A 57,671-nucleotide genomic window follows, 5' to 3' on the forward strand; every position below is an offset into this window, starting at 1 on the left:
CAACATCACACACCTGAGTGCGCCTTCGTGGCACACAGTCGTCCGCATAACGGACGAAACACAAATTACGCTTTTCAAGCTCTTTATCAAGCTCGTCCAGCACAATATTAGACAACAACGGAGAAAGTGGGCCTCCTTGAGGAGTACCCTCATCGACAGCTTGTATAATACCATTTCCATTTTGTATTGATTCATCACCATTGATGGAAAATCGGCACGGCGGTGGTTTCCCGCGATGTTGTTCTGTAGACAAGGCATGCCTTGTCTCTACGGTGGCGGCCATCAGCGAAATGGCAAGCATTACCGATAACCCGCTGCCATATCATTACCATGGGGTGATAACGGTGACACTACACATCCCTGGTGAAAAATCGCTACAACAGTGATTCCAGCAATGGTGTTGTAGAGACAAGGCATGCCTTGTCTACACTGTGACGGGAAACGTAACGATAACAGTGGAATTACACAACCATTGGTGGGCTAAACTGGTAGTAATTCCCGGAATTATTAAGAGCAGATACAACCGCGATTGAGCCCCCAAATGAGGTATAACTTAATAGGAATGGTATAAAACCACCGATCATTACTCCGGATGTGAGGAACTTACGTATGAGTTTCAAGAGCCGTTTGTCATGCACTTTTGTAGCGAGTCGGCTCATCAAGCGGTCGTGATTAACCCTGTCGAAAAATTTCGACAAATCAATACTGACTACTCGTTTTAAGCCTTTCTCAACATACTGTTTAGCATGATTGATAGCTCCATGTGCTGACCGTCCCGGACGGAACCCATAACTGAACTCAGAAAACGTTGGATCCCAGATCATTTGAAGAACCTGCGCTATGGCCTGCTGAATCAGCCGGTCAAGTCTCGAAGTCTTCGCTTATCTGCAGGTATACCCAGTAATCTAACGCCTCCCTGTGGTTTTGGGATTTCCTTCCTTCGAACCGGTAACGGTTGATATGTTCCGGCAAAAAGAGCCGTCTTCGGAGTCTGCGCTTACCTATCTCCTCCCAATGTCGTCTCAGGTAACTCGGTAATTGATCGACGGTCATTCCATCGATACCTGGCGCACCCTTATTTGACCGAACCTGTTTCAAGGCCCGGCGCATGTTCTCCCGCTCAAAAATGATTTCCATGAGCCGGTTTCCTCCTGTCGAGGGATCGGTTAAATACGACGCTATACCCATTTCAGCTGACTGCTGCGCTATGATCATAAGTACGTACCTCCATCTCTCTTTTCATTTATCCCCACCATTCGGCTGGGGCCACCGTTCGGGCCTTCATCCAGTCTGCCACCTCCCGGTTTTTTTTTTCTATTCACCGAGCTCATTTACTGGCCTGCTATGCCCTCTGCTGACTTCCGTTGTACGATAAGCGCACCTTGCGGTTTGCTCATTCATCACATCAATGAGACACAACGGATCTCCGGGGGTGAATACATGTCTTTCCATACTGTGCCAACCACGCACCTGATCCTTAAAGATGGATAGAGGACTTAAGACTGTCTCGAAGTCTCCGCTATCTGCGCCATGGTCCCAATCAGATTCGCCTGACTCGATTTCTGTACGTCGCCCCGTACATTCGCGTTACCCTGCCGTAACTGGGCTGTCTCCTTCAAGCCACCGTTACCGGATAACCGTTGCAATAACGCTACACCGTTACCGTTCCTTTCAGTCTCTCTCCACTTCGTGTCGTGGTCTCCGCTTCGCTCCGGCTCGCCTCCATCAGGCTGGGTCTGGGACTTGCTCATTATAGTCCGAGTTACTATGATGAACTCACCCTTAAGAACGTGTGCCGTGCCCGGCACACAACCATACCATGCACGCGGACGGTAATTTCGCTGCGCTCCATTCCCGCCGGTGATGGCCGCGTTGGAAAGACTCAATACATAGCCGTGCATCTTTGGCTAAAACAGTTTTGTCGTAGCTGGTCTTGATATTTTGTAGTCCATGGGCTACTCTATCAATATGGAATACGAGATCGAAAAAACTGAAAGCTTTGATAAATGGCTCAAGAAATTAAGAGATCGCAAGGCGGTACTCGCCATTACCGCCAGTATGCTGTGTGGCGGAGACAAATCAACGCAGAAAAAGGATATCAACAAAGCCAAAGAAATTGCTCAAACTATTTAGAGAGGTGAAATTATGGCTAACCAAACAACTCCTTATAACCCTTTCGACTACCTGGAATCCAAAGAGGAAATCAACGAATACCTGAACAACGCCTTTATGGACGATGACCCACGAATATTTATTGTCGCTCTTGGTTACTTGGCAAGAAAAAAAGGTATGGCGCAAGTTGCTAAAGAAACAGGCCTTAATCGTGAAAGCCTTTATAAATCTTTGTCTGGCGACGGTAATCCAGGCTTTGCTACCATAAAAAAAATAACCAAGGTACTTGGTGTTAATCTGGTGGCGCAACCTGAATATACTCACTAATTTTTTTATTTTAGTGATGAATCAGACCCATTCTTTTATTAAAAAACGACTTTCCAGCCAAACGCTGAACCCGACCGGGAGGACTGAGCCGCTTTGAAAAGGTGTCTGTTAAATCAAAGTCCCAGGTTTTTGAGAGGCTGTACCTGTTTCGCTCCCGGCCGGTTAGCTTAACGTTGTGTGTTGAAAGAAAATTGCCATAGCATGATATCCGTGTTATTGTGAATCTATGATAAAGACATTCAAGGACAAAGGCACAGAAGATATATTTAATGGTAAAAATTCCAAAGATGCAAGGAATATATGCCCTCAAATCTTATGGAAAATTGCCTCAAGAAAACTTGATCAACTCGACTCGGCAACCAGATTAGATGACCTAAAAGTACCGCCAGGCAACATGCTCGAAGCTCTCAAAGGTAATCGTCAAGGCGAATATAGCATAAGAATCAATAACCAATTTCGCATTTGCTTCGTTTGGTCTGATTATGGTCCTGATCTGGTTGAAATTATAGATTATCACTAAAATACAGAGGTCAGTTATGGTAAGAGTACCGACTCATAGAGAGCCAACACATCCAGGTGAGATGCTAATAGAAGAATTTTTGAGCCCCATGGGTATAACACAAAAAGATCTTGCAGACTCAATACATGTTTCCTATCAGCGGATAAATGAAATTATTAATAAAAAACGAGGCATTACTCCGAGTACAGCTCTGCGTTTAGCTAAATTCTTTGGGGTATCCGAAGATTTTTGGATGAATTTACAATTAAGGTGTGACTTATATAAAACAAAACAAGCCGAAGAAAAAACTCTAAACGATATTAAACCGTTCAGCAATAAATCCAATCAAAGAAAAAATAAAGATATCACACAACCAGGCGTTTAACTGGACCCGCAAAACAGCGCGGTCCGGTTAACTCAACGTTAAATGAGACCGCTCTGCGGCCTCATTTAACGGGGCTTGCAATCGTGGATTGCCTGGCCAAGTGTCCCGCTCCGCGCTCCACTTAACACTTAACAGAAGGTCGAACGAGGCGAACGAGGAACGAGGCGGCGAACGAGGGTCGGGACAAGGTAAGTGTTTGTATTCGTGTGACTCTTATACCTGTCAATAATGCGTTTTTTAGGCTCAAAAACGTTCATATAGATCTGCATTAGAAAATAATTTCTTATGGCGAGAGCAAAACGGCATTATATTCCTGGTCAAGTATGGCATCTTACCCACAGATGCCACAAGAGGTTTTTACTTAAATTGAAAATGGACCGTCGGAATTGGGTCCAGTGGTTGTATGCTGCCAAAAAGCGATACGGTTTGGTAATTCTCAATTACTGTGTTACTTCCAATCATATTCATTTACTCGTTCAAGATGCAGGAAAGAGATGTCATACCTCGATCTCTGCAGTTGATTGCTGGAAGAACCGGGCAAGAATACAATATGAGAAAAAAGAGGAAAGGAGCTTTTTGGGAGGATCGATACCATTCAACTGCAGTGGAGACCGAACAGCACCTGCTGAGATGCCTTGTCTATATTAATTGTAACATGGTTCGTGCTGGTGTCGTTGTACATCCCTCTGAGTGGCCTTTTTGTGGATATAATGAAATCCAGATGCCTAAAAGGAAGTCAGTGCTCATTGATTATCAAAAGTTAGCGAAACTTACAGGGTTTGCATCTTATAGTACCTTCCGAGAGACTCACAAAGAATTGGTAAGTGAATCCGTTACCAACAGGACCTGCGGCAGGCAACCGGGTTGGAGTGAAAGTGTAGCTGTAGGAAACCGAATTTTTGTAGAAACAATTCATTCGAAATTGGGATTTCGTGGTAAAGGTCGGAAGGTTTTAGAACATGACATCGGATTTCAACTTCGTGAAAAACACATAATCTATAATGTCGAATATGATGGTAGAAATGAAGATATAGGCTCAATAAACACCTCTGAATGGGACGTTAATTTGTAATCAGAGAGTTAACGTGGTCCGACCCCGTTTGACGATCATACTTGGCACCCGGTCACCTGTACGTTAACCATTTGAAAATATCCTCCTTGCCAAAAGCTTTTTTATGATCTATATTAAAACCAATAAAAAAACTTTATATAGATCTAAAGGAGGTCGAAATGGAATCAGTTTTGGCAAAATGCTCAGCAAGTATTTCAGAGCTAAAAAAGAATCCTTCCTCTCTTATCGAACAGGCGGAAGGTGAACCTATAGCTATCTTAAACCATAATAAACCGACGGCATATCTTATCCCCGCTGATACATACGAAATAATGCTTGAACAAATCGAAGATTATCAATTTGGCTTAATTATTAAAGAACGGCAGCATGAAAAAGAGTTTGCTGTAGACGTGGACATAGATGAGCTATAGCCTTAAATTCCTTCCATCGGCATTAAAGGAGTGGAAAAAACTCGATAGTCCTTTGCAGAAGCAATTCAAGAAAAAACTTGCTGAAAGACTTGAAAAACCACGAATTATTTCAGCTAAACTATCTGGATTTGAAAATCATTACAAAATCAAACTGAAAGCAAGTGGGTATAGACTTGTTTATGAAGTTGTTGACTCTGAACTTATTGTGTATGTGATCGCTGTTGGGAAGCGAGAACGCAATGCTGTTTATAAAAAAGCGAAAAGTAGATGAATTCGGTTAACAAAACGCTGCAGCCGACCCGGGGGGCTAACTTAGGCTCAAAAACGTTAATATAGATCTGCATTAGTGCATTAGAAAATAATTTCTTATGGCGAGAGCAAAACGGCATTATATTCCTGGTCAAGTATGACATCTTACCCACAGATGCCACAAGAGGGACTTTTTACTTAAATTGAAAATGGACCGTCGGAATTGGGTCCAGTGGTTGTATGCTGCCAAAAAACGATACGGTTTGGTAATTCTCAATTACTGTGTTATACCATTTCTATTAAGTTATGCTCGTTTTACATCCTGTTTATCCATTCGTAATCGCCAAAGAAGATGTAAAATTGATCTCATTGTAGAAACGTCCGTTGTGCTGGAGACGCCCAAATTGGTCGTCTCTACAAAGACCTTTTGCTTTTTCCCGTCCCCCTGCCTTTAAATCTACCAATACAAAGTGGAAATGGTGTTACTTCCAATCATATTCATTTACTCGTTCAAGATGCAGGAAAGAGAGATGGGTTCCTTGAATAATCTTGTATTTCGTTCATATTCGAGGCACAGGAAGAAATTTACCGCAGGTATATAATTGATATCTCGACGTCTCGTTCTTCGCTTTGTCGGAGGATAAATTTTTGACTGTAACGAAGAAGATGGGCGAAAGACTGATTATTCAAGGTAGCTATTCGTGCCCATTCGTGGTTCCGTCTTTTGCTTTTTCCCGTCTCCCGTCTCCTTTCTCCCTGTCTTTCAATTCTCACCCTTTATGATTGACATCCCCGGGATAAGGGTCTGGGTTGAGCTGACTCCGGGCCACTGACGGATAGTCTCCTGGGTAAACTGAGAGATCAGTTCGGCATCAGAGCTGAGCAGGTCGCGATGAAGGGTGATGCGGATCAGCAGATCGAAGCTGCCGTGGACGGTGTGGATCTCGCGGATCTCATCGAGCTCTTTCATCCTGCGCAGGAGTTCTTTCTCTTCCTTGCCGTCGATATTGAGCAGCATGAAAACGGTAATCTCCCGTTTCATCTCGGGGTAATCCTGTTCACTGCGGTTCATCATATCCATGCGGAAGGCCTCCATGTCGGTGGGGATGAGTTTGTCGAATTTTATACCATATTTACGTGTCCTGCCGAGTTGCCACTGGTGGGTTGAGATGTAAAGACAGAGGTCAGCGGAGGTGCGCCGGGGAAAGGCCTCCAACAGACCGCTGCGTTCAACAAGTATATTCAGCGGCAGGTAAATGGTGTCATACCAGTCGCGGGCCGCTTCCCCAATATTGCTGCCCCATTTTTCACTGGAGACTAAATGTTTCTGATGCTCGGCAATCTGCCAGTCGAAGCGGGCAAACTGGCCGGGTTCGGTGAGGTCAATGATCTCCGGCAGATGGTATTTCTCTTTGAATTCACTTTTTTCACGGTAGAGAATACTCTTCAGGGAGTTGTCAGAGGGCAGCAGCTCGATGATGCGTGAGAGAATCTCCCTGCATCCCAGCTCCCGCGCAGCCTGGTAGCGATGGTGCCCGTCGAGGATATAGAAATCATCCTTGATTTGATAGAGGGCTATGGAAGGGATGGCGCGTCCGTCACGCATGGCGCGTAAGATTCCCTCCAGGCGTTCGCTGCGGTGGTGTGAGCCGCGGCGCACCTTAAACTCGCGGTCAAAATCGTGATATCGGCCGACGCTGCCGACGATTCGTTCCAGCGGAACCATCAGGGTGCCGCGTTTCACTGCGTCCCAGGCGCCTTCCTGCTGCTGGCGGAGATTGAAACTGCTTTCCGGAGTTTCCTTTTTCTTTTTGCCGGTGACAAAGGAGGAAACCTTTTCAAGGATCGATTTCGAGGACATAAGATCCGAAACAGTTAATGATGGTGGTTGAGCCGAGGGTGATAATACGCTCGGCGTCGGAGGTGAAATGCCTGTGGATGTGGCCATGGAGCAGGTATTTCGGACGATAACGGTGGATAAATTTCACGAAGCAGGGGAAGCCGCGGTGGGGCTGATCCTCCCGATCTCCGAAACCGCGCGGCGGGGCATGGGTGATGACGATATCGGGTGCTCCCCGACGCCAGAAAAGAAAACGCATGCTGCGAATAAAGCGGGTCATCTCCTTCTCGGAATATTGATTGACTCCGTAGTTGTACCAGCGGGATCCGGAGAACCCGACGATGCGCAGTCCGTGGAGGGTGACCATGCGCCGGTGCAGCGGAGTACAGCCCACCGGAGGTCTCGTTTTATGGCGGTTATCGTGGTTGCCGAGGACGTAAAAAAGCGGGGCGTCGTAAAGGTTCCGCAGGGAGATGAGATATTCCGGGGGCAGGTCACCGCAGGCGATTATGGCCTCGAAGCTGCTGCGGCGGGCGCAGGGTGCTTCGAGGAGTTTTTTCTCGACGATATCTGAGACCACCAACAGTTTCATGCGGGCTCTTTGAGGTTGAGGGAGAGGGCAGCCTGTTTGTTTCCCCGGAAAGGGGCTCCGCAGAGCCCCTTTGCAGTTGATAAACGAGGTTGAACCAGTTGTTGACCAGTGCCTCTCTGTTATTTTTATTTACCGTTGAGAAGGTCTTCGATACGCCTGCCTTCTACAGTGGCGTTGAAAATGGAATCGAGCATTCCCTGAACCTTCTCGTTGTTTTCCTCGCTGATAAGAAAGCCCGGCAATGGTTTCCCCGCACGTACGCGCATCTTCGCCTTGCTGATTTCTCCGGGGTATTGGTCATTTATTATTTCGCCTATGCTGCGAAATTCCCGCAACTCGGCAAGAGCACCGAGAACATCATAGAGATTTCCCCAATACTCTTTCTGGTCGAGGTGCTCAAGGAGCTGGATGGTGCAGGTTGCCGCTTCAAAATAGAAGTCGGGAACGATAGCCGGTTGTTTTCCACTGCATACCACTGAAGAGATAAACATGCGGCAGGCAAAGGGGCGTACCGGGTAGATAGTGCACAGGTTGTCCTGCAGGAAGGGGCAGGGCGCGGTGGAGGGCTCCGGATCGTCAGGGACGTCGCGCTCACCGAGGCAGGCGTCTGCAAATTCGTTGGCGGTGCTCGCTGGTCCGGAAATGGCGGGTTGTTCTGAAAGCGTTTTACCGAGTGCCAGGGCGAATTCTCCGGTAAGGTCATTCTCCTGGACGTAACGCAGTATTGCTTCTCCTTCGAGAGCCGTGACGGTGATGTTACGGGTGCAGCAGGTGTCACAACCGCTGCGACAGGCTGGTTTCAACTCTTTGCAGGTGTTGCTCCATTCGGCAAATGCCTTCATTATTGCCGCAGCTGTTTTTCCTTTCATGGTTCCTGTCCTTGTTCTGGAATACAAATAAAAAAAACCGGTGCCGCCCTCGTGGGAAGTAGAGCGGCACCGGCGTTGTGTGCGGCGTAAAGCCGAAAGCTGAATTCCTTCCGTTTTTTACTGTTCTACAGACTGAAGCTGTTTCAGCGTCTCTTTCAGAGCTTTATTTTCACGTATGAGTTTGTTGGTCAGCTGTATCAGCTCACTGGTACTCTGACGCATCTCAATGAGAGCCTGGCTCATTTCTGCGGGACTGGCGGGACGTGTTTTGACCTCAACGTTTTGTTTTATGGCAGAGACCTTGTCTCCTGTCTTCTCAGTAGTGGTGGTTTTGGTGATGGTCTGCACGACGGTGTGATCACCCTTTACCTTGAGCACCTTGTTCTCATCCACAACAACCTCAACGGCCTTGTTGTCTGAGATCTTTGCGGATGAATCGACACTCGTGCAGGGTTTTTTTGACTTGGCGGGGCAGGCAGGGCCACTCTGTACGGTTTGTACCGTGTCCATTTCAGAGGCAGGCTGCTCTGCCTTGAGATTTTCTGAGAGACGTTTTTCTCCTTCGTCTGCCAGCATCGACATAATTCCTTTGGGGCTGGTTTTAACCATCTTGTCCTGCTTTGCGTCAGCAGGTGTATCGTCGAGAGCCTCGGGGACGGGGGCCGGAGCGGTAACTGCCGGAACGTCGGTCATGGCGGCAGGAATCTTCGGTGCGGGTGCATCGTCAAGAGCCTCGGGAGCAGGGGCCGGAGCAGTAACTGCCGGAACGTCGGTCATGGCGGCAGGAGTCTTCGGCGCGGGTGCATCGTCGAGAGCCTCGGGAGCAGCGGCTGGAGCAGTAACTGCCGGAACTTCGGTCAGGGTAGCAGGAGTCTTCGGTGCAGGGGTCTCACCGGGTGTTGCCTCTTGAATGGGTACTACCGGAGCGGTCTGCTGCTGAATTTCTTCAGAGGTAATCAGGGGTTCAACGACAATAACTGCAGCTTCCTGCATGGCAGGACAGGCAATATCTTCATCCAGATCCACAATGATAACTTCAACAGCCTCAGGGGTCTGTTGATCTTCTACGGCAGCCACGTCGGCAACTGCATCCTGGATTTCATCAGTTACCGGCAGAGTTTCTTCAGCGCCGGTCTGTTGTACTGCAGTCTGTTCCGTGTTCTGAACGTGTTGTTCCACTTCCTCCGTTTTATTACATCCGTAAGCAGTGAGCAGATAGACAGCAACGATGGTCATAATGGCATACTTCATGGCTTCTCCTTCTTTAGCGTGAGAGTAAAAAAAACTTGAAAACTATGAGGAACCTCGTATGATTCCGCCTCAAAAAAGGAAGAAATGCACTTCTGGGAACATCGAATAACCCGTCTTTCGCCCATTTTCTTCGTTACACTCAAAAATTTATCCTTAGAGCTAAGCGCCAGACTCCGATATCAAAGTTACAGGCGGGTAAATTTTCTTCTGTGTCTCGAAGATGAACAAAATACAAAATTATTCAAGGTACCCTGCTGCTTAAGGGACCTCTAAAATATAAAAAAACCTGGGAAAAACCGGGATAACAAAAAAAAGTGGTACAATAGAGCGGCGCGTGGCTGGCTGTTTGCCGACGGGCATGTCGCCTTGCAGTGTTCTTCCAACCCCAGTCTTTGCGGATGATACCATATTCCCTGGTGAAATTTTATCTTTTTCCAGAAAAAGAAACAACTCCTGCAGGGAAAAATTGAAAAGCGCAGACTCTGGTATTATTGTAAAAGGAGTTCAGCCGATTTAGTTTATCGGTTTATCGGGGCTCGGGTGTTCCGTGCCTCAAAATTTTACTCACAAGGAGAAGGCAAATGGCTGTAAAAATTGATGAAGAAGAATGTATGGGATGTGAATCATGTGTAGAAATCTGCCCGGCAGTATTTGGTTTCAACGAAGATGAAACCAAAGCCTTTGTTATCGAAGGTGCTGATCTTGAGGCCAACGCTGATTGTATTGAAGAATCTATCGGCTCCTGCCCCGCAGCCTGCATTACCAACGACTGAGCAGGGAAACCTGTTTGGACAAAAGAGGCGGGCGCTGAAAAGCGTCCGCCTCTTTTTTTGTCCTGTCAGCGCTCCCGGCGGTGTTTTACCGGGGGAATCTTAAGTTGTTCACGATATTTGGCTACCGTGCGTCTGGCTATTTTGATATCGCTTTCTGCCAGTTTTGCGGTAATGGCAGAGTCAGAGAAAGGCGTCTTTTTGTCTTCTTCTGAGACGATGCGGCAGATGATGGTCTTGATGGATTCAGCTGCCATGGTACTGCCGTCCTCTTTCTGGATGGCAGTGGAGAAAAAGTATTTCAGTTCAAAGATACCCTGAGAGCAGTGAACATATTTGTTGGAGGTTACCCGACTGACGGTGGATTCGTGAACGTCGATATCCTGCGCTACATCTTTAAGAATCAGCGGTTTGAGATGTTCGGGACCTTTCTCGAAAAATTCCTGCTGAAAATTGAGGATTGAGTTCATCACCCGATAGATGGTTTGTTGCCGCTGGTAGAGTGACTTGATGAACCAGTTGGCATCTTTGAGCTTGTTGTGAAGGTAGTGGCGTTTGTCCTTGTCGATGTTCCTGCCTTCCTTAAGCATCTCCTGCAGGTCGGTGGAGAGCTTGAGGCGGGGAATATCGTCCTCGTTCAGATGAACAATATACGTGCCGTCAATTTTGTGCACATAGACATCAGGGACGATATAGTTGGTGCTGTCGTTGTTCCATGGCAGGCCGGGCCATGGGGTCAGTTCCTCAACAATAAAATTGATGGCCCGCTCAATTTCCGGTTTCTTGCGTCCGGTACGCCTGGAAAGTTCTTTGTAGTTGCGGGTCTCGAGCAGCGGCAGGTGGTCGCGGACAATTTTCGCGGCGAGGGTGTCGCTTTTGCCCATCTGTTCCAGCTGAAGGTAGAGTGATTCACTGACGTTGCGTGCTGCGATACCGGGAGGGTCGAGGAGCTGAATGACATCGCAGAGCACATATTCCGCCTCATCCGGATCGCAGTTACAGTCGGCGATAATCTCGTCCATATCTACTTCCAGAAAACCGTAACGGTTGAGGTTGCCGATGATAAACATGGCAATCTCCTTCTCTTTTTCGTCCAGCTCCTGATGGGCAAGCTGCCAGGCAAGGTGGGCTGTCAGGCCGGGTTCTTCGGAGATGAAGTCAAACTGAGAGGGAGCATCGGCAGGCGGTGTCTCTCGGGAAAAGGAGAGATTGGAGTCGAAGCTGTTTTCATACTCCTCCCAGTTGGTCTCGGGAAGGGTTCCTTCAGTGGTGTTGAGCTTTTCGGTAACCTCGGATTCCTGTGCGGGACCGATGTCCTCGCGGGTGGAGGAGAGGGCGGCGGTGTTCTCAGGTTCGAGAACTGAGATATCTTCTTCCAGTCCGGGATTCTGTTCAAGCTCTGCCTGGAGGGCGTCAGACAACTCTGTCCGGTTGAGCTGGAGCAACTGGATTGCCTGCCGGAGCTGCTGGGTCATGACCAGCTTTTGCTGGAGTTTGAGCTGTTGCCTGAGTTCGAGAGCCATTTGGTTGAAGTTTTTCCTTTATGCCGTCTTACATGTGGAAGTTTTCGCCGAGATAACCTTTTCTCGCCGCTTCGCTTTCAATAACATCTTCGGCGACACCGCTGGTGAGGACCTGTCCCGCACTCATAATGTAGGCAAAATCGCATACCTCGAGGGTTTCCCGTACATTATGGTCAGAGATAAGGATGCCGAGCCCTTTCCCTTTGAGTTCGCGGATAAGCTTCTGCAGGTCAATTACCGCCAGCGGATCTATACCGGCAAAGGGTTCGTCAAGGAGGATAAACTGCGGCCGGGTGGAAAGGGCACGCATAATCTCCACCCGCCGTCGCTCTCCGCCGGAAAGGGCATGGCCCTTGTTGTGACGCAGATGTTCAATCTTGAGCTCGGCAAGCAGGGTGTCAATGCGCAGGTTTATTTCGCGTTTCGACAACCCGAGCGGTTCAAGAATGATGCGGACATTGTCTTCTACTGTCAGCTTTTTGAAGACTGACGGTTCCTGAGCGAGATAGGAAATCCCCCGTCGTGCCCGCTGATGGATAGGCAGACAGGTAATATCTTCTCCGCTGAGGAAGATATTACCACCGTTGGGGCGGATAAAACCGGCGATGGAATAAAAGGTTGTGGTTTTCCCCGCGCCGTTGTGGCCGAGCAAACCTACTACGGCGCCGGTATTAACCTGCAGGCTGACGCCGTTGACTACGGTGCGGGGACCGTAGCGCTTCACAAGATTGCGAACTTCGAGAACGGCCATGATTATTTCTGGAAGATGGTCATGCCGACGCGGCCGGCTTTCTTACCACCGCTTTCCTCTTTTGTCCGGCCAGCAATGACCTGGGTGCGGCCTTCATCAAGATAATAAATAATTTTGGAGCCGGCGACGCTGTTGTCACCTTCATAGACACGGGCGTTATCGGAGAGGATCACCTGCCGTTGTTTCTCAAGGTAGTCCATGCGTTTTGCGGTGCCGAGCCATTTACCGCGGGTCACCTGCACCTTGCCGGTGCAGACCATTTTCTCCACCTGTTGTTTCCCGGTGCTGTCAGCTGGCTGGCTTTTTTTCGTCTTCTCATCAGTGGTGTAATAGACAACCATCTTGTCCGAACGGATGCGGATATCACCCTGGGTGGCGTCAACGTTACCGGTAAAGGTGACAGAGCTGGATTTCTCCGTAGAGATCATGTTGTCAGCGTAGATGTTGATGGGAGCCTTCTCTTCTTTGGCTGTGGCAAAAGAGACGCTGCAGATCAGCAGTGTCGCCATGAGGACTGCCTGCAGAAGGGGTTTTACTCTGATTATAAAGGGGGGGATGCTCATCGTTTTTCTCCTGAATTCAAGTTCAGCCTCGTACCTGGTTAAGAATTTGCATAGGGCATTACCAGTCAGCATCCTATCTCATGCGCTGAAAAATGTAAAGAGAACCGTGTCCGGGATATTTCACCTGGCGGAAGCCTTCCTGCCTTTCTTCGAAGTTATTGATGTTGTGACGAAATTTGAATTTTTTATTGATTCTTGCACTGTTCTTGAGAGAAGGAACCCTGAGGAACCTGTCCTGGAGGGGAGATCTCTTCCCTGAAGATTGGGGACTTTACTAAAACTTTGCCAGTCTGTACAATACCTTGCATATAGAATTTGGCGGGTTTTGTTCTCTGCCGGGCGTTCATTCATGAGGAGACGATCTCAGGCAGTTCTTTTCCTCTCTGTAAATTCAACTGAAGAAACTGATACAATCATGAAAAAAAAAATCATGGGGGGAATTGAGAAGGCGCGAGTGCTGCTTGATGCCCTGCCGTATATGCAGGAGTTTCGCGGAAAGACCCTTGTTATTAAATATGGCGGTCACGCCATGGTGGACGATGAGCTCAAACGACAGTTTGCCCTGGATGTGATTCTGCTCAAACAAATTGGTATCAATCCGGTGATCGTTCACGGTGGGGGCCCGCAAATCAACCTCCTCCTCGACCGTCTGGAGATCAAACCCTCTTATGTCGAAGGAATGCGGGTTACCGACGGGGAGACCATGGATGTGGTGGAGATGGTACTGGTTGGCAAGGTGAACAAACAGATAGTTGGTCTGATTAACCATTGCGGCGGCATGGCCGTAGGGCTCTCCGGTCGCGATGGAGATCTTGTCTGCGCCGAAAAGCTCCAGGTGAGTCGCAGGAACGAGATTGTGCTGGAGAATGCACCGCCCGAGCTGATTGATGTGGGACGGGTGGGGCAGGTGACGAAGATCAACACCGAGCTGCTTGATATCCTTATCGGGAGCGACTTCATCCCGGTAATTGCGCCCGTTGGCGTGGGTGATGATGGTGAGGCTTTCAATATCAATGCCGACCTCGTTGCGGGCGCGGTGGCGGGTGCTCTCAAAGCGGAGAAGCTGATGCTGCTCACAGATGTTCCCGGGGTGAAAGATCGGGAAGGCAGGCTTCTCACCTCAATAACCTCGCAGCAGGCGGAAGAGCTGATTGCAGATGAAACCATTTTCGGCGGGATGATTCCCAAGGTGCGCTGCTGTAAAGACGCACTTGAAGCCGGGGCGGTAAAAACATATATTCTTGACGGCAGGGTGGAGCACTCCATCCTCCTTGAAATCCTGACCCCCGAAGGGGTTGGTACGGAGATACGATGATGGAAAACAGACAGAGTAATGCAGAGTGGAAAAAAAGAGCGGATCAAGTCATTGTCGGCAGCTACACCCGCTATCCGGCGGTAATCGTAGAAGGGCAGGGATGCCGGGTGAAGGATGCCAATGGAAAAAGTTATCTTGATTTTCTCGCAGGTATCGCTGTAACCGCCCTCGGCCACTGCCATCCCAAAGTGACAGCCGCCATTACAGAACAGACCGCGAAACTGGTGCATATTTCCAACCTCTGGTACACCACGCCGATGGTTGAACTGGCAGAGATGCTGGTCGCCAACTGTTTTGCCGATAAGGTCTTCTTCTGCAACAGCGGGGCGGAGGCCAACGAGGCGGCGATTAAGATGGCGCGCATTGCCAGTGCAGAAGGCCGCTATAAGATTATCTCCCTTGAAGGTTCCTTTCACGGACGGACTCTTGCTACAGTAGCCGCCACAGGGCAGCCCCGCTTCCACAAGGGCTTCGAACCGATGCCTGCCGGGTTTGTCTGCGCACCCTTTGGTGACCTTGATGCCCTGGAGAAGATGGTGGATGATGAGACCTGCGCCATCATCTGTGAGGCCATTCAGGGTGAGAGCGGGGTTCGGCCGATGCCGCAGGAGTATATTGAAGGTATTCGCGCACTCTGTGACAAATATGGAATTTTCCTCATCTTTGACGAGGTCCAGACTGGTATGGGGCGTATCGGACATCTCTTTGGACATGAATATTTTGGCGTGACTCCAGACATCATCACCCTTGCCAAGGCACTGGCCAACGGTCTGCCAGCGGGGGCCATGCTTACCACCGACAAGATTGCGGCGAAGATGGTTCCAGGAAGTCATGCTTCCACCTTTGGTGGTAATCCAATTGTCTGTGCTGCGGGTATAGTTGTAGTGAAGGAGTTGTTGTCTGAAGGCTTTCTTGAAGATGTACGGGACAAGGGCGCGTGGATGATGAAGCGGCTTGAGGATTTTGTTCAGCGCTTCCCTGATCTGATTACCGGCTCAAGGGGATCCGGTCTGCTGGTTGGCGCAACCTTGACGGAAAAAGGAATTGAGCATGGTGCCGAAATTGTCAATCGCATGTTTGAAAACGGCGTGCTGATCAATTTCGCTGGCGGAAAGGTGCTTCGTTTTGCACCGCCGTTGATCGTAACCCGGGATGAGATTGACGAGATGCTGAATGTTCTCGGCGAAGTGCTGTCAAAAATCTAAAGGGTACCGTGAAACACTTGTATCTTATTCTTCTTTGAGGAACAGGAGGAAATGTACCCGCCTATAACTTTGATATCGGAGTCTGGCGTTTACCTCCGAGGATAATTTTTTGATTGTAACGAAGAAGATGGGCGATTATTCAAGGTGCCCTGAAGTAAAAATCTTTGCAAAGGGCGTATCATTCAGGTAACAATGAAAACTTCGCCTTGTATCAGCTATCTTTAAGAATAACCGTAGAAAAGGAGTCTTGTCGTGATAACCCACCTTCGTTCCCTTGCGCAGTTTTCTCTGGAAGAACTCTCTATACTCATTGAAAGGGCAATTGTTCTTAAGCATGAGAAGCAGCAGGGAATTCTTCATAATGTCCTTGAAGGGAAAAGTATTGCCCTTATTTTTGAAAAACCCTCCACCCGTACCCGCGTCTCTTTTGAGTCGGCAGTGTATGGCCTTGGTGGACAGGCCCTTTTCCTTGCGGGTCGTGATACCCAGCTCTCCCGCTCGGAGCCGCTGAAAGATACCGCGCGGGTGATGTCGCGCTATGTGGATGGAATGGTGGTGCGGACCCATGGCCAGGAGGTCATTGAAGAACTGGCGGATTACGCCACCGTCCCGGTAATCAATGCCCTGACTGATCTGCATCACCCCTGCCAGATTCTTTCCGACCTGATGACTGTGCTGGAGAAGAAAGGCCAGCTGGACAAACTCAAGGTGGCGTGGATCGGCGATGGCAACAACATGGCAAATTCCTGGCTTGAAGCTGCGGCAATCCTCGGTTTTGAACTGGTACTTGCCTGCCCGGAGGGATATCATCCAAACGAAAAAATTCTCAAGTGGGCAATGGAGCGCAACGATAAAATTCTTCTGCAGCACAGCCCTGAGGTGGCGGCAGAGAATGCTGATGTCTTCAACGCCGATGTCTTCTCCTCAATGGGTGATGAGGGGCAGGAGGAGGAACGACTGAAGGCCTTTGCAGGCTATCAGCTGAACCAGGCGCTGCTCGAAAAGGGTCAACCGGATGCCATCGTCATGCACTGCCTGCCTGCCCACCGCGGGGAAGAGATTACCGAAGAGGTGCTCGAAGGGCCACAGTCGGTGGTTTTCGATGAAGCCGAAAACAAAATGCACATGCACAAGGCGCTGCTTGAAGCGCTGGTTGGTGGTCACACAGCCTCCTGAGCTCAGCTCTATACATTGGGAAGTTTTTACATGCCTGAAGCGGAGTGCTTCCCTTCAAGGTATTATTTATAGTTTGCAGTAATAAGGAAAACAGAAAAAATGTCCGTAGAAAAAATCGTACTTGCCTATTCTGGAGGTCTTGATACCTCTGTTATTCTAAAGTGGCTGGCAGAAGAGTATAAATGCCCGGTGGTGGCCTACGCTGCCAATATCGGTCAGAAAGAGGACTGGGCAGCTATCGAGAAGAAGGGACTTGCCACCGGCGCGGAGAAAGTAATTATCTCCGATCTGCGCAAAGAATTTGTTGAAGATTACATCTTTCCCGCCTACCGTGCCAACGGCATTTACGAAGGTTCCTATCTTCTCGGGACCTCCCTTGCCCGTCCGCTGATCGCCCGCGAGCAGGTGCGCATTGCCCAACAGGAGGGTGCCAATGCTGTCAGCCACGGTGCTACCGGCAAGGGCAACGATCAAGTGCGTTTCGAGCTGGGCTATATCAGCCTGGACCCGAATCTGCAGATCATCGCCCCGTGGCGTATCTGGGATCTCACCTCCCGTGCAAAACTGGTACAGTTCGCTGAAGAGCACCACATCCCCGTGCCGGTGACCAAAAAGAACCCGTACAGCTGCGATGAAAACCTCCTTCACATCAGTTATGAAGGTGGCCTGCTGGAGGATCCGTGGAATGAACCGGATGAGGATATGTTCAAATGGACAGTATCCCCGGAGAAGGCCCCGGACAAGGCGACATATCTTGAGGTTGAGTTTAAAAATGGTGATCCCGTCGCCCTTGATGGCAACAAGATGGAACCGCTGGCTCTTTTCACTCGTCTGAATGACCTCGCTGCGGCCAACGGCATTGGCCGTCTCGACCTTGTTGAAGACCGTTTTGTCGGCATGAAATCCCATGGTGTTTATGAGACCCCCGGTGGTACCCTGCTGCGTGAGTGTCATCGCACCCTTGAGACCATCTGCCTTGACCGTGAGGTTATGAAGATTCGTGACAGTCTCATTTCCCACTACTCCGAGCTGGTATATAACGGTTTCTGGTTCTCCCCCGAGCGGGAGCTGCTGCAGAAGACCATGGACGAAACTCAAAAGGTGGTTAACGGTGTTGTGCGCATGAAACTCTATAAAGGCAACTGCACTCCGGTTGGCCGCAAGTCTGCGGAGTCGCTCTACCGCGAGGATGTCGCCACCTTTGAAGAGGATAGCGTGTACGATCAGGGTGATGCCACAGGCTTTATTCGTCTCAACGGCCTGCGTTTGAAGATCAACGCAAAACTGAATCGCTACAAGCGCTGAGGACAGGGAATGCCACAGGAAAAGAAGAGAGGCTCAGAAAAGATGTGGGGCGGGCGGTTCAGTGAAACCACTGCCGCTTCCATGGAGGCCTACAGTGAGTCGATAAGCTATGATTCGCGTCTCTATAAGTATGACATTGCCGGCTCAAAAGCCCACGCCGCCATGCTGGCGGCCAACGGTATTCTGAGCGATGAGGAGTTGCATAAAATCACCACCGGTCTCAGTGAGATTGAGGCGGAGATTGATGCCGGTACCTTTACATTCAAGGTGGAGCTGGAAGATGTTCACATGAACATCGAGAAGGCGCTGATTGATCGTATCGGTCCCGCTGGAGCACGGCTGCACAGCGGCCGTTCCCGCAATGATCAGGTGGCAGTGGATTTCAAAATGTATCTCCGTGACCAGTGCGATTTTATTGTCGAACTTCTTGATGGTGTCCGCGCCGCCTTTGTGAAACTGGCACGCTGGAATCTCGGGGCGGCAATGCCTGGTTACACCCACATGCAGCGGGCGCAGCCGGTGCTCATCTCCCATCACATGCTTGCCTATTTTGAGATGTTCAGTCGTGACAGGGGGAGGATGAAGGACTGCAGGCGGCGGCTCAACCTTTCGCCCCTTGGCAGTGCAGCGATGGCTGGTACCGGTCTGCCCATTGACCGGGAGATGACCGCGAAGGCACTGGGATTCGAAAGCTGGACGCGCAACTCCATGGACAGCAGCGGCGATCGCGATTATGCCCTTGAGTTTCTTTCCACCTGCACCATGATTCACCTGCACCTTTCCCGCCTTTCGGAAGAGCTGGTGTTGTGGTCCACGAGTGAGTTTGATTTTGTCAATCTTCCGGATAAATTCTGTACCGGCTCCTCCATCATGCCGCAGAAAAAGAACCCGGATATTGTCGAGCTGATGCGGGGTAAAACCGGACGGGTAGTAGGCAGTCTGATGACACTTATCACCATTATGAAAGGTTTGCCGCTCACCTATAACCGCGATCTGCAGGAAGATAAGGAGCCGGTCTTTGATGCAGCCGATACGGTCAGTGCCGGGCTGTCCATCATTGCTGAGCTGCTTACCGATCTCAAGTTCAAGAAGAAACGCATGGACGAGGCAACCCGTATCGGCTGCATGACCGCCACCGACCTTGCCGACTACCTTGTGCTGCACAATGTGCCTTTTCGTGAAGCACACGCTATTGTTGGCCACGCGGTTGCCTGGTGCCTGGATCATGGGAAAGAGCTGCCTGATCTTACTCTTGAGGAGATGGCACAGTTCTCGCCTGTCATCGGCAAAGATGTTTATGAGGTTCTAAGTACAGAGGGTTCAATCAACAGCCGTGTTTCCTACGGTGGAACGAGCCTTGTCCGTGTAGAAGAGGCGGTTGCCACCGCTGAAAAAGAACTGGGAATACAAGCCTGAGAGGAATGGAATGAAACTTCAAACTGCTGCCTGCATTGTCGCAGGTGCCACGACCCTGCTGCTTTCCGGATGCGGCTATAAAGATGATCCGGTTCCGCCGCAGTCTGTTGTCCCCCTCGCGATTGAGAACCTGCGCTACACCATTAATGACAAGGGTGTGGAGCTTACCTGGAGCTATCCCTCAAAGACACTGAAGGGTGCTCCGCTGGAAGATATCTCCAGCTTTGAGCTCTTTCGTACAGGTGTCCCCATGGATGAATACTGCAAGACCTGCCCGATTCCCTTTGGCAAGCCGCAGGCTCTGCCCGGAGGAGCGGTATATGACGGAAATCAGCTTCGGGACGGTGCATATCAGGCCAGAGGTTTGAGTTCCGGCTACCGCTACTTCTTCAAGATCCGCTCCAAAGACAGCTGGTTTGCCGAGAGTCCCGATTCCAATATCGTTACCTTTGTCTACTCCATCCCTCCGGCGGCACCCTCTGCACTCAGGGCAGATACCGGTGATGGTGAGGTGAACCTCCACTGGGCGGCAGTGAACATTTTACAGGACGGTGCAAAACTGCCCGCACCAGTGCACTATCAGGTGATGCGCAGCACAGGCGGTGACCTGTCTCCAATCGGCGCACTGCAGGACGGCCTGAGCTGGAAAGACACTACAGTCAACAACGGCGGTACATACAAATATACCGTTCGGTCAGTGATGAATTTCGGCGGCTCCCTTGTGCCGAGTCTGGATTCCACCACGGTCAGCGTCAGCCCGGTTGACTCTACTGCACCGGAGGCTCCTGCCAATGTGCAGGTCGTGGCAATGACTCAGGGTGTGAAGGTCTTCTGGGAACCTTCGGATGCCGCAGACCTCGCCGGTTACCGCGTCTATCGGAGTGCCACCGGCCAAAATTACCAGTTTGTCGGCACGGTGGAAGCTATCTCAACCCTTTTCAATGACAGTAAAGCGGATGCCGATTCTTCCTGGTATTACGTTATCACCGCAGTCGATAAGACCGGGAATGAGAGCAGTCGCTCGCAAGCCGGTCACACGCGGGACTGATTGCATGCGTAGTCTTCGTTATATCCACCGGAGGCCATTGATCTTCAAGGAGTTTTATCCATGGCAGTAGAATTTCCCCTCCCCTTCGAAAAAATGAGCGGCGCGGGTAACGACTTTGTACTTATTGACAACCGCAAGGGGGCCATCCCTCTTGCGGAACAGGCCGATTTTGCCCGTAAAGTGTGCCGGAGAATGTTTTCCGTCGGAGCGGACGGCCTTATTCTCATTGAGGATTGTGGTGAGGCAGACTTTCGCTGGCAGTTCTACAATGCGGATGGTTCGGTTGCTGAAATGTGTGGGAATGGTTCACGCTGCGCAGCCCGCTTTGCCTTTCGTTCCGGGATTACCGGCCGGGAGATGACCTTCTCCACCCTTGCCGGAATTATCTCAGCGAAAGTCGGTGAGCAGGAGGAGATTGTCAGTGTCAAAATGACTGCTCCCTGTGATTTCCGTCTCGGGCTTTCGGTGACTCTTGATGAAAAAGAGTTTCCTGTCTCTTTTGTCAACAGCGGGGTGCCTCATGCGGTGATTTTCGTGGAAGGTGAGGTCCCGGTAACAGTCTGGGGACGCAGTGTCCGCTATGACAAGCAGTTTGAACCGGCAGGAACCAACGTCGATTTCGTCTGGCTGAAAGATGACGGTATTAAAGTGCGAACCTATGAGCGCGGAATCGAAGGCGAGACCATGGCCTGCGGTACCGGCGCGGTGGCCGCAGCTCTCTATGCCGCAATGCAGAAAGGATATGAATCGCCTGTGTCGGTGGAAACCCTTGGTGGTGATACCAATACAGTCTATTTTGATCTTCAGGACGGCCCGGTGGCGAAGGACGTTTTTCTTCAGGGTCCCACACGACTGGTCTGTACCGGACAAATAACCCCCGAGGCTCTTATCTGAGCCCGGTCTGGAGGAGATATGGAAAAATTCTGTGGTGCTCTTGTTGCCCTTGTTACCCCCTTTAAGGATGGTGAAATAGACGAACAGGGCTTAAAAGATCTTATTGAATTTCAGATTGCCGGTGGCACTCACGGTATTGTGCCGATGGGTACTACCGGTGAATCCGCCACCACCGATTTTGATGAGCACAAGCGTGTCATTGAACTGACTGTGGAGACCGTGGCGGGGCGGGTGCCGGTTATCGCCGGGACCGGAGCGAACAATACCCTTGAGGCCATCGAGCTGACCGAGAGTGCGAGAGAAAGCGGGGCGGATGCCGTGCTCTCTGTCGTTCCCTACTATAACAAGCCAAACCAGGAGGGGATGTATCTTCACTTCAAGGCGATTGCCGAGAAAGTTGATATCCCCATGTTCCTCTACAACGTTCCGGGGCGGACGGTGGTCAATATTCTCCCCGAAACCACAGCGCGACTGGCGCAGATCGACAACATCATCGGTATCAAAGAGGCCTGCGGAAGTCTTGAGCAGATCAGTGATGTTATCCGTAAATGTCCGCAGGATTTCATCGTCCTCTCCGGGGACGACTTTACCGCCATGCCCACTGTGGTTATTGGTGGTCGGGGCGTTATCTCAGTTATCTCCAACGTGTATCCCCAGGGGATGTCGCAGATGATGGAGAAGGTGCTGGCCGGAGACATTGCCGGGGCGCGTGAACTTCACTATAAAATGTATGATATGATGAAGCTGATGTTCTCTTCTCCCAGCCCGGGACCGTCGAAAAAAGTGCTGGAACTGATGGGTATGATCGGCGATGGTTCGTCGCGTCTGCCCATTCCGCCTGTGAATGACACCGCTGCGCTGGAAGAGGCGATGCGTGACCTGAAATTGATTTAAGGAGACCATTGTGATAAAGGTTATTGTAGCCGGTGCCGCCGGACGCATGGGGAAAATGCTCTGCAGGATGGTGACTGAACATCCAGAACTCGAACTGGCCGGAGCGTTCGACGCCGTGGGAGGGCCCGCTGTCGGTCGTGACTCGGGAGAACTGGCCCTCGGTATCGCCAACGGCGTTGTTATCGGTGAGGGACTGGAATCAGAGATTGATCGCGGCGACGTGATCATTGATTTCACCTTTCATACTGCCACCCTTGAGTTTGCCCGTATTGCCGCAAAGCATGGGACCGCCATGGTTATCGGCACCACCGGGCTTGCTGCGGAAGAGCTTGCCGAGCTGAAGAGCCTGGCAGAAAGCTCCTTTCCCTGTGTGCATGCCCCGAATATGTCTGTCTGCGTCAATGTCCTCTTTCAGCTGGTGAAAAAAACGGCGGCGATTCTTGGAGACGATTTCGATATTGAAATTATCGAAGCCCACCACAAAATGAAGAAAGACGCCCCCTCCGGTACCGCACTGAAACTCGGTGAAATGGCAGCTGAAGGTGTTGACCGGGATTTTCTCAGTTCACTCGTGACTGAGCGAAGTGGTATCATCGGTGAGCGAAAAAAAGGTGAGATTGGCATCCAGAGTATTCGTGCTGCGGATATCGTCGGCGAACACACGGTGATGTTTGCCGGACCGGGGGAGCGGATTGAATTGAGTCATCGTGCCCACAGCCGCGAACATTTTGCCCAGGGTGCCGCCCGCGCAGCCGCATGGGTGACGAAACAGAAAAAAGGAATGTACACGATGTTCGACGTCCTTGGACTGGAAAACTTCTGATGGAAACTTTAATGCCGGCGTGGATTGGTTTCGGTTCCAATATCGGCAGAGGCCGGGAACAGCTCAGTGCAGCCTGGCGTTGTCTCGGCGAGTTCCCCGGCATCCGTACTGTCAACATTTCCCACCCGTGGAAATCGTCACCGGTGGATATGGTGAGTGACAGATGGTTCACGAATGCTGCCGGATCTCTTGAAGTGTGTCTCTCTCCTGAGGAACTGCTGGACGCACTGAAGGTGGTGGAGGCCGATTTTGGTCGTCTCCGCGCAGAAGAAGGCGTTGGATATCAGGACCGGCCCCTTGATCTGGACCTGCTTTACTATGGCGTGGGTGGTGGACATATTGTTGACAGTTGCGATCTGGTAGTGCCGCATCCCCTTATCAGCCGGAGGCTCTTTGTCCTGCTGCCCCTGACGGAGATTGAACCACTGCTGGTCGATCCGAAGACCCGCCGTACTGTTTCGGAGATGGGGAAGGATCTGCTCAATCGGGAAACCGGTCAGCAGCTTGAAGTCTGCGACTGGAAAGAGTAAAGGAGAGAGAATGGGAATTATTCGATTTCTTGTCATTGCAGGACTGATCTGGTTTGCCTGGCGAACCATGAACAACTGGCTGAAGGAGCGCAACCGCTCTCTTGAGAAAGACGGGAAACCGCCCCTTCAGGCTGATGAATTCAGTGATATCCTCGAGGAGGATCCGGTTTGTGGTAAACTGGTACCCCGGAGCCAGGCGGTGCGGCTTGATGTTGACGGCCGCGTATTGTATTTTTGCAGTAAAGAATGTTGTCAAATCTTCCGAAAGGAAAAAGGAGAAAAGTCATGAAGTTTTTTATCGATACGGCCAACATTGATGAGATTCGAGAAGGTGTTGAGATGGGACTGGTCGATGGAGTGACCACCAATCCGACCCTCGTCTCAAGAGAGAACAAACCTTTTGAAGAGTTGATTCCCGAGATTTGTGCTATTGTTGATGGACCGGTAAGTGCAGAAGTCGTGAGCCTTGAGGCGGACGGCATGCTGGAAGAAGCGAAGAAGCTGGCGAAGATTTCAGATAATATCGTCATCAAGATTCCCATGATTACCGAGGGGATCAAGGCGGTGAAAAAGCTGACCGCCGAGGGTATCAAAACCAACGTCACCCTTGTCTTCTCCGCCATGCAGGCACTTCTCGCGGCCAAAGCGGGCGCAACCTATGTCTCTCCTTTTGTAGGACGGCTGGATGATATCGGGGTGCAGAGTATGGACCTGATCAGTGATATTGTCACCATTTATGATAACTATGGTTTCCAGAGCGAAATTATCGTCGCTTCCGTACGCAGCCCGCAGCATGTTCTTGATTCAGCACTTCTCGGCGCGGACATTGCCACTATTCCGCTGAAAGTTATCAAACAGCTGGCACAACATCCTCTGACCGACAAAGGCATGAAACAGTTTCTTGCCGATTGGGAGAAGAGAACCAAATAAGGGCGAAGTCCTGCGGAGAATGCCTTTGAACAGGAACAGCTGGGATTTACATAATGTACACTGGCTGGCGGTTGGAATAGTTGTTCTGCTTGCCACTGTAATCGCGTGGCAGGAGGCGGAGGCGGGGTTGTATGTCTGTCACGATTCTCGCGGCGGTGTTTTCTATACCAACGTGCGCAGTAATGCTCAGTGTAAAACGATATCATCTAAACGTGACATCGTTACCATGGGCTTCTCGTCTCATAAACGGGGGACAAAAAAATATGACAGTGAGATCTCAAGCATTGCCACGCGTTATGGGGTTGATCCTTCGCTGATCAAGGCGATTATTCATGTTGAATCAGGTTTCAACCATCGTGCGGTTTCACGTATGGGAGCCAGGGGACTGATGCAGCTCATGCCGGGAACAGCGCGGGAACTGAAGGTTTATAATCCCTTTAACGCGAAGCAGAATATCGACGGTGGTACCCGCTATTTTCGCCAGATTATGGATGATTTCAACGGAGATGTGAGACTTGCTCTTGCCGCCTATAACGCGGGACCTGGTCTGGTACACAAACTGCACAGGATTCCGGCAATTCCGGAAACCCGTAATTATGTGCGCAAGGTGATGCGCATGTACCGTTTTTATAAGAGCGGGGCTATATAAGGTACCTATAAGTAAGGGCGGATTTCAGTACGCTTTCCCCTTGACGTAAACAGGTAAAGCAGAGTATAAACAATCTTTACGCCGGAGTGGTGAAACTGGTAGACGCACTGGACTCAAAATCCAGCGGGGGCAACTCCGTGTCGGTTCGATTCCGACCTCCGGCACCAATGCCAGGTACGCAGTAGATTTATAGAAGTTTATTAAAGCCCCTGACCTTAACTGGTTTGGGGCTTTTTTGGGCCTTTTTTTGCTCTTTCTGTCCTTTTTTTCCCTTTTTTTAAAAGAAATCCCTTGTCAAAAAGGGATATCAAGAAGTATATTCAAGACTAAAATTGAATTATACATAGGAAATAGTCCCTAAACAGAATGCGTTATGTATAGGCTAACGATTTTAGATATTTAAAAGGACATCCTTCGGAGTGAGACGTTAACTGTATAGATTTAAGATCAAAGGGAAGAGTGGTCTGTATATAGTTGGCCGTTATCTTGATTGTTCTTTTTAAGAAGCCCAAGGGTTGCCTCTATTTTAAGTTACCGTGGGGGGAGTTCCGTACCATTTAGCTATAGTCCTTGGCTGGTGAAGCGATACTCTTTTGAATTTACAATTATCGACACATTGGTAAGTTAGCGGTATCTGATGGCTCAACTCAGCTGCTATGCACTATAGTTGGTAGGGTAGTGCCTTACCAAAGCAACGATGGTTAGCGGGTCTGAGAGGATGATCTTGGAACTGAAACACGGACCAAGCTCCTACAGTAGGCAGCAGTGAGGAATATTCTCTCATTGCCGCAGCTAACGCATTAAGTTGACCGCTTGGGGAGTACGGTCGCAAGATTAAAACTCAAAGGAATTGACGGGGGTCCGCACAAGCGGTGGAGTATGTGGTTTAATTCGACGCAACGCGAAGAACCTTACTTGGTCTTGACATCCCAAGAATCCCGATGAAAGTTGGGAGTGCCCTTCGGCGAATTCGGAGACAGGTGCTGCATGGCTGTCGTCAGCTCGTGTCGTGAGATGTTGGGTTAAGTCCCGCAACGAGCGTAACCCTTATCTTTAGTTGCCAGCATTAAGTTGGGCACTCTAAAGAGACTGTCGGTGTCAAACCGGAGGAAGGTGGGGATGACGTCAAGTCCTCATGGCCTTTATGATCAGGGTTACACACGTACTACAATGGCATAAACAATGGGCAGCCACACCGCGAGGTGGAGCGAATCCTCAAATTATGTCTCAGTCCGGATTGGAGTCTGCAACTCGACTCCATGAAGTTGGAATCGCTAGTAATCGTAGATCAGCATGCTACGGTGAATACGTTCCCGGGCCTTGTACACACCGCCCGTCACACCACGGGAGTTGGTTGTACCAGAAGCAGCTAAGCTAACTTTTAGAGGCAGGCTGCCAAGGTGAGGGACGAAATGAAATTATTTTTATTCATGAATGGAGAAAAGAGAGAGATGGTTGATAAATCTTTTGCAAAAAAATTTAAAATTAAGAAATCTGGAAAACATAATCGGACTTCTTTGAAGACGAAGGAAATTGTACGTACCTTGGCTCGACGAAATGTTACGATCAATCAGAAAGGGAAAGATTACGTCCGAGGGGAGATGCGGTTGTTTGGTGGTTGTGTACAGTCGGTTGAATTAGATTGAGTCATGATTCTTCTCATTTAATATAGGTAGTTGAATAAAAAGGGTGATCCAATTGGATCACCCTTTTTATTTGCTGTTTAACCTAAAAAATTACGGGAATTATGACTATGGAATATAGAAATATTGATGCCAAGAAAGAGAGCTTTTTTAAATTGTCTGAGGAATATGGGAGCATTGCTTCCTTTAGAAGAATACTCTCTTTGTTGCGGTTGAATAAAATGGAGAAAGTCTGCGAAACTATTGCCATTAGAGAAGCAAATGTGTCAGTAGATGGCATGTTTTGTAAAAACAAAATAGACCTCTCTAGACAGTGTAATAGTTGTTTTAGGTATATCAAACAAATGCGTGTGGATCACTCTCCTATTTTAAAAGATAAGAAGTGTACAAAGTTTTTTTTCCTAGACATCAAGATCCCAAATGGAAAAAAAATAGACAAAGAGGAGTATAAAAAAAATCTAATTGGTTACTGTATCGTACATCAGGACACATTGATACAAACAAATGGGGGGAGAGAAAAAGAAGAGGTTAGATATTACGTACCAGAATGCATATTGACCGGATTGGTCAAAGATCAATATGGGACATTCAAAGATACTGTTATCTTAGATGGAAATGAATTTACTATAGATAGAGGTATTTATTTTGCACAACAAAATGGATATACTAATTGTTGTGCTCACGCTGCGATCAAAACCGCACTAAGAGGCTATGATAAAGATATTTCATGCGATGCAATAAATAATTTTCTTGTAAAAGATAAGCCTGATATAAAAAAACAGGCTATTCTGTCAAGGGTTTCAAAAGGATTAAGGATTCAGGAAATGATCACGGTAATTAAGGGACTTTCAAAAAAAAGTGATCACATTGATGAGTTGGATCCTATCCAAGTCAGCGCTCATGATTTACCGATTACATCTTTTATTGAAACAATTTACAGAGCAATAGAGTCGAAAATACCAGTCATATTATTATTGCGTATTCCCAAAAAAGAGGGCGTAGGTGCCTCGTTTGATGGGCATGCAGTTTCTTTAATTGGTCATACTTTTAATGAAAATGACTGGAATGCATATGGTAGTGGTTATTTCTCCGATCAAAATGTCCAGTCGTTTTTGTCAAGCTATTTGTGGTGCGATAATTATGTGATTCAGGACGACAACTTTGGCCCAGCATATCAAATTTCATGTAGTTTTTTAGCTGACTATTATAACTATGCGGTCACTCTTGAAAAAATAAATTTGAATATATCTTCAAATAGCGCATCTAATAAATTTACCTCTGACTACCCTCTTGCAGCGTTAATCATACCTCCTAAGGGACTAAGAAAACTAACAGAAAATCTTCATGAAGTGGAGAGAATTGCAGCAACATTCTTCGTTGAGCAGGTTAATATATTTGCCACAGACAGACTTTTTACAAAACTTTCCGTGAAAAATAAAGAATTATTTGATAGGTATTTTTATTATATTTTTAAAAACAATCTGGGTAATAGAAAAAGAACTTTTATTTGTAGAACGATTCTTGTAAGCAAAAATGAGTACCTTAGCAGCAAGGATATCCAAAATATTTATTCTGATCATATAATGTGTGACTCCGACGTGTCTCTAGTGGAGGGACTTGGCTGTTTCTTACCTGATTATTTTTGGCTCACTGAAATAAGTGTCCCGGAGTTATTTTGGATCAATCACGCAAAAATAGGAGAAATAATCACTGATAGAGAAGAAATTCCTGATATAGAAGAACTAGAATACAATGAAAAGAAAAAAGATTCCATCTTGAAAAGTGAGGATGATTTAGCTGGCCAACCCACTCAAGAAAAAAAAACCAATGCTTCTTTACTGGAAAGCATTGGCCTCAGATTAATAAGGTTGCCTTATCTTGTATGTTTGTTTCCTAAAGGAGATGATAATTACTATCCTACATATCTTTCGAAACAAGCTAACCCTCACCAGCCAATGTTGGAAAAAAAAGAAGGTATAATAAGACAATACAAAAAAGGAAAATAATTAGTCATGAACAGAGAAGAATATATTGAAAATGTACTGAATGAACTAAGTATATTCGTGCAAGAGGAAACGGAACAAGATTTATTTGCTTTAGGTTGGAAAAATAAAAATTTAGGTTGGAAAAGTGAAGACGTTTCATCAATTGCAAAATTGCTCACAACATTTTTTTGTAATAAAACTAAAAACATAGACGGTGATAAGGCTGATATCGCGGCAACTTTATCAGGTATAGTTTATGATGCTACCAACGGCTCATTGCCACCTGAGGCTTTAATAGCCGTAGTCGCACTAAAAGTGTTTAAGTATGGAGTAATATATGTTTGTGAAGAGTTTAGTTTTATTGTATAGTTGGTTTTTTAGACCAGACTGGAAACTAGAAGGCTGCTGAATTCAAGTAATAAGTGCAACACGTTTGCCAGTGAAGACTTCCAGCGTAAGATCTTTCTCGGTGTCAAATTCAACAACAGAACTCCGTTGTCTATTTCCTCTTGAGAAAGAGTCACCATATCAAATTTTTTGGGCCAGAACCTTCTGAGTCTGCCATTAGTATTTTCATTTGTTCCTCTCTGCCAGCTTGCGTATGGTTTTGCAAAAAAGACATCGATGGAATGGCGTTTATTGATTTTGGCGTGAGCCGCAAATTCGCTACCATTGTCCAGTGATATGTCAACACTTTTCCGGACACAATATTACACAGCTTCCTGCATCATCTCAAAGACCAGCGGAGCCTCATATCCGTTAGAGGAATGCAGGCGCTGACGGTTGTAAAAAACTTCAATGTATTCGAATATTGCAACCCTTGCTTCGTCGCGAGTTTCGAAGTCGCAATGATGAATCAGTTCGATTTTCAGGGTATGGAAAAAGCTCTCGGCTACAGCATTATCCCAGCAATCACCTTTTTTGCTCATGCTGGCGTGAATACCGTAGGTTTTGAGGGTCTTCCGGTAAAGATCAGAAGCATACTGGCAGCCTCGGTCGCCGTGAAAGATAAGGCCCTTGTCTGGCTTTCGTTTCCAGACGGCCATCAGCATGGCGTCATTGGCCAAATCAGCCATCATACGTGCCCCCATGGACCAGCCGACCACAGCCCGAGAAAACAGATCAATAACAACGGCGAGGTACAGCCAGCCTTCGCGTGTAGAAATGTAGGTTATATCGCCAACATAAACTGTATTCGGCGTGGTGACGATAAATTCACGATTAAGAAGGTTCGGTGCGATTGGCTTGTCGTGATTTGAATTTGTTGTCACCTTAAACTTTCGTCTGGTTTGAACTTGAAGATTTTCTTCTTCCATCAACCGCCCGATACGGCGGCGACTGACAATATTTTTTGTTTTCTCCAGAGCCTTTTTTATTCGTCGGGTACCATAGTTCTTTCGACCTTTTTCGAAAGCAGCTTTGATCTGAGGACGAAGCCGGTCATCCTCAGTGCTGTGGACGCTGGGCAGTCGGTGTAAATATTCATAGTAGCCACTTCGGGAAACTTGCAGAACACGACACATCGGCTGAACACGAAACTCAGTCTGTTTTTTCATCCAGGCGTACTTCACCGACTGTTCTTTGCAAAGTACGCTGCCGCCTTTTTTAGAATATCGCGCTCCTCTTTCAGTTGAGCGTTTTCCCGACGAAGGCGTTTCAATTCTTCATAAGGGTGGTTCTCACCGGAGCCTTTATTTGCTGAAGGTTTCACTTGGCGATACTTCCTTATCCACGTGTAAAGAGTGTTACCATTCACGCCTAAATCTTTTGCTGTCTGGGCTATTGATTGGTCTGATTCAACCGCCAACTTGACAGCATCCTGCTTAAATTGGGACGAATAATTTGAATTCACGGGACACACCTCCATTATCAGGCATTATACCTGTATTTGTGTGTCCGGGATAGTGTAGCCATATCACTTTTGCAGGATGCGGGGTCGTGAACAACGAACGCGAACCGTGCCGGGCGGGTAATGGTAAACATCTCAGACAATTACTGGGCGAACATAAATCCTATGTGTTTTCACTGATTCAAAAATTTAATCAGGATGTCGATGCTGGTGAATGTTATTCCGAGCGTGATGATGTGATTGTCATTACCGACGAGGCGCATCGCACCCAATATGGCATGCTGGCCTTGAACCTGCGCAATGCCCTGCCCAATGCAAGCTTTATGGGTTTTACGGGTACGCCGCTCTTTTCGGATGAGGAGATTACCCGCCGTGTCTTTGGTGACTATGTTTCTACCTATGATTTTCAGCGGGCGGTTGAGGATGGTGCAACAGTGCCACTCTATTATGATGCCCGGGGCGAACGCTTAGGCATTGCTACACATGATTTGAACGAGCGGATTGCCGATAAACTAGAAAAAATTGAATATGAAAACCTTGATCAACAACAGCGATTGGAACAGTCGTTAAAGCAAGATTATCACATTATCACTGCGGAAAAGAGGTTGTCTCAGGTGGCTGAGGATTTTGTGGAGCACTACTCAACGGGCTGGGAAAACGGCAAGGCGATGGTGGTCTGTGTCGATAAAATCACCTGTGTGAGGATGTATAATCTGATTGTAAAAGAGTGGCAAAAACGAATTGAGCTTTTGACCCGAGAGCTGACACAAACGTTTGATCAACAAGAAGAAGTGTATCGCATGCAGCAAATTGCCTGGATGAAGGAAACACAGATCGCAGTAATGGTGAGTGAAGAGCAGGGTGAAGTGGAAAAGTTTCGTAAGTGGAAGCTGGATATTACTCCCCACCGGCGACTGATTAAAGAAGGCTTTGAGATCCCTGAAAAGTTAAGAAGCCAGCCTGCATTTATTGGGATGCAGCGGTTGGATATGGCTTCTGCCTTCAAAGAGCCTGCTCATCCGTTTCGTGTTGTTATTGTCTGTGCCATGTGGCTTACCGGCTTTGATGTACCAGGTCTTTCAACCTTGTATATCGACAAACCACTCAAAGCGCATACGCTTATGCAGGCGATTGCTCGAGCGAACAGGGTGAGTGAGGGGAAGAATAACGGTCTTATTGTCGATTATTGTGGAATATTGAAGGGGCTGCGTAAAGCTTTGGCAACGTTTGCGGGTCATGGCGATGGTGGCCGTGGAGGTATGAGTGGGAGAACTGATCCGAGTCGTCCAATGGAAGATTTGTTGGAGGATTTGGCTGAGGCCATTGGCTTGGTGCGGGGTTTTCTGGATGATAAAGAAGCTTCCCTTGAAGATATCAAGTTAATGACCGGTTTTGCACGTAATGCAGCTATTGTAAAGGCTAAGGAAGCGGCCAATGAAAACGACGAAACACGCAAACGATTCGAGATTATGTGTCGCGCTGTGTTTAAGAAATTCAAGGCATGTATTAACGACCCACGGGTAAATGAGTATCGCCCAAACCGCGATGCCATCAATGTGGTGTATAAACATTTGCAGAAAGATCGTGAGAATGCGGACATTAGCGATATTATAAGAATATTGCATGGTGTGATTGATGAGGTTATTGAGACCAGTCCACCTTCTCTGCCTGAAATCGTAGAGGAACACCCCGTCTATGATATCAGTAGAATTGACTTTGAACGTTTAAGGCAGGAGTTTGAGAGAAGCCCGGCGAAGAAGACAGCTGTGCAGTGTCTGAGTGCCATGATTGGGAATCGGCTCAAAAAAATGCTTGACCGTAACCCGTTACGTACCGATATGCAGGCACATTATGAAAAGATTATTGCTGAGTATAATAGTGAAAAGAACCGGGTGACTATCGAACACACGTTTGAAGAATTGTTGAGAGTGGAACAAGGTTTAGGGGAGGAAGAAAATCGCGCTGTTCGTGAAGGGCTGACGGAAGAGAGTCTTGCACTTTATGATTTGCTGAAAAAGTCTGAACTCAGTGTCATAGAAATTAAGCGCATCAAGGAAGTCACTGTAGACCTGCTTGCTGTTGTTAAGGCTGGAGTAACTAAATACCATCATTGGCGTGATAAAGAATCTTCTCGTGATGCGATACATACCACTATTTACGATTTACTCTATAGTGATGAAAGTGGTTTGCCGGAGAGTTGTTATAGTGAAGCCGATGTTGAAGATGTTGCAGGGGCTGTTTATCATCATGTTTTTAGAGCTTACCCAGATGTTCCTTCTCCCATTTATGAAGCTGTTGCTGCTTAAAAAGAGGGTGAGGAATGGTTACTTGTAAACCAGAGTCAAAACATTTTACTTTTTACTGTAAATATCCTCTTATACCAATCACATTTTTTACTGACCAGAGAACGCAACTGCGTGGACATCTTTTTTGGCGATTACGAATGGAGAAACAGGATGTAAAATTGATCTCATTGTAGAAACGTCGGTTGTACTGGAGACGCCCAAAGTGGTCGTCTCTACGGAATTTTTTGCTTTTTCCCGTCTCCCGTCTCCTTTCTCCCTTTTCCCGCCCCTGCCTTTGAATCCGCCAATACAAAATGTATCCTCGGCCTTGCCGTGCTATAAATGTGATGCTCATTACCCTGAAATAGAGGCTATGAGCATGTTCGTGGGCGGCGTAAAATTTTGATAATTAGAAATTGCCTGCGTGGAGCTTCTGAAGCTTATTGTACAGGGCACGACGGGAGATACCGAGTATTTCTGCTGCCCTGGTGCGGTTATGTCTGGTGTATTCCAGGGTTCTGATAATGACTTCATTTTCCACTTCGCCAAGACGCATCCCGACGTGAATGGGTATGGTGATATCGTCATGCTGACTGTTCATCAAACGTTCAGGGAGATTAATAACATTGAGAATATCCTCCTGGCAGTTGATGACAGCCCGCTGGATGACATTTTTAAGCTCGCGCACGTTTCCTGGCCAATTGTAGCATTCTATGCAGCTGAAAAAGTTGGAGCTTACACCGCGAATAACCTTTTGAAAGTCTTCAGATGACTGTTTGATAAAATGGTCCACAAGCAGGTGAAGGTCACCGTGGCGTTCCCGCAGGGGTGGCATGACAATGTGCAGTACATCAAGCCGGTAGTAGAGGTCTTCGCGAAACCTGCCCCTGCGAATTTCACTCATGAGATCCGCATTAGAGGCGGCGATGACCCGCACGTCGACATCGATATCGTTCTGGCTGCCGAGACGGTGGAACGATTTTGTATCGAGCAGCCGCAACAGGCTCACCTGCATTTTCTGGTCTATTGTTGCGATTTCGTCAAGAAATATTGTACCACCAACGGCCAGTTCAAAGCAGCCTTTGCGCAGTGCGTTTGCGCCGGTAAATGCTCCTGCTTCATGACCGAAAAGTTCGCTGGCGACAAGATCAGATGGCAGGCTGCCGATGTGTACAGGGATGCACGGTTCATTTGTGCGATCGCTCAATTCATGGATTGCCTGTGCAGCCAGCTCTTTCCCTGTTCCTGTCTCACCAGAAAGGAGAACAGGGATGTCTGTTGCCGCTGCCTGGCGGATCTGGCGATACACCTGGTGCATAGGGGTTGAACGGCCAACCATTTGTTCAAAAGTCGTTTTTTCTACCTCAGACCGGAGCAGCAGGTTCAGTCCGAGCTGAGGCTTCTTGTCCATCGCGGTTTCAATAAGCATCTTTAGCTCTTCGTCACTTACCGGCAGCAGGGAGTAGTGAAATGCGCCAGCACGCAGCGCCTGATGGGCAATTTTAAGCCGGCCGGGATGGGCGAAAAACAGAATCTGTGTCTCCGGACATTTAGCCGTAATTATCTCAAGGATTTCAAGCGCCGACAATGGGTGCTGGTGGGTCACTGAGCTGGAGAAAAGCATAATGTCAAAAGATTCATGCTCAAATCGATCAACCACCTCTTCGATGCTTCGTTCGTAGGCAAGATGCAGTCGGGATTCCAGATAAATTTTCCTGACCTGCTGTGCAAGGCCTCTCCCTTCGTCAACACAGATAATTTTTATTTTTTGGGGGTCGTTTTCCATAGAAGAGTTGTTGTATGAGGGGAAATGGATTCAGTAAGGTCTAAAAATTAAGATGCTTTGCCCTTTATTGAGCAGATAGTTCACATATTATGTTTCTGATATATTACAAGAGAAAACATATAAAAGCTATCGGAGTAATGCCATCTCTCTATGGTTAATACCTTGATTTTATGTATTTTTTTTCGATTTCCTTTTGCTGCTCAACTACTGTGTGTTGTTCCCCGCACTTATTAAGAGCTGCTTCATTTGGGAAAAATATGCTCACATTGTTTTTACCATGGTAAAAATGTGGCACATTTTTCTCACCATACGTCTTTCCTCGTTTGCATGTTCCTGTAATTTTAAACTGTTATTGATAAATCATTGGGCTGTATATCCTTGCCACGACAGGTAATCCGCCCATTTTGGGTTGCCGGGAAAGCACGTTGGTACAAGGTTGGAATGTTTATTGCTAAAGAATATTGTCATGAAACCCGTCATCTGTGTTGGATCGCCTGTTGTTGATCTGGTGACACCGGATGCCATGAGGAAGCAGCCCGGCTGCACCTGGATAAACCTGGTGCAACCCTTACCAGAATGACTCCTGATCAGACCGACGATATCAATGTCTCCGTGGATGGACCATACAGGCCGGATCATTATCGATATTAAACGGTACCTGGCAAAAGGGTAACTTCAGAATTGTTTCCGCCTGGTAATATTCCGGCGGGAACCGCAGACGCTGATGTATTTTTCAAATTAAAAAGTATCAATGCTGAGAAATAAAAGAGGAGAAAAAGATGGGTAAGACAAAGATCAGTGATAACAAGACGCTGGACAGGGTTTATACCGCCACAAATTATCAGGAACTTATGAGCGCTTACGGTGACTGGGCCAAACAGTATGAAAACGATACTGTGGGTGCCTTCGGTTACGTCGCTCATATTGCTACAGCAAAAGCTCTTACCGATGTGGTTGACGATAAAGACAGTCTGATTCTTGATGCTGGATGCGGTACCGGCCTTGTTGGCGAGCAGCTTGTTGAGCATGGTTATACAAATCTCGAGGCTCTCGATTATTCAGCGGAAATGCTGAAAGAAGCTGAGGGAAAAAATATATATTCCCGTCATATACAGGCCGATCTGAGTAAACCTCTGGATATCCCGAACAATAAATATGATGCCATCGTTTGCACCGGAACGTTCACCTATGGACACGTGACACCCGACGGCTTTGATGAGCTCGTTCGAATCACAAAGCCTGGGGGAACAATTTGTTTTACCGTTCGGGAAGGCGCATACGAGGACCACGGTTATGGTGAGCGACTGGAAAAACTGGAGTCAGACAACATCTGGAAGTTACTGAACAAGTTCGATACAGATTATCTGAAAGAGGAAAATGTCAGCTGTAAAATGTGTGTGTATCGGGTTTGCGCGGAATAGTTTTCGCGAGATACAATCTTGCCTTTTTGAGCACAATATTCTCACTGCAACCCTGTAACACTTCTTATTAAAGCGGAAGATAAAAAATAGAAAATTCATCTAAATACCTATTTTAAAGAATAATTATTCATTTTTTTCGTCCATGATAATTTAGCAGGGATATTTGCTTCATTTGTTAACACAAACGCAGCCGATAAAATGTTGTCCATCTTATTCTGGTATCGTTAATCGAGTGGCACTCTTTGCCCACTTTCGTTTTTTTATCTTTTTATATCTTCCCCCTTTTTCATTGAATCAGCGATTGGTGATTCGTTTGTCATCTTAGTAGCCAAAAGGGTTTGCACTCTCTTCAGCTCCCCAATTTTTCGATTTATGGACGGGGATGCTTCATTGATTGCAGCATGGCGTGAGGACGTTATGACTTCGAAAACTGTATCTCGGTTAATCCGTATCGAGATTATACAAACGTAATATATAAAGGAACATTATGAGTAAACTGAAGAGTAATCACGTTTTCACCTCAGAATCAGTTAGTGAAGGCCATCCAGATAAAGTTTGCGATCAGATCTCAGACGCTATTCTTGATGCCTGTCTTGAACAGGACAGCAAAAGCAAGGTGGCTTGTGAGACCGCAGTTACTACAAACTTTGTCGCCAACCTGGGTGAAATAACCTGTGATGGCTGGTCGAATATCGATCCGGAGAAAATCGCAAGGGACGTTGTAAAGGACATCGGCTATGACCGTGCTGAGCTTCTTTTCTCCTGCGACACATTCAAATATCTTTGTCATATTCATACGCAGTCAGCAGATATTGCTCAGGGCGTGTTGGAAGGTGAAGGGCTCTTTGCTGAGCAGGGTGCTGGCGATCAGGGGATGATGTTTGGCTATGCTACAAGCTCTACCCCGTCTCTGATGCCTGCACCGATTTATTACAGCCATCTGCTGCTGGAAGCTCTTCAGAAGATAAGGAAGAAGGGCGATATTGGATATCTCCGTCCGGATGCAAAAACCCAGGTTTCCGTGGAACATGTTGACGGCACACCCACCAGAATCACCTCCATTGTTATCTCACACCAGACTGATGATATCGGCTTGAAGACAATTCGCAAGGACCTGATCGAGGTCGCTAAATCTGTACTCACTCCAACCGGTCTCATTACCAAAGATACCCAGTTCTTTATTAATCCCACCGGCAAATTTGTCATTGGCGGCCCTCACGGTGATGCTGGCCTGACAGGGAGAAAAATTATCGTCGATACCTATGGCGGTGTCGGTTGCCACGGTGGTGGCGCATTCTCCGGCAAAGATCCATCCAAAGTGGATAGATCCGCCGCCTACTATGCACGCTATGCAGCCAAAAATGTTGTTGCGGCAGGCCTTGCAGAAAAATGCGAAATCCAGGTTGCCTATGCGATAGGTGTTGCCAGGCCTCTTAGTATCAATATCGAGACCTTTGGCACAGGAAAGGTTGAGGAGAAGAAAATACAGGAGGTTCTTGAAGCAGGAGAAATCTTCGATTTCCGTCCGGCATCCATTGCCCGTGAACTGGAGCTGACCACCCCTCGTGGTTGGAGCTACCGGCAGACCGCAGTGGCCGGCCACTTCGGCAGAGATATTTTCCCCTGGGAGCAAACCAACAAGGTCAACCAGCTGCAGGAAGAGCTCAACCTTTTTACAATGGCGGTCGCGTAGCGCAACACCTTCAACAGAGCAATACCGTCAGATAGATTTCGGCGGTTTTCTTCGGTAGTAAGAAAGTAAAGCAGTGGTGGAGGGCCTCGTTCTGTCCGCCTCCATGATTTAACTGTTCATTGCTGCTTTATTTACCAAGAGGCGATAAGAGCGAAAATTTTTCGGAGTGATGTCTTCATGAAATTATGGTGGGAGAGAAAAGGATTAGCCTACAACGAGAACAACCAGGTTATTTTTGCGGATCAAAATGTACAAAAACTTGGAGAGCAGCTCGGAACACCGCTTTTTTTATATAGTGCGGATAGAATTCTCGAAAATATAGAGCGGGTACAACGAGCTCTTGAAAATACAGGGCTGCCGAATAGAGTTTACTATGCGCTGAAAGCTAACCGGTTTGAACCGCTGCTCACATGGATCAAGTCATCAACCACATGCGGGGTGGATGTCTGCTCGCCGGCAGAAGTGCGGCATGCAATGAGCTGTGGATTTTATTCTTCAGACATATCCTATACTGCAACCTCAGTATCCAATGCCGATCTTGATTTCCTCACAAATTTTCCCGATTTAAAACTCAACGCCGATGGTTGCAGCATGATCAGACGTATCGGCGAGCGTACTCCAGGCAGGTCAATTGGTATCCGCATCAACCCCGCCATAGGCACAGGATACGCTTCTAACGAGCTGCTTCGTTACAGCGGGGAGAAACCTACCAAGTTTGGGATATATATTTCTGAACTTGAGCAGGCTCTTCAACTCGCACAGCAATACGATCTGCGTATTGACAGGGTGCATTTTCATACAGGCTGCGGGTATCTCAACGATCAACTTCCGGCGTGGGAGAAAATCCTCCGGGAATGTTTGAAAATGATTGAAAGGATTCCGACTGTAGAGGCAATTAATCTCGGTGGAGGACTCGGTGTTCCGCTTACGGCGGAAGATAATCACCTGGATCTCTCAGAATGGGCTTCAGTCATCAGGCGGGTTTTCGGAGATACATCGTATGAAATCAACGTTGAGCCGGGAACCTACATAGTAAAAGATGCAGGTGTGCTGGTGCTGGAGGCCAATAGTGTAGAAACAAAGGCTGAGAAGTGTTTTGTGGGCGTGAACGGTGGCTTTAATCTCACTATGGAACCGGTGCACTACAAACTTCCGTGTGAACCCGTTCCATGTATCTTGCCTGACTCAATAAAGAAGTCTTTTGCCCCCGCTAACCTTTCCCCGGTAACCGTTGCCGGCAACATAAACGAAGCGCTCGATGTACTCATCGAAGATTTTATGGCACCACCAATAGAGGAAGGGGATTTGTTGGCGTTCATTAACGCCGGAGCATACACCTCTTCCATGAGTTCCAATCACTGTATGCGAGGAGAATTTTCAGAATATCTTTTGCTGGGTTAAGCGACAGTCGAAGAATAACACGTTGAATATATGAGATGTACATAAAGGAGGATCACAATGCTGATATACCCCCATGATTTTGGTTTGGACCCGAACTTCGATTACCCGAAAAAAGAAGATTTTACGGTTTGTCGACGTGAAGATGGAAAAGGCGCCGGTGTCTACACCAAAAAAGACTTAAAGCGCGGAGAAATGATTACCAGGATTACGGGAAACATCGTTCCCACTGTAATGCAGCATACCCTGCAGATTACCCCCACAACACATATGTACGACCCGTATTTCACCGGGTATATTCTGCACTCTTGTGCGCCCAATATTTACCTTGATATGACCGAGTTTGAGCTATGGGCATTACGTGATATTGATGCGGGACAGGCACTGACCATGGACTATGCGCAGACTGAAGATATACTGTTTAAACAGTTTCCCTGTTTGTGTGGAACCCCAAACTGCCGTTTCTGGATTACCGGACGCAAAGAAGAGGTGAGTCCAGAGGGGATTGCCTACATTGAACAACAACTTGAGCAGCATGACCGTGAATCAAGTGAAATTGTGATGGTCGCATGCTGATGGAGAAAGGATATATGAAAGCCGAAAGCGGGACAACCGAAGAATTAAGTACAAAAGACAAGCGCCATACTATCCACCCATGGGCCGACCTTGCTACTGCCTCAACAAAAGGAGATCATGTAATCAAGAGAGGTGAGGGGTACCATGTGTATGACAGTGACGGTAAAAGGTATCTCGATGGCATTGCCGGTATGTGGTGTGTCAATATCGGATATGGCAACCAGGAAATGGCGGAAGCTATAAGCAAACAGGTTAAAGAGCTTGTTTACTATACGCCGTTTGGCGCGATGACCAATAATCTCTCTGCCGAACTGGGAGAAGTGTTGGCAGGGTTAGCTCCAGGAGATTTGAACCACGTCCACTTTACCACCAGCGGCTCCTGTGCGGTTGACTCTGCAATTCGTTTTGTCCATTTTTATTTCAGCGCTCTTGGCAGGCCCGAGAAAAAACATATTATCTCGAGAACTGAAAGTTACCACGGCAGTTCTTACCTGACTGCGTCTCTGTCCGGTAAAGCGGTTGACCGGACATACTTTCATTATATATCTGATATCGTTCATCATGTAAGCGGGCCGAATCCATACCGCCGTGACGAGGGGCAGTCCCTTCGTGAGTACTGCGATCAACTGGTCGATGAGTTTGAGAAAAAGATTCTGGAAATCGGCCCTGACAAAGTTGCCTGTTTCATTGCTGAGCCGATCATGGGTTCAGGCGGTGTTCTGATTCCACCCCCAGGCTATCACAAGGCAATGAAAAAGGTGTGTGAGAAATATGAAATTCTCTACATCCTCGATGAGGTTGTCACCGGTTTCGGCAGGCTTGGGCAATTCTTCTCTGCAGAACCTGAATGGGGGATTGTTCCCGATATTATCACAACGGCCAAGGGGTTAACCAGCGGATATCAACCCATGGGTGCGGTGATTATCTCCGACCGCTTGTACGATCGTATCTCGGGCAGCAACGCACCGAAAACTGCCTGTTTTACCAACGGATACACCTTCTCGGGCCATCCGGTTTCCTGCGCTGCAGCGCTCAAGAATATTGAGATAATGCGCAGAGATAAGATCTGTGAGCATGTGCAGGATGTCGGCCCTTATTTTATCAAGCAGCTAAAACGTCTCGAACGGTACGAAATTGTCGGTGAGACCCGGGGTAATCACCTTATGGCCTGTGTTGAATGCAATATCAGCGGCAATAAAGCTGCAGCCGAGGAAAAGGATATTACAGCGGCCCAGACTGTAGACCAGTTCTGTGATCAACAGGGGCTTATAGTTCGTCCTTACGAGGCGCTTTTGATTTTGTCGCCACCCCTTATCATCGATAAGGCCGGGATTGATGAGATGGTAGCGATACTCGACTCCAGTATTGAAAAAGCAACCTCGGCTTTACGGTCCAAAGGGTTGATCCAATAAACTTTTCTTACAAACTGCACCAAATGATGGAGACCCATGCAGCAAAAAATATTGATTAACGGCGCTCTTGTTGAAGGAAAAGGAAACGTCGAACATATAGTACGTCCTGAAAACGGTGAAAAGATAGCGAAAATAAGAATGTTGATGAATAGACCACTGGTTATTGTCGAACTGATACTCTCTTTTTTTCTGGAGAAGAATACTCGCGAGAGCAGTAAAAATTCCAGTTTAAACAGTAAGAAAACGGAAAGGTTCTCTCTGAAAGATGATAGTTCCTTTTCCACACTATCAGTGGGATGCTTTGGAGTTATATATGCGAATACCTGAAAAAATTAAGCAGTCAGGGCCATTTGTTTCATTGGAGTTTTTTCCGCCGAAAACGCAAGAAGATTGGCCCGAGTTCCTGGAAATTGCGACCAGGCTCAAAGTGATGAACCCTCTTTTTGCGTCGGTAACCTATGGAGCTGGAGGGTCTACCCAGAACAATACCCTGAAAATCTGTGACCAGCTTATTGGCCAGTGCGGTTATGCGGTAATGCCTCACCTGACTGGTGTCGCTGCTGATGAGAATAAGGTCGACGGTTTCCTCCGTGAGCTTGGTTCCATGGGTATCGACAATGTTCTGGCCCTGCGAGGAGACAGACCAGGTGATTTTAGCGGGACAGATGAGGAACTGTTTGCAACCTTCCCCTATGCCTCTGACCTGGTGCAGCATGTGAAGCGGAACTACCCGAACCTCTCCATAGGCGTTGCAGGATTTCCTGAAGCTCATTCAGAATCTCCCTCCATTGCAGCTGATTTTGACGTAATGGCCACTAAAGTTGAATGTGGTGCTGATTTTATCATCACCCAGCTTTATTTTGATAACCGGGTTTATTTCGATTATGTTGAGCGGCTGGAAAAGCGTGGGATAATTGTACCTGTTATCCCTGGTGTTTTGCCTATTCGCAACCTGGCCTCTCTGCGTTTTATTCTTGAGTTATGCAATGCAAAGGTACCAGGGCAGCTGATCAATGCATTGATGAAGGCAAATGATGAAGGGGGCAACAAAGCTGTGTATCAGGCAGGGGTCGAATATGCTCGCAAGCAGGTCCGTGAGCTCCTTGAAGGCGGTGCCCCGGGAGTACATCTCTACACCCTGAATAAAGCGGGAATGTGCCTGCAGGTAATGGATGGCCTTTATTAACCTGTTTACAGTGTTACACGTATTATACTAATCCAGCTCTCGCCTGACATGAGGCCCTATGGAACTTAAAAATGCCGAAAAAATAATATGGGAAACTCAGCAGTATGCTAAAACAATCCTCAATTCGCTCTCTGCCCATATCGCCATTATCGATAAAGATGGGATGATCTTAGAAACAAATGTGGCGTGGCGTCAATTTGCCAGCTGTAATGAGATAGGCATGAGACCGGATACACTGAATGTCAATTATCTCAAAATATGTGATGCTGCCACAGGAGACTCTTCAGACAAATCTGGAGAAGTGGCCGCCGGGATAAGAAGCGTTATCAAAGGAGATATCAGTGAATTTGTTATTGATTATCCCTGCCATGCACCCGGCATGCAGCACTGGTTTTACATGCGGGTAACAAGAGCCGTCGGCGATGGTCCCCTTCGTGTTGTCATCAGTCATGAGGATATCACTGCCCTGAAAATTGCTGAAGAGCAGCTTAAACAGAAAGAAGATCAGCTCCGGGAAAAAACGCAACATCTGGAGGAAGCGAATGTGGCTCTGCGCGCCGTCATACGAAAAAATGATGAGGATGCCAGGGAGATGGAGCAGGCGATTCTTCAGAATATTCGAGATTCGATTCTGCCTGGAATCAAACGCTTACAGGAGCGCAGTGAAGCACCAGAAGTCCGCAAGCTGGCTCTTCGGATTGAATCTGACCTTCAGGATATTGCTTCGCCATTCCTGCGATTACTCTCTAATATTTCCTCCATACTGACTCCCCAGGAAATGAAAATAGCGCTTTTGATCAGAGAAGGGAAAACCAGCAAAGAAATTGCAAATTTCCTTAATCTATCAGAACCAACCATTAGTTTTCACCGGCAAAACCTCCGCACAAAACTCGGCCTCACAGGTACTTCATCCAACCTCCGCACCTATCTGCTCACGCTGGAAAAATAATGGGTTTTACCTGTCATTTTGCCAGCAATCTTCTCGTATTGTCTTCCCCGATCTTCTGATTTATGTTTTAGACAATGAGCGATATGTTCATAATCTAAAAATGATGGTGCTATACCATTCCTATTAAGTTGTGACCGTACTGAATGCCATTTTCACTTTCTATTGGCGAATGTAAAGGCAGGGGAATGGGAGACAGGAGACAGGGAAAAGAACGGAATATTAGAGCGTAAAACGCTCATCCCCGGCTTTCGGATAACTACCAAAGTTGATTAATCCTGGTGCACTGTACGGCTTAACTTCAGATACAAACGTTTTCGTTTAATGCGTGGTCCCTGTTCGTGAAAATTCGTGTATATTCGTGGTTACAAACTGCAAAAGGAACCATGAATATACACGGATAAACACGAATTATTACTCATTCGTCATCGCCAAAAAAGATGTCTATGCAGTTACGTTTTCTAGTCAATACAAAATGTAATTGGTATTATAAGTACTGGCCTTTTCTTGCCATGATATTCAGCCAGCCTTCGTCAGTGTTGACAAACTTACTAAAACTCAAACTCTTGAGAAAAAACTTGGAATATCACTGTTAGCTGTACAAAATGCCAACGAACGATTTCCCCGAAGTCGTCTAAAAGAAAAAGGAGATACAACAATGAGCGAATGGGAAAAAGCAAAGAATGAAGAAATTATTGGAGGCATTTGTGACCATTTCAATCCACAGATCGTTGAAGATCCCCAAAAAGCTCTCTTCCTTATTGAACAGGAACTCGCCTGCCAAAACATCAATCTGGGTAACGATTGGCTCGGCCGCGGTGTAGTGGGAGATACAGTCCTCAACGCAGCCATTACCGGGTTGGAAATTGCTCGAGGCAAGTGCCTGGCAGCATTAAAAGATCTTAATAATAAAATATCATACACATAAATATATTTAATACCATTCCTATCAAGTTGTGACCGTACTAAATGCCATTTTCACTTTCTATTGGCGAATGTAAAGGCAGGGGGATGGGAGACAGGAGAAAGGAGACGGGAGAAAGGAGACGGGAGACACGGAAAGAACGGAATATTAGAGCGTAAAACGCTCACCCCCGACTTTCGGATGACTCCCAAAGTTGATTAATACTCCTGGTGCACTGTACGGCTTAACTTCGGATGCAAACGTTTTCGTTTAATGCGTTGTCCCTGTTCGTGAAAATTCGTGTATATTCGTGGTTACAAACTGCAAAAGGAACCATGAATATACACGGATAAACACGAATTATTACTCATTCGTCATCGCCAAAAAAGATGTCTATGCAGTTATGTTTTCTGGTCAATACAAAATGTAAATAGTATTATACCATTTCTATTTTGTATTGGTGGATTCAAAGACAGGTGGGACAGACGCCCAATTTGGGCGTCTTCAGTACAACAGGTGGCTCATCTCACAACAGGGTCTCTTGAATAATCTTGTATTTCGTTCATATTCAAGGCTCAGGAGGGAATTTACGGCAGGTATATAATTGATATCTCGACGTCTCGTTTCTCGCTTTGTCGAAGGATAAATTTTTGACTGCAACGAAGAAGATGGGCGAAAGACTGGTTATTCAAGGTAGCCATAAACCAGCCCGTTAACAGCATTAATCAAATATTCATTTATCCTCATTGTAGCGTTTCATCAAATTTTCTACCGAAGATCTTATAAGATCTATCTGAAAGGGTTTGTCCAGAAATTCTGATGCGCCCAGACGCAATGCCTGAATGGCCTGCTCTTTTTCACCATAACCTGTAATAACAATCGACCTGGTAGAGGGATGGATCTTTTGGACCTTTGACAACAGCTCAAGACCGCTCATCTCAGGCATACACAAATCCGTAATCAACAGGGGGAAAGGATGTTTTTTGAACACCTCAAAAGCCTCGACAGGATTACTGAACCCCTGCACATCAAAATTCAGACCATCCAAAGCTTCTGTAATAAATCGCACAATGGCAGACTCATCGTCCACCACCATAATCCGATGGTCTTCCTTGAATAAAAGGGTGAGAGCTATGTCTATCACCTGCTCTTCATATATTTTTCCGCGACCGCGTAACAATTCTTCTTTCAAAACACTTTTGCGAAGGGCTGGCCGGTAGGGCCGGTGACTGATCATGGCATCCGTCACGTCAGCTACGGACAGTATTCGCGCCCACTTGTGGATGTCATCGCTTTTTAACCCACGCGGATATCCACTGCCATCCAAACGTTCGTGGTGCTGATACACAACCTCGGCTACCGGCCAGGGAAAGGGAATGTTGCACAATACATCATAAGCCAGTTTAGGGTGCTCAGCGATTATCCGCCACTCGTTGTCAGAGAGTTTGCCAGGCTTGTTCAGTATTCCCGAAGGGATAGCTATTTTCCCAATATCATGAAGCATGGCACACACCTGGATGCCGTGCACGGCATCTTTATCCATACCCATCTGCCGGGCAATATTGACAGCCCACTGGGTTACCCCCCTTGCGTGTCCTGCCGTATAGGCGTCCCGTATTTCGGCCAGTTCGCTAATGGCTGCGGTAACTCCTTCAAAACTATTGGCTAAAGCCTCATTCAAATGTGAATTTTCACTCTCTGTCTTCCTTTGGGAAGAGACATCTCTGATAATTGTCACAGCGCTTAAAGATTCTCCTTTATCGTTCTTTATCGGAAAAAATCTGTGCGTAAAAATACCCTTTAAATACGGTTCTGGCTGTTCTGTCGTCTGGGGTATACTCGTCTTCAATACATCTTTCAGCGGGCAATAGGCGGGCGGTTTTTCTGTTCCGTGAATCAAGCGGTAGCAACGCTGCCCGGAAATTTTTGTTCTTTCTATTCCCAGGATATCGGCGACGGCCTTGTTGGCCCGCAGTATTCTGAAATTCTCATCAAGAATGAAAACCATATCAGAAATACTATCAAAGCAATTTTCCCACTCCTGTGCTGCATGGTGCAGAGTCTTTTGTACCTGTATTCGGCTTGAGATATCCCGAAGAGATGCCAGCCAGGCACTTTCTCCACCCCAATTTGTTTCAACAACGCGCATTTCCACATCGACTGGGAGCTGCCCCTTTCTGACAATATTTAATTCCGTAACATTATCAGCGACCAGGGGAGATCCGAAAAGTTCGCCCACAAAATCATCTGCGCTGATACCGAACAGCACCTCCGCTGCCGGATTCATAAATTTCACAATCCCTTTGTGATCTATAATAACAATGCCGTCTGCATTGTTTACAATCATATTAAGATAATTTTCTTCACTTTCCCGTAAAGCTTTTTTTATGGAAATATTATTCTGCATTGGCTCTTCCTTTTTTACGCATTTTCGATATGTTGCCAATTTTTTTCTCATTCAGCCATCGGGAGGATCTGCAAATATGATTGCATCACCATAACCTGACCGGAAGTCAGGTCCCAGTAACTCACTCTCTGAGAAGAGTACCAGATCATGGCCTTTCTTCAAACAGGAAGATTGCAGATTGCGATTTCTGGTGCGCTGAATCGGTCTAAGAGGACAATTTTACGAGAAATTCGTCGTAAAATCCGAAAACGAAGATCTGAACGCCGTAAAGAATATCCTAAGGGCAGGTGCCCGGTCAGCCCGAATTCAAACGGATCTGCACAATTAATGCCCGTAAAATAAATCCACTGACATCGTAGAGACGAGCAGTTTGGTCGTCTCTACGGAGACTTTTCCCTGTCTCCTGCCTCCTTCTTCCTGCCTCTCTTTCCTCAATCAACCCTTAACCTTATCCAGAATCTCTCTGATTTTAAGGGCCAGTTCCTTGTTTGAAAAGGGTTTCTCTATAAAATTAACACCCTCCTTCAGGACGCCCCGGGGTGCAATGATGTCAGCCGTGTACCCGGACATAAAAAGGGTCTTGAGATGAGGATAATGGCTTTTCAGGCGCTCGGACAGCTCTCGACCATTCATCGCGGGCATAACGACATCCGTTATCAGAAGATGTATATCGTCTGCATGTTCTGTTGCCAATTTGACGGCCTCCACTGGACTGCTGGAAAATAATACAGCATATTCAAGTTTTTCGACCATTCTTTTAACCATTTTCAGTATTGAGTCATCATCCTCAACCAGCAATATCGTCTCGCCTCTGCTTAATGGAAGTTGTATCTTTTTTTCACTTTGTACTTTAACTGTTTGTTCTGTATATACGGGGAAATAAATCCTGAAAATTGTTCCTTTTTTCATTTCACTGCAGACGTTGATAAAACCATTGTTCTGTTTGACAATACCATAAACGGTGGACAGTCCCAGTCCGGTCCCTTTGCCTGTAACTTTGGTCGTGAAAAACGGCTCAAAAATCTTGTCCCGGGTCTCTGGTGTCATACCGAAGCCATTATCGCTTACAGAGAGTTGTACATACTCGCCTGGAACAAATCCCTCGTAACAGGTGCAGTCGTTTTCATTAAAGGTGATATTTTTCGTTTCGACAGTAACCTTGCCCACATTGGCTATGGCATCTTTGGCGTTAACGCAGAGATTTGCCATGATTTGATTAATTTGGGTTGGATCAATTTTAATCGGTCGTATTTCATCTCCAGGTTTCCAGACAATATCGATATCTTCACCGATAAGCCGCTGGAGCATTTTGAGCATATCTCCTATTGTGTCATTCAGATCAAGCACCCTGGGCGCAACCGTTTGTTTGCGGGCAAAAGCCAGTAATTGCCGGGTAACGCTTGTCGAACGTTTTACGGCTGTGTTAATCTCCATAAGGTATCCATACAAAGGATCACTCTTTTCAAGCCTGGCCAAAGCTAATTCCGAATAACCGAGGATGATACTGGATATATTATTATAATCGTGTGCTACTCCTCCTGCCAGTCGGCCCACAGATTCCATTTTCTGGGCTTGCTGTAACTGGTCTTCCAATATCTTGTGCTCCCTCTCCGCCTGCTTTTGTTCTGTGATATCGTCATAGATACCCAGCACACCAATGACTTTTCCTTTTGAATCGTGGAGTGGCACCTTGGATGAATGCAAACACTTTGTATGTCCGTCGGGAGTACTTTGCGGTTCTTCATAACCAATTTTTGGTGTATTGGAATCAATCACAAGTTTATCATCTAAGTTGTACAACGTGACTTCTTCACCCCATCCCAGCTGAGAATTATCCTTACCAATCACGTCTTCCGGGCGTAACATTCCCGCATCAAAAGCAAAGAGTGTATTGCAGCCAAGATAGCGAAAATCTGTGTCCTTCCAGAAGACACGAATAGGTATGTTTTCCAGAACAGAGCGTAATAGATCTCGTGATTCAGTGAGCTCTTTTTCTGCCTGCTTTTGTTCTGTGATATCTACATGCGAAACAATAAACTGACTCTTGTTTTCGTTGTTGATTCTGGCCGCACTTACCAGAATATCTCGAACGTTGCCATCTTTTGTAACCATTCGGAAGGGATAATTCTGCAGAAAACTTTCACGACTACTGTGATCGACTGCTCCCATAAGCGCTTTTGTCTCTGCTGCAAGATTATTTTTTTCCCCGTTGCCACTCAGAATTTGAACCCTTGAATATCCGAAAATTTCTGCATATTTATCATTGATGGCAATTCTTTCACCTGTTTCAAAATCCGTGATGGCTAATGGAATTGGCGATTTGTTAAATGCACTCGAAAACTTTTCTTTACTTTCGCGAAGAGACTGTTCAGACAGCTTACGCTCGGCAAGTAATTTCGTTTGTTGAATGGTGCTGAAACTCATGCGGGAAATTAATTTGGCCAATTCGGATAAGAATGCCATCGACGCATCAGCAGTTTGTCTGGTCAGCCTTGGAACACGCCCGAGCGCAGCCAGGTATTCGGCCTCATCGAACCCATATTGAAGTGCCATCTGCCTGAAAATATTGATATCCGGCTCTTCGTCGGTATAAAAAAACTGTCCGATGAAGACATTTCCGAAATGCTTGCCATTAATTTCGACAGGCGCAGCCATGTTCCGCATGTTATTTTTACAGTGGTAGTTTTTAGATGTACCAAATGGCACACTGCTGGCAACTACCGTGTCGTTTTTGTGGCAGTTCAGAGCTGTTTCTGGATGACATCGATGGAATTTTGTGCAGATATCCTGCCAGCCTGCTGAAACCAAAGACTTTCCCGAAAGATCACTAATAGAGATTGCAACAGGTACTACCTTGTAAAATTGAGTTATCAGCGACTGTAAAACATCGACATCGATGATGTCATTGAGATCAAGTGATTCAATATCGCCCTTGTATTCTGTAATAGCTTTAAGTTTATTTCGAATGGTGGATTCACTTTTTCGGAGTGCTTCTTCCGTCTTTTTACAGTCGCTGATATCTATTAAATTACCGTATATTTTGACAACTTTTCCATTTTTAACTAAAGGTTGTCCAAGAGTTCTCACAAATAAAGTATTTCCTTGTGCATTTATAAATCTCACTTGCAAGTCATACGGTTTTTGTTTTGTGATTGCTTCGTTAAATGAATTCCAAACTCTTTCTTTATCATCCGGATGATAAAATTCTATCCCTTCTTCTGTTGTTGAAAACTTTTTCCCATAAATCTCGTAAATAGTATCGGTAAAAGTTGTTTGTTTGCTTTCTACATCGTAAATCCAGCCACCCATTTTACTTATTCTTTGTGTTTCTCTATAAAGACTTTCACTCTCTTGTAATGCGTTTGTTAAATCAATGAGCTCTTTATTTTTTTTTAATAATTCGGAACTTTGCTTTTTAATTAAGGTTTTGGTTCTCTCTTTTTGGATTATTTCCGACGGTAACCATTTATTTATCAGGATTGTTAATATTAAAATTGCTGCAATTAAATTGATAATTTTTGGGAAAAATACAATTTGTGGTTGTGCAAGAAAATTAAAAATATGTATTGGTATTAATCCGGAAAGGGATGTATACCAAAGACCAAAATACGTGCTTTCAAGAAGAGTTCTAAACGCATCAATTGACAGGATAATTAATAATAATCCTAATAATTCATCTCGTTTCCATCTGCGCTTTAATTTTAAAAAATAAAAGATCAAAATATAAAGCCAAATTATTATCAAAACCCAATAAATAAGTGGTGTAAAATATTTAAAAAGATCTTCCATTTTTATTTATCCCAGATAAAATTCTTTATGCTTTGCAAGCAACTTTATAAAAGCAGTCCCGTTTCTCAAATTGATATTGCAATATCTTTTTCATTATAAAATATCTCCAATATATTGATATTAGGCAGGTATATGTATAAAATGAGATAAATTTATCGGAAATTACTGCAATAAATAATCCTGCAGGTTTGTTTTACCATAATTAATTGCAGCACTGCTATCCTTTATTTGTTTTGCTACTCTGGCCATTAACATTTTCACCCCGGGGGTTTTTTCTGGATCTGTTTGAGGCAATAAGCGAACAGTCAGGCTTGTATCTTTTTGTGATAACTGGATAAAGAAACGCTGATTTTTAGAATTCTCAACAGCCAAAGATTCGATCAAAACTATGGTTCCTGTGGCATTGATATACTTCTCGCCAAGTTTGAGAATGCCTGTGTCTGTCTTTAAGGTTAGTGTTTCTATCGCTTGAAAGAGCTCCGGTGTTAATTTGGCGTGTTCAAGCACAACATGCGGCATGATTTTTCTCCCCGGTTTTGTCTGTCGATGAAATTTCTTTTTAAAGGTACCTTGAATTCATTTGATGGGAACCTTGATATGATCTTGAGACGTTTGCTGTCTCTGGGATACCCATAAATCCTCCATATTCTCGATATAAAAAATATGGAGGATTTACTGCGCACCTTCTCAAATTACACTGTTACGGTTTTTCAGGGGTGTCGGGACAAGACTGGTCTCGTATCAGCTGCACCAGTGCCTGGCTCTGGCTCTTCGCCCGGGCTTTCTCTTCAGCACCCGGTGCTCCAAACCATTCGATTGGTTCCACAAATTCCCACTTGAGTTTTTCTGTCAGTCGATCCAGCTCGCGTTGTGCTCCACCTGACCAGCCAGCGGAACCAAAGCGCAGCACTTTTTTATTCCATACCTTTTTACGCCGGAACATATCCAGTACCCAGGCCATGGGGGGGAACATCTCGTATTCGTAGGTTGGCATCCCTATAATAATTCCCGACGAGCGCCACGCCGAGGCCAGAATTATCCCCACGTGATCTTCCGGCACGCGATGTACATGCAGTGTCATCCCCGTGGAACGTACACCTTCAATAATGCTGTCCACCACCTTGCCTGTATTGCCGTACATGCTCGACCAGATCAGAGTGATCTCCGGCTCTGCCGGGCCGTTCATATAACCGGCAAAGTGGGTATAGGAATCTATAATAGCCTGGGGATTTTCCCGCCAGATAATCCCGTGCGAGGGGGCAATTACTTTAAGATCCAGTCCACTGAGTATATCTATGCCCTTGATCACAAAGTTGGAAAAACTGGCAACTATGTTGGCGTAGTAGCGCAACGCCTCGTTGTGGAAAAACACACGTTGCTCCGCCGACAACTGATCATCAAAATAGACCCCATCCAGTGTGCCATAGGAACCAAAAGCATCACAGGAAAAGAGCACGCCACTGCTTTCTTCGTATGTCATCATTGTTTCCGGCCAATGGATATTCGGCGTCTCGTAAAAGTGCAGCACCTTGCCCTGTCCCAGATCAAGGCTGTCGCCAGTACCCACCAGATGCAGGTTGCTCTCAATACCAAAAAACGACTTCAATACCCCTGCCGCCTTTTTGGTCAAACAGATCTGCAGATTGGGGTTTTTCTCAATCAGTTTCGGCAGCCAGCTGGTATGATCCGGTTCCATGTGGTTAATAATCAGATAATCAATTGTGCGCTCATCCAACGAGATGGAATGCAGCTCGTCCTGAAAATCTGCCGGTTTATCATCGGTATCCTCAATCAGGTCGATAAGGGCTGTTTTATCGCCTTCAACCACATAGGCATTGATCGAGATGCCATGCGGCATCGGCCACATTCCTTCAAATAATTGATAATTTTCCAAATTAACGGGGAGACAATGGATTCCATCGGCAATTTTTACAGCTTTCATGACCTCTTTCCTTTTTGGTTGATATGAAACAAAGTATATTTTTCTCTATAGTGTCCCACCTCCAGTTTGACTGGAGGTGACACTGGCCATTTTCCTGACATTATAACACCAATCACATTTTTTACTGACCAGAGAACGCGACTGCGTAGACATCTTTTTTGGCGATGACGAATGGATAAACAGGATGTAATACCATTTCTATTAAGTTATACCCCGTTTTGTCTCCTGTTTATCCATTCATGGTTACAAACGACAAAAGGAACCACGAATGGACACGAATAAACACGAATTATTACTGAAAAAACCATAAGAGAATGCCCTTGTTGTTGAATTCGGTCTGTTATTTGCTTTGAGGTAATTGATGTTTTCCGTAGTAGCAAACTGCATGAGACCCATGGCAATGTATTGTTTCTACTTATCGGCCCATAAGGAGCAGGGTCTGTTCTCATGCTCCTGGTAAAAACCACGGAAAACACGGAAAGCACGGAATATGAGAGCGTAAAACACTCAACCCCGACTTTCGGATGACTCCCAAAGTTGATTAATACTCCTGGTGCACTGTACGGCTTAACTTCGGATGCAAACGTTTTCGTTTAATGCGTTGTCCCTGTTCGTGAAAATTCGTGTCCATTCGTGGTTACAAACTGCAAAAGGAATCACGAATGGACACGGATAAACACGAATTATTACTCATTCGTCATCGCCAAAAAAGATGTCTACGTAGTCGCGTTCTCTGGTTAATACAAAATGTAAATGGTATAAAACGAGCATAACTTCATAGAAAAGGTCTAATCATGCGAAAAAGGGCATTTTTTATAAAAGCGTAACTTCTTAAAGTTTTTTGCCTTTATTCGCATGTTTCGAGCTGTTATTCGTTGGCAAAAAGTTTTTCGCTGTTCCGTCTTTTGCTTTTCCCCGTCTCCCGTCTCCTTTCTCCCTTTTCCCGCCCCTGCCTTTGAATCCGCCAATACAAAATGTAAATGGTCTTACAGCTCAGACCGTCTCGCACAGCCAGTAAAATTCAAAGGCGGGGATCACGAGACTGTTTTTGAAAAGATCGGGGCTTTCTCCACGATAGATATCGACCAGCGGCCGGTCCTTTGTTCCCCAACTTCCCAGGTCTTCAAGATTCAAGTGCTGTGGTTTGTTGCTGAAATTACCGACAACCAGGACCTCTTTTTGTACTTTTTGCAGCTGGTAGCGACCAAATACAAACAGGTGTGGATTCTCTACTTCAATCAATTCGCGATTGTTGAAATCGGCGAAAACACCAATTTCTTTCCGTACTGCAATCATCCGTTTCAAGGCAGTGAAAATTTCATACTCGACGGTTCCCGGGGTTTGCCTGCGCTCAGCTTTTTCCCAGTCAATGGAAGGTCGATGAACCCATCGGGTATCCCCTTTTTTATAGGGATCGTCGCGATAGGAATCGTCGTTCAGGGTGCCAATTTCATCACCATAGTAGAGCAGTGGCAGGCCGCCAAAGGACATAATCATGCTGTGGAGCAGCAGGATGAGTTTGATGGCATCCCGAATCGCGTTGTCATCTTCAATTTCCAGGGCATATTCCAATCCGACCAGGGAGGCAAGAGAACCGGAAATACGCGCATCGCCCGTTTTAGCGTTCTCACCGAAGGGCAGGCCGCGTGCGTGCGAATCATCAAACTTACCGGTGAAATAATCAATCAGAAATTTGCGATGTCTGGCTGGTTCATAGTTGCACTGGAGAATATCCCGATCATCAAAGCCCAGGCCGATATCATCGTGACAACGAATGTAATTTAACCATGTGGCACGCTCCAGTTTGACCGGCAGGTTTTTTATCCCCTGATTCAGCAGACGGGCATTTTTTGTCGCGACTGCATCCCAGAGCAGTGCCATATACGTTGCGTTATAGGCAATCTCACACTCCTTGGCGATAACCGCATCTTCGCCAAAATATTTAACCATCTCCACCGGTCCAACAATTGCCTCGGCAATAAAAACAACCCCCGGGGCAGTCACCTGGCAGCAGTCTTTCATCAGTTGTAACAGCAAATGTGCTTCACGCTCATTCTGACACGTGCTGCCAATTTTTTTCCAGAGAAAAGCCACTGCGTCCAGCCGCAGGATGTCGGCTCCCTGGTTCGCCCAGAACAGGACGACGTTGAGCATATCAATGAAAACCGCCGGATTGCTGTAGTTGAGATCCCACTGATAATCATTGAAGACGGTCATTACCCAGCGGCCCATTTCCTCATCCCAGGTAAAATTACCTGGGGCGGTTTCCGGGAAAACTTCTGGCATGCTCTGCTCGAACATGTCCGGGATATTGCGTGTCTTGAAGGTGTAGTAATACTCCTGATACTTTTTTTCGCCAGCTTTGGCTCTGGTCGCCCAGTAATGTTTGTTGGAAGTGTGGTTGACAACGACATCGAGCACCAGCAGAATGTCACGCTTTTTCATCTCTGCGCTCAGGGCCTGCACATCTTCCAGCGTGCCGACTTCCGGATTAATTTCCCGAAAATCACTCACGGCATAGCCGCCATCACTGCTTCCTTCCGGGCAGCGCAGGATTGGCATTACATGAACCAGATTGATGCCCAGTTCCTGGAAATAGTGCAGCCGTTCCTGCAGGCCCTGCAGCGTTCCGGCAAAGCCCTTGCAATACAGAGCCATCCCAACCAGTTGTTGACTGAGAAACCAGTTGTAATCTTTTTCCCGTGCCAGGTCGAGCTGGCGGAGTTTTTCTGGCCGCCTGATATATTGCTGTGCCATGGTTTCGACGAGGTGCTGGGCCTGTTGGGCAAAATCGTCGCGCTTGCCATAGAGACGCTCAAAGAGGGAGTGAATGCCGTAAAAGTTCGCTCCCAGCCGGGTGTAAAAATGGCGCAGATCCTGTTGCGAAATTTCTGGTTTAATGCGGTTGAGAATATCATTCAAAAGAGTATGGGAAATCTGTTCGTACATAAGCCGCCTTGCTGGGTGTGTTGTTTGTGGATACCTTGTGTTGTACTTCTCAAATGTTTTTGCCGTCCTTCGTGTTCCTTCGCGTTTTATCTTTTATGGGTAGCCTTATGACAATTTCAGCTGTGTTCCTGTCTGCGGGGCGAAAAAGAGAACTCCCTGCAATACCCCGGCAGCGTAGTTACCACCCAGTGAAAAGTTCTCCTGAGCAAGATAGAGGGCATGCGTACACCCGTTTTTTCGAGCCCCGCTCTGCGCCTGCTGCCTGACCTCCGGCTCGGCATTGGCCACCAGTACCGACTGGATGGGGCTGACCAGTACCGGGAGATCGTTGCCACTGTCACCGGCAAAAATAACCTCGTGGTGTTCATATCCCAGGTGGTGCTGTAAAAATTCGATGACGTGCAGCTTGGTGGCATGGCGTGGTAACACATCAAGAAGGCCGATCTGTTCCGGCTCGTCAATGCTCCAGATCAGGCTGGCATCTACGCCCAGCTGCGTCAATTGATTTTCGACTGCAGCAAAAATATGTTCTCGATTGGCACTCAGCGGCAGGTAATAGCTCAGTTTAAAGTTGTTCTGCCTGCTGCGTTCCTGCAACACCAGTTCCGGGCAAAACTGCAGCGCCTGCTGCAGTTCCTCATGCGTTTTTCCCCGCCAGTCACTGGCAATCTGTTTCTGCCAGGAGAGCATCTCGCGCCACTCCCCTCGAACCAGCCGATAGATTTTTGTGCCGACATCAGTGACAGCGTAGTCGGGTTGGGGGAGTTGCCAGCTCACAATTGCCTGTTGAACCAGCTGCCGGTGGCGGCCGGTAACATAGACCAGACACAGTTCCTCTAATGCGCACAGCTGTCGAAAGCGCTGGCGGGCGTCGGGGTGTTCCGGCTGGCGGCCATTGGGGATAACCGTGCGGTCCATATCGGTACACAACAGCACTTTATTCATCGGCGTCACTTTTCTCGATATCCTTTGGATCGCAGCAGCGACCGAAAAAATCGTAGAAATCGAGGGCTTCAAGAATTCCGGCGGCGTTCGATGTCTGGGAAAAATAGATGCGTTCAATGTCATCCAGCTGCGACAGCTCTTCACGGTGGCGATTCGCCACCACTGCGGCCAGGGTGTTGCCTCGCATCATATCCTCATCTGCTCCTGACCCGCCAGCGACAAAAACATTATGCAGCGGAATATTGAGCTGGCCGACGATGTAGCGTAAGGCCATCCCTTTGGAGGCTCGCAGTGGCAGGATATCGAGAAACTGGCCAAACGCGACCTGTACAAAAACAGCCAGTTCTTCCTGATGCAGCAGTTGCTTGAGCTCCTCAATATCCGCCAGTTTCGGGTCGATATAATAACTCACTTTATAACGGCTTTGCTCAATATTGCTCTGAATCTTTAGACCAGGGTAATCCTTCAGCAGAGCCTTTACCCTGCGCAGTCTCCATTGATAATCGATATGCCGCGTCCAGGCTGCATCTGCCGTCAGCAGGGGGGCATGGTAGATCTCCGTCCCGCTGCTGGTGATCAATACATCCGGCCGCGGAATTTTATGTTTTTTCATCACCTTTAATGCGGAATCAAGCCGCCGCCCGGTAGCGATGATAAAGTAGCTGTTTTTACGTTGCTGGCGCAACAGTTGCAGTAATTGTTCAAGCGATGTGTCATCACCGATCAAATTATGACCAAGATCACTGACAATCGCCCGATCACGATACAGGCCGGTACGCAATTTCACTGGTTGGCGTAATAACTGTTCCGAGTGTGCGGCGATCGGTTTGACAATCTTGAGATAGCGTCTGGCATGGGCATCCCAGGAATAGTGTTCTTTCACTTCAGCCAGTCCCCGCTCAGAAAAACTGTGCCACAACGCCTGATCTTCAAGGAGTTTCACCAGGGCTTCACTTATTGTATCAGGTTCAAGTGGATCAATCAAAAAGCCGTTCTCGCAGTTACTTATGATATCCTGCGGGCCGCCATCTTCGGTGGCGACAACCGGCAGACCACAGGCGGCAGCTTCAATCAGAGTCAGGCCAAACGGTTCGGTCAGCGCCGGGTTGACAAAAACACCACCAGACGCTGTCGCAATCCGGTAAATCATTGAGACC

General features: G+C 47.1%; 52 protein-coding genes, 1 tRNA gene, 6 pseudogenes and 1 other annotated feature (1 of these 60 running past the window's edge). Of the genes and pseudogenes, 38 read left to right on the plus strand and 21 right to left on the minus strand.

Annotation, left to right across the window (positions count from 1 at the left end; genetic code table 11):
• A pseudogene (locus tag JWG39_RS17060) lies at positions 1-157 on the minus strand (reverse transcriptase domain-containing protein); the annotation flags it as partial.
• A gap of 46 nt (positions 158-203) precedes the next feature.
• On the opposite strand from JWG39_RS17060, the gene JWG39_RS16530 reads away from it, so the two are divergent.
• Positions 204-386: a hypothetical protein gene (locus JWG39_RS16530; protein WP_240192094.1), complete on the plus strand. Its 183-nt coding sequence runs from the start codon at positions 204-206 to the stop codon at positions 384-386.
• A 75-nt stretch (positions 387-461) separates the two neighbouring features.
• On the opposite strand, the gene JWG39_RS17395 is transcribed toward JWG39_RS16530, so the two are convergent.
• The 3 genes from JWG39_RS17395 to JWG39_RS10260 all read right to left on the minus strand — a co-directional run bounded on the left by JWG39_RS17395 (position 462) and on the right by JWG39_RS10260 (position 1,886).
• Positions 462-824: a reverse transcriptase domain-containing protein gene (locus JWG39_RS17395; RefSeq protein WP_240192084.1), complete on the minus strand. Its 363-nt coding sequence runs from the start codon at positions 822-824 to the stop codon at positions 462-464.
• A gap of 37 nt (positions 825-861) precedes the next feature.
• The gene (locus JWG39_RS17400) at positions 862-1,137 is read right to left on the minus strand and encodes a hypothetical protein (protein ID WP_240192085.1); all 276 of its coding nucleotides are present in this window, start codon (positions 1,135-1,137) and stop codon (positions 862-864) included.
• A gap of 359 nt (positions 1,138-1,496) precedes the next feature.
• Entirely contained in the window at positions 1,497-1,886 is a 390-nt protein-coding gene (locus tag JWG39_RS10260) for a hypothetical protein (protein ID WP_205219304.1), read from the minus strand.
• An 82-nt stretch (positions 1,887-1,968) separates the two neighbouring features.
• Between JWG39_RS10260 and JWG39_RS10265 the strand changes: the two genes are divergently transcribed.
• The 8 genes and pseudogenes from JWG39_RS10265 to JWG39_RS17070 all read left to right on the plus strand — a co-directional run.
• Positions 1,969-2,133 carry a type II toxin-antitoxin system RelE/ParE family toxin gene (locus tag JWG39_RS10265; RefSeq protein WP_240192086.1) on the plus strand — a complete coding sequence of 55 codons (165 nt, stop codon included), beginning with the start codon at positions 1,969-1,971 and terminating at the stop codon, positions 2,131-2,133.
• Positions 2,134-2,145: 12 nt separating this feature from the next.
• Positions 2,146-2,439 carry an addiction module antidote protein gene (locus JWG39_RS10270; RefSeq protein ID WP_205219306.1) on the plus strand — a complete coding sequence of 98 codons (294 nt, stop codon included), beginning with the start codon at positions 2,146-2,148 and terminating at the stop codon, positions 2,437-2,439.
• Between the two features lie 226 nt (positions 2,440-2,665).
• Complete coding sequence (locus JWG39_RS10275) at positions 2,666-2,959, plus strand: type II toxin-antitoxin system RelE/ParE family toxin (RefSeq protein ID WP_205219307.1); 294 nt, start codon at positions 2,666-2,668, stop codon at positions 2,957-2,959.
• A gap of 16 nt (positions 2,960-2,975) precedes the next feature.
• Positions 2,976-3,323, plus strand: coding sequence for a HigA family addiction module antitoxin (locus JWG39_RS10280; RefSeq protein WP_205219308.1), 348 nt, complete (start codon positions 2,976-2,978; stop codon positions 3,321-3,323).
• A gap of 285 nt (positions 3,324-3,608) precedes the next feature.
• Positions 3,609-4,395: pseudogene (locus tag JWG39_RS10285) on the plus strand (transposase).
• Positions 4,396-4,553: 158 nt separating this feature from the next.
• On the plus strand, positions 4,554-4,805 hold the full coding sequence (locus JWG39_RS10290) for a type II toxin-antitoxin system Phd/YefM family antitoxin (protein ID WP_205219310.1): 252 nt from the start codon (positions 4,554-4,556) through the stop codon (positions 4,803-4,805).
• Positions 4,795-5,076 carry a type II toxin-antitoxin system RelE family toxin gene (locus JWG39_RS10295; protein ID WP_205219311.1) on the plus strand — a complete coding sequence of 94 codons (282 nt, stop codon included), beginning with the start codon at positions 4,795-4,797 and terminating at the stop codon, positions 5,074-5,076. Before JWG39_RS10290 ends, JWG39_RS10295 begins: the two co-directional genes overlap by 11 nt.
• 97 nt (positions 5,077-5,173) lie before the next feature.
• Positions 5,174-5,341: pseudogene (locus tag JWG39_RS17070) on the plus strand (transposase); the annotation flags it as partial.
• Positions 5,342-5,817: 476 nt separating this feature from the next.
• Here the strand turns inward: JWG39_RS17070 and JWG39_RS10300 are convergent.
• The 4 genes from JWG39_RS10300 to JWG39_RS10315 all read right to left on the minus strand — a co-directional run bounded on the left by JWG39_RS10300 (position 5,818) and on the right by JWG39_RS10315 (position 9,606).
• A complete protein-coding gene (locus JWG39_RS10300) occupies positions 5,818-6,915 on the minus strand; it encodes an Lrp/AsnC ligand binding domain-containing protein (RefSeq protein WP_205219312.1) in 1,098 nt (365 codons plus the stop codon).
• Positions 6,893-7,486: a metallophosphoesterase family protein gene (locus JWG39_RS10305; RefSeq protein ID WP_205219313.1), complete on the minus strand. Its 594-nt coding sequence runs from the start codon at positions 7,484-7,486 to the stop codon at positions 6,893-6,895. Before JWG39_RS10305 ends, JWG39_RS10300 begins: the two co-directional genes overlap by 23 nt.
• Before the next feature lie 125 nt (positions 7,487-7,611).
• Positions 7,612-8,355, minus strand: a complete 744-nt coding sequence (locus JWG39_RS10310; RefSeq protein WP_205219314.1) for a YkgJ family cysteine cluster protein — start codon at positions 8,353-8,355, stop codon at positions 7,612-7,614.
• Positions 8,356-8,472: 117 nt separating this feature from the next.
• A complete protein-coding gene (locus tag JWG39_RS10315) occupies positions 8,473-9,606 on the minus strand; it encodes a hypothetical protein (RefSeq protein ID WP_205219315.1) in 1,134 nt (377 codons plus the stop codon).
• A gap of 581 nt (positions 9,607-10,187) precedes the next feature.
• Here JWG39_RS10315 and JWG39_RS10320 point away from each other — a divergent pair.
• Positions 10,188-10,379 carry a ferredoxin gene (locus JWG39_RS10320; RefSeq protein ID WP_205219316.1) on the plus strand — a complete coding sequence of 64 codons (192 nt, stop codon included), beginning with the start codon at positions 10,188-10,190 and terminating at the stop codon, positions 10,377-10,379.
• Positions 10,380-10,444: 65 nt separating this feature from the next.
• On the opposite strand, the gene rpoN is transcribed toward JWG39_RS10320, so the two are convergent.
• Genes rpoN through lptA form a run of 3 tightly spaced genes read right to left on the minus strand, consistent with a single transcriptional unit; the run spans position 10,445 to position 13,213 of the window.
• On the minus strand, positions 10,445-11,899 hold the full coding sequence (gene rpoN / locus JWG39_RS10325; protein WP_205219317.1) for an RNA polymerase factor sigma-54: 1,455 nt from the start codon (positions 11,897-11,899) through the stop codon (positions 10,445-10,447).
• A gap of 28 nt (positions 11,900-11,927) precedes the next feature.
• Positions 11,928-12,650, minus strand: a complete 723-nt coding sequence (lptB, locus tag JWG39_RS10330; protein WP_205219318.1) for an LPS export ABC transporter ATP-binding protein — start codon at positions 12,648-12,650, stop codon at positions 11,928-11,930.
• A 2-nt stretch (positions 12,651-12,652) separates the two neighbouring features.
• Positions 12,653-13,213, minus strand: a complete 561-nt coding sequence (gene lptA, locus JWG39_RS10335; RefSeq protein WP_205219319.1) for a lipopolysaccharide transport periplasmic protein LptA — start codon at positions 13,211-13,213, stop codon at positions 12,653-12,655.
• On the opposite strand from lptA, the gene JWG39_RS10340 reads away from it, so the two are divergent.
• The 17 genes from JWG39_RS10340 (at position 13,206) to JWG39_RS10420 (ending at position 29,395) form a co-directional block, all read left to right on the plus strand.
• Positions 13,206-13,472, plus strand: coding sequence for a hypothetical protein (locus JWG39_RS10340; protein ID WP_205219320.1), 267 nt, complete (start codon positions 13,206-13,208; stop codon positions 13,470-13,472). The two genes, lptA and JWG39_RS10340, sit on opposite strands and share 8 nt — an antisense overlap.
• Before the next feature lie 156 nt (positions 13,473-13,628).
• On the plus strand, positions 13,629-14,528 hold the full coding sequence (gene argB, locus JWG39_RS10345; RefSeq protein ID WP_205219321.1) for an acetylglutamate kinase: 900 nt from the start codon (positions 13,629-13,631) through the stop codon (positions 14,526-14,528).
• Positions 14,525-15,733, plus strand: coding sequence for an acetylornithine transaminase (locus JWG39_RS10350; protein WP_275889000.1), 1,209 nt, complete (start codon positions 14,525-14,527; stop codon positions 15,731-15,733). The genes argB and JWG39_RS10350 overlap by 4 nt, the downstream gene beginning before the upstream one ends.
• A 252-nt stretch (positions 15,734-15,985) precedes the next feature.
• Complete coding sequence (gene argF, locus JWG39_RS10355) at positions 15,986-16,909, plus strand: ornithine carbamoyltransferase (RefSeq protein ID WP_205219322.1); 924 nt, start codon at positions 15,986-15,988, stop codon at positions 16,907-16,909.
• 99 nt (positions 16,910-17,008) lie between these two features.
• Complete coding sequence (locus JWG39_RS10360) at positions 17,009-18,214, plus strand: argininosuccinate synthase (RefSeq protein ID WP_205219323.1); 1,206 nt, start codon at positions 17,009-17,011, stop codon at positions 18,212-18,214.
• Positions 18,215-18,223: 9 nt separating this feature from the next.
• Entirely contained in the window at positions 18,224-19,630 is a 1,407-nt protein-coding gene (gene argH / locus JWG39_RS10365; RefSeq protein WP_205219324.1) for an argininosuccinate lyase, read from the plus strand.
• A gap of 10 nt (positions 19,631-19,640) precedes the next feature.
• A complete protein-coding gene (locus JWG39_RS10370; protein WP_205219325.1) occupies positions 19,641-20,678 on the plus strand; it encodes a fibronectin type III domain-containing protein in 1,038 nt (345 codons plus the stop codon).
• Positions 20,679-20,738: 60 nt separating this feature from the next.
• Complete coding sequence (gene dapF / locus JWG39_RS10375) at positions 20,739-21,572, plus strand: diaminopimelate epimerase (RefSeq protein ID WP_205219326.1); 834 nt, start codon at positions 20,739-20,741, stop codon at positions 21,570-21,572.
• An 18-nt stretch (positions 21,573-21,590) separates the two neighbouring features.
• Positions 21,591-22,466 (plus strand): 4-hydroxy-tetrahydrodipicolinate synthase, encoded by an 876-nt coding sequence (dapA, locus tag JWG39_RS10380; protein WP_205219327.1) that lies wholly within the window; start codon positions 21,591-21,593, stop codon positions 22,464-22,466.
• A 10-nt stretch (positions 22,467-22,476) separates the two neighbouring features.
• Positions 22,477-23,289 carry a 4-hydroxy-tetrahydrodipicolinate reductase gene (gene dapB, locus JWG39_RS10385; RefSeq protein WP_205219328.1) on the plus strand — a complete coding sequence of 271 codons (813 nt, stop codon included), beginning with the start codon at positions 22,477-22,479 and terminating at the stop codon, positions 23,287-23,289.
• Positions 23,289-23,819, plus strand: a complete 531-nt coding sequence (folK, locus tag JWG39_RS10390) for a 2-amino-4-hydroxy-6-hydroxymethyldihydropteridine diphosphokinase (RefSeq protein ID WP_205219329.1) — start codon at positions 23,289-23,291, stop codon at positions 23,817-23,819. The genes dapB and folK overlap by 1 nt, the downstream gene beginning before the upstream one ends.
• Positions 23,820-23,829: 10 nt before the next feature.
• Positions 23,830-24,108 (plus strand): YHS domain-containing protein, encoded by a 279-nt coding sequence (locus tag JWG39_RS10395; protein ID WP_205219330.1) that lies wholly within the window; start codon positions 23,830-23,832, stop codon positions 24,106-24,108.
• Positions 24,105-24,749, plus strand: coding sequence for a fructose-6-phosphate aldolase (fsa, locus tag JWG39_RS10400; RefSeq protein WP_205219331.1), 645 nt, complete (start codon positions 24,105-24,107; stop codon positions 24,747-24,749). The genes JWG39_RS10395 and fsa overlap by 4 nt, the downstream gene beginning before the upstream one ends.
• 25 nt (positions 24,750-24,774) lie before the next feature.
• Positions 24,775-25,398, plus strand: coding sequence for a lytic transglycosylase domain-containing protein (locus tag JWG39_RS10405; protein WP_240192087.1), 624 nt, complete (start codon positions 24,775-24,777; stop codon positions 25,396-25,398).
• Between the two features lie 80 nt (positions 25,399-25,478).
• A tRNA-Leu gene (locus JWG39_RS10410) sits at positions 25,479-25,565 on the plus strand.
• 384 nt (positions 25,566-25,949) lie between these two features.
• Positions 25,950-26,856 (plus strand) — a sequence feature (16S ribosomal RNA rRNA prediction is too short).
• A gap of 289 nt (positions 26,857-27,145) precedes the next feature.
• Positions 27,146-29,047, plus strand: a complete 1,902-nt coding sequence (locus JWG39_RS10415) for a hypothetical protein (protein WP_205219332.1) — start codon at positions 27,146-27,148, stop codon at positions 29,045-29,047.
• Between the two features lie 6 nt (positions 29,048-29,053).
• Complete coding sequence (locus JWG39_RS10420) at positions 29,054-29,395, plus strand: hypothetical protein (RefSeq protein ID WP_205219333.1); 342 nt, start codon at positions 29,054-29,056, stop codon at positions 29,393-29,395.
• A 42-nt stretch (positions 29,396-29,437) separates the two neighbouring features.
• Here JWG39_RS10420 and JWG39_RS17075 read toward each other — a convergent pair.
• Positions 29,438-29,712 (minus strand): annotated as a pseudogene (locus tag JWG39_RS17075) (IS30 family transposase); the annotation flags it as partial.
• Between the two features lie 24 nt (positions 29,713-29,736).
• Positions 29,737-30,893, minus strand: a protein-coding gene (locus JWG39_RS10430) for an IS3 family transposase (protein WP_205219334.1) whose coding sequence is annotated in 2 segments (ribosomal slippage) — positions 29,737-30,620 and positions 30,620-30,893 — 1,158 coding nt in all. Because the reading frame shifts where the segments join, the coding sequence is not laid out codon by codon here.
• Between the two features lie 50 nt (positions 30,894-30,943).
• On the opposite strand from JWG39_RS10430, the pseudogene JWG39_RS16940 reads away from it, so the two are divergent.
• A pseudogene (locus JWG39_RS16940) lies at positions 30,944-33,181 on the plus strand (type I restriction endonuclease subunit R); the annotation flags it as partial.
• Positions 33,182-33,569: 388 nt separating this feature from the next.
• Here the strand turns inward: JWG39_RS16940 and JWG39_RS10440 are convergent.
• The gene (locus JWG39_RS10440; protein ID WP_205219336.1) at positions 33,570-34,946 is read right to left on the minus strand and encodes a sigma-54-dependent transcriptional regulator; all 1,377 of its coding nucleotides are present in this window, start codon (positions 34,944-34,946) and stop codon (positions 33,570-33,572) included.
• Between the two features lie 525 nt (positions 34,947-35,471).
• On the opposite strand from JWG39_RS10440, the pseudogene JWG39_RS17080 reads away from it, so the two are divergent.
• The 10 genes and pseudogenes from JWG39_RS17080 to JWG39_RS10490 form a co-directional block, all read left to right on the plus strand.
• Positions 35,472-35,597: pseudogene (locus JWG39_RS17080) on the plus strand (adenosylhomocysteinase); the annotation flags it as partial.
• A 128-nt stretch (positions 35,598-35,725) separates the two neighbouring features.
• A complete protein-coding gene (locus tag JWG39_RS10450) occupies positions 35,726-36,367 on the plus strand; it encodes a class I SAM-dependent DNA methyltransferase (protein WP_205219337.1) in 642 nt (213 codons plus the stop codon).
• Between the two features lie 487 nt (positions 36,368-36,854).
• Complete coding sequence (gene metK / locus JWG39_RS10455; protein WP_205219338.1) at positions 36,855-38,060, plus strand: methionine adenosyltransferase; 1,206 nt, start codon at positions 36,855-36,857, stop codon at positions 38,058-38,060.
• A 177-nt stretch (positions 38,061-38,237) separates the two neighbouring features.
• A complete protein-coding gene (locus JWG39_RS10460) occupies positions 38,238-39,461 on the plus strand; it encodes a diaminopimelate decarboxylase (protein WP_205219339.1) in 1,224 nt (407 codons plus the stop codon).
• Positions 39,462-39,518: 57 nt separating this feature from the next.
• Positions 39,519-40,034 carry an SET domain-containing protein-lysine N-methyltransferase gene (locus JWG39_RS10465; protein ID WP_205219340.1) on the plus strand — a complete coding sequence of 172 codons (516 nt, stop codon included), beginning with the start codon at positions 39,519-39,521 and terminating at the stop codon, positions 40,032-40,034.
• 14 nt (positions 40,035-40,048) lie between these two features.
• Positions 40,049-41,446 carry an aminotransferase gene (locus JWG39_RS10470; RefSeq protein WP_240192088.1) on the plus strand — a complete coding sequence of 466 codons (1,398 nt, stop codon included), beginning with the start codon at positions 40,049-40,051 and terminating at the stop codon, positions 41,444-41,446.
• Between the two features lie 36 nt (positions 41,447-41,482).
• Entirely contained in the window at positions 41,483-41,773 is a 291-nt protein-coding gene (locus tag JWG39_RS10475) for a hypothetical protein (protein WP_205219341.1), read from the plus strand.
• On the plus strand, positions 41,760-42,632 hold the full coding sequence (locus JWG39_RS10480; protein ID WP_205219342.1) for a methylenetetrahydrofolate reductase: 873 nt from the start codon (positions 41,760-41,762) through the stop codon (positions 42,630-42,632). Before JWG39_RS10475 ends, JWG39_RS10480 begins: the two co-directional genes overlap by 14 nt.
• Positions 42,633-42,690: 58 nt before the next feature.
• Positions 42,691-43,581, plus strand: a complete 891-nt coding sequence (locus JWG39_RS10485; RefSeq protein ID WP_205219343.1) for a LuxR C-terminal-related transcriptional regulator — start codon at positions 42,691-42,693, stop codon at positions 43,579-43,581.
• 655 nt (positions 43,582-44,236) lie between these two features.
• Complete coding sequence (locus JWG39_RS10490; protein ID WP_205219344.1) at positions 44,237-44,506, plus strand: hypothetical protein; 270 nt, start codon at positions 44,237-44,239, stop codon at positions 44,504-44,506.
• A 709-nt stretch (positions 44,507-45,215) separates the two neighbouring features.
• Here the strand turns inward: JWG39_RS10490 and JWG39_RS10495 are convergent.
• From JWG39_RS10495 to JWG39_RS10525, 7 genes are all read right to left on the minus strand, one after another.
• The gene (locus tag JWG39_RS10495) at positions 45,216-46,889 is read right to left on the minus strand and encodes an HD domain-containing phosphohydrolase (protein ID WP_205219345.1); all 1,674 of its coding nucleotides are present in this window, start codon (positions 46,887-46,889) and stop codon (positions 45,216-45,218) included.
• Between the two features lie 435 nt (positions 46,890-47,324).
• Positions 47,325-50,678, minus strand: coding sequence for a PocR ligand-binding domain-containing protein (locus JWG39_RS10500; RefSeq protein ID WP_205219346.1), 3,354 nt, complete (start codon positions 50,676-50,678; stop codon positions 47,325-47,327).
• Between the two features lie 162 nt (positions 50,679-50,840).
• Entirely contained in the window at positions 50,841-51,197 is a 357-nt protein-coding gene (locus JWG39_RS10505) for a hypothetical protein (RefSeq protein WP_205219347.1), read from the minus strand.
• Between the two features lie 181 nt (positions 51,198-51,378).
• A complete protein-coding gene (locus tag JWG39_RS10510; RefSeq protein ID WP_205219348.1) occupies positions 51,379-52,620 on the minus strand; it encodes an FprA family A-type flavoprotein in 1,242 nt (413 codons plus the stop codon).
• Positions 52,621-53,613: 993 nt separating this feature from the next.
• A complete protein-coding gene (locus JWG39_RS10515; protein WP_205219349.1) occupies positions 53,614-55,569 on the minus strand; it encodes an amylosucrase in 1,956 nt (651 codons plus the stop codon).
• A gap of 105 nt (positions 55,570-55,674) precedes the next feature.
• Entirely contained in the window at positions 55,675-56,514 is an 840-nt protein-coding gene (locus tag JWG39_RS10520) for an HAD-IIB family hydrolase (RefSeq protein ID WP_205219350.1), read from the minus strand.
• Positions 56,507-57,671 carry the 3' portion of an HAD family hydrolase gene (locus tag JWG39_RS10525; RefSeq protein WP_205219351.1) on the minus strand. Its footprint extends 356 nt past the window's final position, so only the last 1,165 of its 1,521 coding nucleotides appear in the window; its start codon lies off the right edge, out of view; the stop codon is at positions 56,507-56,509. The genes JWG39_RS10520 and JWG39_RS10525 overlap by 8 nt, the downstream gene beginning before the upstream one ends.

Origin of the sequence: Desulforhopalus vacuolatus (assembly GCF_016918505.1) — a bacterium.
Taxonomy (GTDB): Bacteria; Desulfobacterota; Desulfobulbia; order Desulfobulbales; family Desulfocapsaceae; genus Desulforhopalus; species Desulforhopalus vacuolatus.

What these genes read in the sequence shown, in the direction of transcription:
- lptA (WP_205219319.1), bottom strand. Translation starts at nt 13,213, where the DNA reads ATGAGCATCCCCCCCTTTATAATCAGAGTAAAACCCCTTCTGCAGGCA.
- JWG39_RS10420 (WP_205219333.1), top strand. Translation starts at nt 29,054, where the DNA reads ATGAACAGAGAAGAATATATTGAAAATGTACTGAATGAACTAAGTATA.
- argB (WP_205219321.1), top strand. Translation starts at nt 13,629, where the DNA reads ATGAAAAAAAAAATCATGGGGGGAATTGAGAAGGCGCGAGTGCTGCTT.
- JWG39_RS10395 (WP_205219330.1), top strand. Translation starts at nt 23,830, where the DNA reads ATGGGAATTATTCGATTTCTTGTCATTGCAGGACTGATCTGGTTTGCC.
- lptB (WP_205219318.1), bottom strand. Translation starts at nt 12,650, where the DNA reads ATGGCCGTTCTCGAAGTTCGCAATCTTGTGAAGCGCTACGGTCCCCGC.
- JWG39_RS10460 (WP_205219339.1), top strand. Translation starts at nt 38,238, where the DNA reads ATGAAATTATGGTGGGAGAGAAAAGGATTAGCCTACAACGAGAACAAC.
- metK (WP_205219338.1), top strand. Translation starts at nt 36,855, where the DNA reads ATGAGTAAACTGAAGAGTAATCACGTTTTCACCTCAGAATCAGTTAGT.
- JWG39_RS10305 (WP_205219313.1), bottom strand. Translation starts at nt 7,486, where the DNA reads ATGAAACTGTTGGTGGTCTCAGATATCGTCGAGAAAAAACTCCTCGAA.
- JWG39_RS10295 (WP_205219311.1), top strand. Translation starts at nt 4,795, where the DNA reads ATGAGCTATAGCCTTAAATTCCTTCCATCGGCATTAAAGGAGTGGAAA.
- rpoN (WP_205219317.1), bottom strand. Translation starts at nt 11,899, where the DNA reads ATGGCTCTCGAACTCAGGCAACAGCTCAAACTCCAGCAAAAGCTGGTC.
- JWG39_RS10275 (WP_205219307.1), top strand. Translation starts at nt 2,666, where the DNA reads ATGATAAAGACATTCAAGGACAAAGGCACAGAAGATATATTTAATGGT.
- dapA (WP_205219327.1), top strand. Translation starts at nt 21,591, where the DNA reads ATGGAAAAATTCTGTGGTGCTCTTGTTGCCCTTGTTACCCCCTTTAAG.
- JWG39_RS10465 (WP_205219340.1), top strand. Translation starts at nt 39,519, where the DNA reads ATGCTGATATACCCCCATGATTTTGGTTTGGACCCGAACTTCGATTAC.
- JWG39_RS17400 (WP_240192085.1), bottom strand. Translation starts at nt 1,137, where the DNA reads ATGGAAATCATTTTTGAGCGGGAGAACATGCGCCGGGCCTTGAAACAG.
- JWG39_RS10300 (WP_205219312.1), bottom strand. Translation starts at nt 6,915, where the DNA reads ATGTCCTCGAAATCGATCCTTGAAAAGGTTTCCTCCTTTGTCACCGGC.
- JWG39_RS10480 (WP_205219342.1), top strand. Translation starts at nt 41,760, where the DNA reads ATGCGAATACCTGAAAAAATTAAGCAGTCAGGGCCATTTGTTTCATTG.
- JWG39_RS10505 (WP_205219347.1), bottom strand. Translation starts at nt 51,197, where the DNA reads ATGCCGCATGTTGTGCTTGAACACGCCAAATTAACACCGGAGCTCTTT.
- fsa (WP_205219331.1), top strand. Translation starts at nt 24,105, where the DNA reads ATGAAGTTTTTTATCGATACGGCCAACATTGATGAGATTCGAGAAGGT.
- JWG39_RS10360 (WP_205219323.1), top strand. Translation starts at nt 17,009, where the DNA reads ATGTCCGTAGAAAAAATCGTACTTGCCTATTCTGGAGGTCTTGATACC.
- folK (WP_205219329.1), top strand. Translation starts at nt 23,289, where the DNA reads ATGGAAACTTTAATGCCGGCGTGGATTGGTTTCGGTTCCAATATCGGC.
- JWG39_RS10270 (WP_205219306.1), top strand. Translation starts at nt 2,146, where the DNA reads ATGGCTAACCAAACAACTCCTTATAACCCTTTCGACTACCTGGAATCC.
- JWG39_RS10265 (WP_240192086.1), top strand. Translation starts at nt 1,969, where the DNA reads ATGGAATACGAGATCGAAAAAACTGAAAGCTTTGATAAATGGCTCAAG.
- JWG39_RS10500 (WP_205219346.1), bottom strand. Translation starts at nt 50,678, where the DNA reads ATGGAAGATCTTTTTAAATATTTTACACCACTTATTTATTGGGTTTTG.
- JWG39_RS10370 (WP_205219325.1), top strand. Translation starts at nt 19,641, where the DNA reads ATGAAACTTCAAACTGCTGCCTGCATTGTCGCAGGTGCCACGACCCTG.
- JWG39_RS10280 (WP_205219308.1), top strand. Translation starts at nt 2,976, where the DNA reads ATGGTAAGAGTACCGACTCATAGAGAGCCAACACATCCAGGTGAGATG.
- JWG39_RS10415 (WP_205219332.1), top strand. Translation starts at nt 27,146, where the DNA reads ATGACTATGGAATATAGAAATATTGATGCCAAGAAAGAGAGCTTTTTT.
- JWG39_RS10290 (WP_205219310.1), top strand. Translation starts at nt 4,554, where the DNA reads ATGGAATCAGTTTTGGCAAAATGCTCAGCAAGTATTTCAGAGCTAAAA.
- JWG39_RS10310 (WP_205219314.1), bottom strand. Translation starts at nt 8,355, where the DNA reads ATGAAAGGAAAAACAGCTGCGGCAATAATGAAGGCATTTGCCGAATGG.
- JWG39_RS10320 (WP_205219316.1), top strand. Translation starts at nt 10,188, where the DNA reads ATGGCTGTAAAAATTGATGAAGAAGAATGTATGGGATGTGAATCATGT.
- JWG39_RS10510 (WP_205219348.1), bottom strand. Translation starts at nt 52,620, where the DNA reads ATGAAAGCTGTAAAAATTGCCGATGGAATCCATTGTCTCCCCGTTAAT.
- JWG39_RS10490 (WP_205219344.1), top strand. Translation starts at nt 44,237, where the DNA reads ATGAGCGAATGGGAAAAAGCAAAGAATGAAGAAATTATTGGAGGCATT.
- JWG39_RS10520 (WP_205219350.1), bottom strand. Translation starts at nt 56,514, where the DNA reads ATGAATAAAGTGCTGTTGTGTACCGATATGGACCGCACGGTTATCCCC.
- JWG39_RS10315 (WP_205219315.1), bottom strand. Translation starts at nt 9,606, where the DNA reads ATGAAGTATGCCATTATGACCATCGTTGCTGTCTATCTGCTCACTGCT.
- dapF (WP_205219326.1), top strand. Translation starts at nt 20,739, where the DNA reads ATGGCAGTAGAATTTCCCCTCCCCTTCGAAAAAATGAGCGGCGCGGGT.
- JWG39_RS10340 (WP_205219320.1), top strand. Translation starts at nt 13,206, where the DNA reads ATGCTCATCGTTTTTCTCCTGAATTCAAGTTCAGCCTCGTACCTGGTT.
- argH (WP_205219324.1), top strand. Translation starts at nt 18,224, where the DNA reads ATGCCACAGGAAAAGAAGAGAGGCTCAGAAAAGATGTGGGGCGGGCGG.
- JWG39_RS10450 (WP_205219337.1), top strand. Translation starts at nt 35,726, where the DNA reads ATGGGTAAGACAAAGATCAGTGATAACAAGACGCTGGACAGGGTTTAT.
- JWG39_RS10470 (WP_240192088.1), top strand. Translation starts at nt 40,049, where the DNA reads ATGAAAGCCGAAAGCGGGACAACCGAAGAATTAAGTACAAAAGACAAG.
- JWG39_RS10495 (WP_205219345.1), bottom strand. Translation starts at nt 46,889, where the DNA reads ATGCAGAATAATATTTCCATAAAAAAAGCTTTACGGGAAAGTGAAGAA.
- JWG39_RS10475 (WP_205219341.1), top strand. Translation starts at nt 41,483, where the DNA reads ATGCAGCAAAAAATATTGATTAACGGCGCTCTTGTTGAAGGAAAAGGA.
- JWG39_RS10350 (WP_275889000.1), top strand. Translation starts at nt 14,525, where the DNA reads ATGATGGAAAACAGACAGAGTAATGCAGAGTGGAAAAAAAGAGCGGAT.
- JWG39_RS16530 (WP_240192094.1), top strand. Translation starts at nt 204, where the DNA reads ATGGAAAATCGGCACGGCGGTGGTTTCCCGCGATGTTGTTCTGTAGAC.
- JWG39_RS10440 (WP_205219336.1), bottom strand. Translation starts at nt 34,946, where the DNA reads ATGGAAAACGACCCCCAAAAAATAAAAATTATCTGTGTTGACGAAGGG.
- JWG39_RS10485 (WP_205219343.1), top strand. Translation starts at nt 42,691, where the DNA reads ATGGAACTTAAAAATGCCGAAAAAATAATATGGGAAACTCAGCAGTAT.
- JWG39_RS10515 (WP_205219349.1), bottom strand. Translation starts at nt 55,569, where the DNA reads ATGTACGAACAGATTTCCCATACTCTTTTGAATGATATTCTCAACCGC.
- JWG39_RS17395 (WP_240192084.1), bottom strand. Translation starts at nt 824, where the DNA reads ATGATCTGGGATCCAACGTTTTCTGAGTTCAGTTATGGGTTCCGTCCG.